Raw genomic sequence first — 56,607 nt, forward strand, 5'->3', positions numbered from 1 at the left:
AGCTGAAAAATTTCTGGATCTCTCCAAAAAGATACTGCCTTTCAGAAAAAAGAAAAGACCGGTCATCCTTCTCCGCCCCCAGGCTCAGGACCAGGCGGCCCCGGTTTTGTTCCAGGAGCCGCCCGGCACCTTCAGCCAGCTAAAAAAAGCCTTCTTCAAATTCCTCAACAAAATAAGCCGCTTAAAGTCCAGGACCGTCCGCGGCAGCAAGAAACGCCGGTCGGTCATCAGCGACCGGTCCGGCCGCAACATCAAGATCGTCCGCTTCCGGGCCGGGGAGAACACCCTGGCCCCGCTGCAGACCGTGGTCAGCTCCCTGATAAGCGGCAAATATTCCCTGTCCCGGAAGGAATTCAGCATCGGGCCCGGCGACTTCGTGGGCTGGGAGAAGCTGGAGCGCCAGAGCATGACCCTGGTGCTGCTGGTGGACGTCAGCCGCTCCACCTTCCCCTTCATCAAGATCTTCGCCGAGATACTGGATTCCCTGACCGGATACTTCAAGCTGCACCAGGACCGCATCGGCCTGATCTCCCTGCAGGGCATGCAGGCCAAGATACTCAACCATCCCACCCACAACTACCGGGTGATCACCAAGGGGCTGATGGGCCTCAAGGTCCGGGGGGAGAGCCCGCTGGCCGACGGCCTGTTGAAGGCCCTGGCCATGGTCCGGCTGGAAAAGTTCCGCAAGCCCGGCTCCACCAACCTGGTCATCCTGCTCAGCGACGGCTATCCCGAGCCCCTGACCGCCCATTGCCCCGACATCTTCGATGAGCCGGCCTACCGGGAGACCATCCGGGCGGCCTCCCTGTACCGCCAGCAGGCCCTCTCCCTGCTGATGATAAATCCCTCCTTCCGCAACCAGGATCAGGCCAAATTCATGCCGGGCGAGAAGCTGTCAACCATCATCGCCCGGGAGAGCCGGGGGAAACTGATCAAGCTGTTCCGGGACCCCAATCTCAACCCGGCCGACCGCTACTACCCGCCCACCCGAAGCGAGATCAGGCAGATATTGAACGGCATCGAGGGGATGATGGGAAACAAAACAGGTTCCGAGCGGGAACGCAGCCTGGCGATATGAATATTCTTTCCTTCGCCGGGGCCGGAGCATATTAAAACCCCGGTCTTTTATGATATAATGTCGGCCTATGCCGAACAGACACCTTAAAGCCGATATGTGGCTGCTGCTGGCCACCTTCTTCTGGGGCGTCACCTTTGTGGCGGTCAAGGACGCCATGCTGTACACCTCCCCCCTGGTCTTTTTGGGGGTGCGATTCCTGCTGGCCGGGCTGGTGTTGCTGCCGTTCTGTTATACGGGATTGAAAAAACTTTCCCGGGAGGGCTGGCGCGACGGAATGCTGATCGGGATTTTTCTGTTTGCCGGGTTTGCCTTCCAGACCGTGGGACTGGTTCATACCACCGCCACCCGGTCGGCTTTTATCACCGGAATGTGCGTGGTGCTGGTGCCATCGCTCTCGGTCTTAATTTTGAAGACCAAAAGCGACGGCTGGCAGATACTGGGGGTGATCATGGCCGCCGCGGGGCTGTACTTTCTCTCCCGTCCCGAGGCCGGAGGCTTCAACCAGGGGGACCTGCTGACCGGCCTCTGCGCCGTCAGCTTCGCAGTGGAAGTGGTGCTGGTTCAGAAGTTCACCCAAAAACATCCCCCCCTGGACATGATCATGGTGCAAATAATAACCACCATTGTTCTTTCGGTCCTCTTCGTCGGCATTTTGGAAAAACCGCATTGGCACTGGTCACCAAGCCTGCTGCTGGACCTGGCCGTCACCAGCCTGCTGGCCACCGCCGGGGCGCTGGTCATCCAGTTCTACTGGCAGAGAAGGACCACCGCCACCAGGGCCGCCATCATCTATACCATGGAGCCCCTGTTTGCGGCGAGTTTTGCCTTTGTGCTTTTCGGCGAGAGGCTGCCGATGGCGGGATGGCTGGGGGCGGGCATGATCCTGGCGGGGACCCTCACCGCCGAACTGGGAAAATAATCCGGGAAATATATGAAAAAAATATTGCTGCTTTTCTTGATGCTGGTGGTGGTCCTCTCTTGGGGGATTGCTTTTGTGGCCATCAAATATCTGCTGGAGGTTCAGAAATTTTCGGCCATGGGGCTAACCGCTCTGCGGTATGTTCCGGCGGCGGCGATCGTCCTGGCTGTGATGCTGGTCTTTTATGGCCCCAAAAGGATGCTGGCGGTCTGGGGCAAAGAGTGGCGGGGCATCTTGCTGTACGGAATTACCGGCGTCCTGGGATATAATCTGGCCCTCAACTTCGGCGAGACCAGAATTGCAGCCGGAACCGCCAGCCTGATGGTCGGCCTCTCCCCCATCTTCACCCTGATCGCCTCCAAGCTGGCCCTGAGGGAAAAGATCACCGCCAGAAAACTGCTGGGGATAATCGTCTCCTTCGCCGGCCTGTTTGCGGTGGTGCGCTGGGGGACCAGTGACCCCATCAACTTCAACTACCTGTGGGGGGTGCTGATCACACTGGGTGCGCCGATATCCTGGGCAATTTACACCATCGTGGGAAAGCCCATGATGAGCCGGGAGGATCCCAGCCTGATAACCATGTCGGCCATATTGTGGGGCAGCCTGCCGCTGGTTTTTTTCATTCCGGGCAATCTGGCCCAGTTGCCGGCTCCGGCCTGGTGGGCGCTGGCTTTTCTGACCTTGGTGTGCACCATCTTCGGGTTCCTGGTCTGGTCCTGGGCCTTAAAACATACCGAGGCCGCCCGGCTGGGAGCGGTGGTATACTTGATACCCCTGGTGACCGTGCTGTCTGGCATCTTCCTGTTGGGGGAAAATTTGACCGCCGGACTGGTCATCGGGGGGATGATCCTGATCGGCGGGGTGGTGCTGGCCGAAACCTGATAAATATTCTCTTGACCGGGAATATCACCGGCAGTATACTGGTATATACGATGCTTTGTGACCGGAAAGTTAATATTTTAAGGAGAGATGAATGGCACGAAATATTTTGTGCTGGTTTGCTTTGCTGGTGTGGGGAATGGCTGGTGCCGAAAGTGTCGCCGCCAGGATCGGATCGGCCGGCGGGGCCGGAAATGGCAACCTGGTCATAGAGGTCGGGAGCATGAAGGGCATTGCCCAAAAGATCGACCGGATCAATGCCGAATTCAACCCCATGGTCAAGAACTTCAACGAATACACCAATAATCAGACCAAGAAACGCTCCATTAACATCAACCTTCAGGTCGCCAAGGAGAAGGCCCTGGCCCTTATGGGATCTTTCGCCGAACTGGGCGATGTCCAGTCCAAAAGCTACAGCGAATATCAGAATTATTACGATCCGGAGAACCTGCGGCAGAAGCTGGACATATTCAAAAAATATCTGGAGAGGGCGATCTCTTCCGAAAAACCGGAACCGGAGATCGTCAAGCTGCTGACCCAGCAGATAGAATCGCTGGAGAGCCAGCTGAGGAGCTCTGCTCAGCTGGACAGCACCCAGGCCTTGATATATGTGACCGTCAAGGAAAAGGGCTATGATAACAACCCCGGACAAACCAGCCCCCGGGATAAATATCTGCTGGGGTTGCTCTCTGCAATTCTGGCCCTGCTGCTTTTCTTCCTGGGGCTGCTGGCCGGTTGGATAAGGTGCCGGAAGAAGATAATTGCCGACCCCAATGTTTGATGCATCATTGCTGAAAAGGGCCTTCCTGCAGGAAGGCCCTTTTATCATTTTTGAGACCAACGGTTATTTAAAAACCAAAACATAGACCCAAAGCTCCGGCCAGAAACATATTGTTGACATCCAGCGGGCCGGAGTTGGGATCGCTATTGACCAGGAAACCGCCCTTGCCTTCTACCTGTAATCCGATGCCGGGGTTAAGATTGAACCTCACCCCCGGCCCGATGGCGACGAACGGGCTGTTCGATTCATAAATTGTGGCATCGTTATATTGGTTCTTCCAGATGATGGCTCCGGCCTCGGCTGTCAAATAAGGAGTGATCGCGGCTCCCGGAGCAAAGGTATATTTCCCCCAGGCTCCGGCAGCCATAATGGTCGTAAGGTACTCCTGGGAAGTGGCTCCGGCATTTTTGGCTCCGGCCTGCCCATACCCGCCCAGGACGCCTATCCCGATCTTTTCGGACAGATTGTATCCCACCTTCAGGCCGGCCAGGAATCCGATCTCACTGTCGTCGAGGTCCCCCCCCAGCAGCTTGATGCCGGCACCAAAGGGCTGCAGCTCATAACGATTGAGAGGCGAAGAGACCACACTGAAAGACATCGAGGTGATATTGCCGGCCCGATCGGTAGAAGTAACTATTATGTTATTTATTCCCGGGGTCAGTTTTAGGGGTTGAGAAAACCCGCCGTCATTTTGGGTTGATAATGCCTGCCCGTTGATGGTAACTACTGCTTTATACTCGCTCAGGCCGGCGACAAGAGTGGTAGCAGATGGAATTTTCTGATCGGGTCGCGGGTTTTTTATCTCCAGTTGCGGATTATCTAGCTTCCGGGATAGATACAACACCCGGCTGGGCCAGGGCTGGCCCTCAAATCCTATAGAATCTATCGCCGTCAATGACCAGTAGATCTTGTCGGTCTTTGGAGGAGCCATTTTAAAGCTGTCGCCGGACACAACGGCGTCAGCCAGTACCTCGTTCTGATCAACATCCTGCCAGACCAGGAGGTGGGCCTTAATATCAGCCGGCTTGCTCCAATGATAAGTGATGGAACGGGTCCGGTCCGGATTATAAAAGAAAGTATCATTGGCCGCCGGGGATCTGGGGAACGGCGGAGCCGGCAGGTCCACCGGGGGTTCCGGCTGCTGTCCGTAACGACAAAGGCACCCCTTGCCCGAAGGGACCTCCTTCTCCATGGAGCCGGCTGTCTGCCCCTGCCAGGATATATTGCTTTCCCAGACAGAGAGCAGGGCGGTCCGGTCGGGCTTTTGCTCCACGATGAATTCCGTGCCCCGGATGCCGGCCACTGCGGTGGGGGTGGTCACCGAAAAGCGTTCCCGGGTGTTCCGGAGCTTTGCCACCTTGGAGAGGGTGCGTCCGGTCAAAAGCTTGAGCTCGGTGTCTCCGGCCCCCTCCTTTTCGCTCCAGGACTGCTTGGTGATCACAACATCCGATCTGGGAAGCACCTTGATCCTGGTGCCGTTGTCGAAGGTGATCTCGGCCCGGCCCAGCGAGTCGGTCACCACCTCATCCTGTATGGTAAGCACCTGGTCCAGCACCGCCGGTTGCCAGCTGCTGATGCCTTGTTTGCGGGTGAAGACATTGCCCTGGATGTATGAAAGCCGGGCGGTCCTGATCTTGGAAAGTATGGTGATCTCCACCCGGCGGTTCCGGGCCCGGTATTCGGCGGTCAGGTTGGGAACCAGGGGAAAAAGGTCCCCGTAGCCCTTGGCAACCAGCTGCGATGCCGGAATACGATGCCGGGAGATCAGGTAACGCCTGGCTGCTTCGGCCCGTTGCTGGGACAACCGCTGATTGGCTCGGGATCCCCCAACATTGTCGGTGTGTCCGGCAACCTCTATCTTGGCTCCGGAGTTCTTTAAAAATTCCGCCAGGGAATCCAGGGCCGGATAGGTTCTGGGGTCTATGCTGGCCCGTCCGGTGCGGAACTGGATGTTGGAGAATTCGAATTTAATGGCCTGCCCCCAGGACAGGCAGAAAGAAATCAGGACCAGTGCCGACATAATTATTTTTTTCATGACCATGTCCTCCAAATTATAACTGAAAACGAACACAATTATATTACAAGAAAATGCCCCAGATATCAAGTTGAAATTAATGGGCAGCAGGTTTTGCTTTCTTCAGGTGAATCAGCAGCATACTAATATCTGCCGGGGACACCCCCGATATTCTCGAGGCCTGGCCCAGGCTGAGGGGTTTAAGTCTCTGCAGTTTCTGGCGGGCTTCGGTGGAAAGGCCATAAACCAGAGCATAATCAAAGTCGTTCGACAGCACCATATTTTCCAGCCCCCTCATCCTCAGGGCCTCATCCTGCTGGCGTTTGGCATATCCGCCGTATTTAAGTTCCAACTCCACCTTTTCAAAAACCGTCCGGTCGTAATCCGGGCGATACTGGTCCAATGGCAGCAGATCATCGTAAGTCACCTCGGGACGTTTCAATAATTCGGCCAGGCTGGCTGGCTGGCTGATGGGCGAGGTTCCCAGTCGCTCAAGAATAGCATTGGCATCGACCGGCAGGGCTTTTTCCAGGCGAAGGCGCTGGATCTCGGCCTCCACCCTGCTCTGGGTTCTTTGGAAAGCGGTCCAGCTGTCCTCGGTGACAAGGCCCAGCCCATAGCCGTAAGCCAGCAGCCTCTGATCAGCGTTGTCCTGGCGCAATAACAGCCGGTATTCGGCCCGGGAGGTGAACATCCGGTATGGCTCCTCGGTTCCCTTGGTGACCAGGTCATCTATCAAAACGCCGATATAGGCCTGGTCTCTTCGCAGAATGAAGGGATCGCTCCCCAAAACCTTTTGAGCGGCATTGATCCCGGCCATCAGCCCCTGGGCCGCGGCCTCCTCGTACCCCGAAGTGCCGTTGATCTGGCCGGCCAGGTACAGTCCGGATATCAGTTTGGTCTCAAGGGTGGGAAACAACTGGGTGGGAAAAACAAAATCATATTCTATGGCGTAGCCCGGCCGGGTTATTTTAGCATTCTCCAGGCCTTTTATTGAACGGATCATCTTCTCCTGAACTTCCTCGGGCAGGGAGGAAGAGATGCCGTTAAGGTACAGCTCATTGGTATTGAGGCCCTCGGGCTCGATAAAAACCTGATGTCCCTGGCGCTCGGAGAAGCGAACCACCTTGTCCTCGATAGAGGGACAATATCTGGGGCCGATGCCCGTTATCCGGCCGGAGTAAAGGGCCGAGCGGGAAAGATTGTCCCGGATTATCTGGTGGGTTACGGGGTTGGTGTAGGTGAGGTAGCAGGGAAGCTGAAGCAGCGCCGGCCAGACCCTTCTTTTCTGATCGGTGCGCTGGTTGATGACCTCGTAAATCCTGGTCTGCTGGGAGAAGGGGAGCGGGTCGGGGTCGCCGGGCTGTTCGGACATTGCGGAAAAGTCTACGCTTTGAGAATTAACCCGGGCCGGGGTTCCGGTCTTAAGCCGGCCCATCTCCAGTCCGGATAATTTTAGAGAATCTGATAATTTTCGGGCCGGGAATTCCCCCGCCCGGCCGGCCGGGAAGGACCGGTCTCCTATATGGATCAGACCGTTAAGAAAAGTGCCGGTGGCCACGATCACTGCCTGGGCAAAAAACTCCTGGCCGCTTTCGGTCCGCACGCCGGTCGCATACTTTTTACCGGACCGCTCCTCTAATATAATATCATCAACCAAGGCCTGCCGCAGCTCCAAATTCGGCAGGTTCTCCAGAAGATGCTTGGCTTCGGCCGAATAAAGCGGCCGGTCACATTGAGCCCGGAGAGACCAGACAGCAGGCCCCTTGCCTTTGTTCAGCATCCGGAACTGTATCCCCGACAAGTCGGCCAGCCGGCCCATAACGCCGCCCAGAGCATCGATCTCTTTTACCAAATGGCTCTTAGCCAATCCGCCGATTGACGGATTGCATGACATCCACCCGATGCGGTCCAGGGTGATGCTGAATAGAGCAGTGTTCAGCCCCATGCCGGTGCAAGCCACCGATGCCTCTATGCCGGCATGGCCCCCGCCAATGATTATAATATCAAAGGTTTTGTCCATAAATTAATAATATTTATAATACAAAGCGACACAATAAGTTAGATGCAATCATAAAATATCTGAACTATACCTGAACCATGATAACATATTGATTGTCTAATATCAATATCAATGTTATAATTATGTTTGGGAACCTTATTAATAATGGGCAACTCTAATGTAATATTACAAGCAATAACTGGCAACCAACCCGTAATTTATAAGGAGGTTCATAAAATGAAGAAATTCATCATGCTTTTGCTGCCGATCTTAACTTTTTCTCTGGCCTTGACCACATTAGCTTTGGCCGAAGAGGGCGACAGCCTGAAGGTGAAAAATGAGATCAAAACCAAAAACCAGGGCGAGGAGATCCAATTGAGGGTTCGCACTGAAGAGGGCCAAAAGGGACAGGGCGAAATGATCCAGACCAGAACCAGGGAAGAGAAGAAACTGGCCGAGGGAGATTCTGTCGAGGCAAAGGAACAGAACAAGGTCCGCACCCAGAATAAAGGCCAGGACCAGAAGATCCGCACTCGCACCGAGGAAGGCGACAAGGGCCAGGGCGAAATGACCCAGACCAGATATCGTGACGAGGATGGGGATGGTATATCCGATTCCACCCAGACCAAGGAGCAAACCAGAACCCGTACCCGAAAAAAGGACGGAAAGGATGATGATATGACCCCCAAGGGCGGGGCCAATGGCAAGAAGGGCAGCAGCACAACCACCGGGCGGGGACGGTAGATCGGCACTTAATAATGAAGCGCAGGACTTAATTTGCCTGCGCTTTTCTTGCTTTGTGGCATCATATTTAAGGAAGACGAATCATGAGGAATTTACAATTCTATATTACCGGGATAATCACAATAGTTTTATCAGGAACCTTGTTTGCTCAGTTCAAAGGAAGCATCGGGGTGAGCGGCGAATACGATAGCAATGCCTATAATGATTCCTATGGAGGAGGCAGCATGGTCGGAACCGCCTTTCTAGACCTCACCTCAGATATTGACATGAAATTAGCCGGGATGGTGCTGGGAGCTGATTATTCCGGCAGCTACAGCGCCTACCTCAGCTATCTGGGCATCAATCAAAACGACCATTTGCTGAAAATGATCCTGTGGCGGAATTTGGGAAAAGATGGTTTCGTTGGTTTGGGTGGCGCTTATAGCCTTCAATTCAATGCTGCGGACCGCTCGGCTTATGATACCAATAATTTTAAAGTTATCGGCGAGACAAAAATATATATTGCTCAACCGGTGCTGTTAAAAGCGGACGGGGCCCTGGGGAGATATCAATATAAGAATTTGCCAAAATATGACTTTGATCAATCAATAGCAAACCTATCTATAAATTTATTTCTTCCTACCCGGAGCGGTTTGACAATTTTAGCAGGATATAAAAAGTACGATTTCTCTCCATTGCCTGCCGACAGCCAGGTTCCAGTGAATATTACCAACCTGTCGCCGGGTTGCCGTGTTAGCCAGGGGTTTGGATCAAATGTCGGCCTTTCCCTGGAATACTCTTATTTAACAAACCAGGTGACCACCGCTGATCCTTATTACATGCCCGATACTTTGCTGAACGAGGTGAATGATTATTTTGATTATTCCGGCGGCCGGGTGGGGGCAAAAATAACTTTAAAACTAGAACCCGCCGGGAAAGTGGCCCTTTGGACCAACCATACCAGCAGAAGTTATGACAAGCTTGACGCCTATAGCCTTCCGGCAGCGGATAATGCCAGCATACTGACCAGACAAAGCTTGGGGACCGTCCGGCTGGATCGAGAGACTGTTTTGGGAATAGACTACACCGCTCCGTTATCAGAAGGCGCAAACAGCCTAGATTTGGAGGCGGGGGTTAGCTATGCCAACAATTCATCCAACGATCAACTCTATAATTATAAAAAACTCCTGGCATATGCTGGGATTAACTATAATTTTTAAAAGGGCACAGCCATGAAAAGGAACAAAAAGCTGTTGGGGGAAATAATGATGACCCACGGGTTCATCTCGGTGGAACACATAATCCAGGCCAGATATAAACAGATCAACGATTCTTCAAAAAAGATCGGGGAGTGCTTGGTAGAGATGGGATGCATTAACCGACAACAGTTGGCGTATGCCATAAGGGAGCAAAACCCGGAGCAAAGATAAACACGGTTCCCGAATACGGAATGTTTCACGTGAAACATTCCCCAGATAACACAAACCATTAACGTTCAACTCTCCTGCAAACCAGGCCGCAGGAGAGTTGTTGTTCCACGTGAAACAACCCCAAAATCAAATTCCGGCAAATACTATTTTTACATAGCTTTTAAGCGGTTGTGATTTTGCCCGGCTTCCGATGATGTTCCCGAGGTATTTTTATCGTTGATTTTTTTCAACGGGAGATATACAATTCATGTGGGGCTGCCGTGTGTCAAAAAATAATCTATTAAATAAAGGAGGAGGTTATGAGAATGGGGTTTATATTTACCGGCGTCTTTTGGGGGGTGGTGCTTATCCTGATAGGTTTGGGCGTGATAATCAATGTGGTATTCGGGATAAAGATACCCGTCTTCAGGACCTTATTTGCCTTGTTCCTGATCTACCTGGGCCTTCAGATGTTGACCGGGATCTCTCTTTGGAACAAAAGCAAAAAAACAGCAGTATTCGAGGAAAAGACCGTCGAAGTTACCACGGCCTCAGACAAGTACGATGTGATCTTTGGCAAGGGGGAGATCGACCTTTCCGGCATAGAGCTTAAGGATCAGAATGTTAGGGTGGACATCAACACCATCTTCGGCGGGTCGGTAATTAAGATCGATCCCGCCGTTCCCACCAAGATCGTCGCCAGTTCGGCCTTCGGCGGGGTCCATCTGCCGGACGGCAATGTGGTGGCCTTCGGTCAATACACATATAAAACAGACAATTTTAAAAGTTCGGAGAGGCACCTGCTGATCCATGCAACGGTGGTTTTTGGCGGCATAGAGTTCGTTGCAAAACAATAGTGCTGTTTTAAAGATATCACCAAATTATTTACTTGAAATTTTATTCATCATCTGGTAATCTATGATACGTATCTAAGGCATTAATTAAACGGGAGCGGGCGATGGATATCAAAAAGACGCTTTTATCGGAAGATAAGCTGAAGCCATTGTTTCAAGATCCTCTAAAACTGGTTTTCGGAAGAAATTTCACCGATCACATGTTCACCATGGAATATACCATTGATAAGGGCTGGCATAATGCCGAGATAAAGCCCTATCAGCCATTGATGCTTGATCCCGCCGCCAATGTTCTTCACTATAGCCAGGAGGTTTTCGAAGGTCAAAAGGCCTATAAGTCCCCCAAGGATGAGATTCTATTGTTTCGGCCACAGGAAAACGCCAAGCGCATTAACCACTCCCTTAAAAGAATGTGCATGCCGGAGATCCCGGAGGAGATATATTTACAAGCGGAGTGCGAGTTGTTGAAACTGGAGGAACGGTGGATCCCCACGGCCGTGGGGGCCTCTTTATATATCCGCCCGGCGGTCATCAGCACCGAGGCCGCGTTGGGGGTAAAACCCGCCGATAGGTATCTTTTCTTCATCATCCTTTCTCCGGTGGGTCCGTATTTTCAGGAGGGTTTCAACCCGGTGGGGCTTTGGGTCAGCGACAGCTACACCCGGGCAGCCCAGGGCGGCACCGGCGAAGCCAAGACCGGCGGGAATTATGCCGGCACCCTGCTGGCTTCCAAAATTGCCAAGGACAAGGGCTGCAGCCAGGTATTGTGGCTGGACGCAGTGGAGCACAAATATATCGAAGAAGTGGGGGCCATGAATATATTTTTCATAATCGACAACAAGCTGGTAACCCCAAAACTCTCCGGAAGCATCCTGCAGGGCATCACCCGCAAATCGGTGCTCCAGATAGCCGAGGACCTGGGGATCGTTCCCCAGGAACGGCAGATCCCGATCGACGAACTGATAGAGGGCATCAATAACAAAAAAGTTACCGAGGCTTTTGGCGCCGGCACCGCGGCGGTGATAAGTCCGGTGAGCAGGATAAATTATAAAGACAATGAATATGTCATCTCACAAGAAACGGGGCCGTGGGCAAAAATATTCTTCGATACCCTGACCGGGATACAATACGGGGAAAAAGAGGACAAGTACGGCTGGGTTTACAGGGTGAAGTAATTTAATAAACGATAAAAAGAGCGAAGACAGCAGGGTCTTCGCTCTTGATTTATAACAATGATCGATATATGAAAAATTTAAAATACGCAATAAAATTAGGCGCGTTGCTTATGGTGCCTTCTATCTGCCAAGCAAGGGGCCTAAAAGATGTACCAACTCCCTCCGGATATGCGCGGGTGCAATATGCCGACAGCTCGTATTCTGGCTGGATTCAGAGGCTTCCGATAAAAGATGACGATGTTATCTTGGGATACGATGGGGAGCCGGTCATTTCGTCCTTTTACAGCGTTCTGGCGGTGGTTGATATGCCAATGCTGTTCAGCCGGGACCTGGAGCAGTGTGCGGACTGGTGCTTCAGGTTCCGGGCGGAGTATTTTAAACAGACCAAAAGGCTGAAACAACTCTACCTTTTTGATTATAACGGAAAACGTAGGTACTACCGGGATAGCGGCCAGACATACAAGGGGTTTCTAAGATGGACCATGGGCAACGCAAATTCCTATTCCTTGAAAAAGGGTTGCCGAACGGTTGCGGAGACAGATTTGCGGCCGGGGGACATGCTGGTGCAAAATCAAACCGGAGGGGTGGGACATGTTTCGGTGGTGATGGATGTTTGCCGGGATGACAAGGGGAACGAGCGCTATCTTATAGGCTACAGTTTTATGCCGGCCCAGCAGTTTCACATAGAAAGAGCCGGGGGCGACAAGGGAAAGAAAGGCTGGTTCTCGATACCGGAATACAGACAATACCTAAGGCTTTATTTGGATTTTGGGGACCCGATATATAAAAGATTCTAATTTCCCTCTTGACAAAAGGGGGTAAATTTTGTATATTTATGTAAGTTCTTACTTAATTTATTACCCAATATGGAGATCCGCCGTGACCGAATTGATAAAAAGACTGGGCGAACTGGCTGCGGCCAGCCGCATTAAGCGATTGGGTGAAAGCCTGATGCACGATGTGGGGCAGGTGTATAAAGAGCAGGGGCTTGATTTTGAACCCAAGTGGTTCCTGATCTTCTATCAACTGACCCGGCAACCGGCGATGTCGGTTACCGAGCTGGCCAGGGAGGTGGGCATCACCTATCCGGCGGTCAACCAGCTGGCGGCCGAGATGGCCAGAGCGGGGTTGGTGGATTCGATGGGCGACCCAAAGGACAAAAGGAAAAGGCTTATATCCTTGACCGAAAAGGGCCGGTCCCTGATGACCTCCATAAAACCGTTGTGGAAGGTCATTGAAACAAGCACCTCTGAATTGCTGGGAGAACTGGATTGTAATTTTCTGCAAATGATCGGTCAGATAGAGGATGCCCTGGAACATAAAAGCATGTATCAACGGGTAGCGGAGAAAATAAAAAGCCGCCAGTATAAGGAGGTCGATATCGTTGAATTCAAAACAAAATATAAAGAACCCTTTTATCAGTTGAACCAGCAGTGGTTGGAGGAATACTTCACCGTTGAGCCGGCTGATGAAAGCCTGTTGTTGCACCCAGAGGCCAATATCATCAAGCCCGGAGGAAAAATATTGTTTGCCGTCATTGGCGGAAAAGCAATCGGCACCGTGGCCCTTATAAATAAAGGAAAAGGCAAATACGAGCTGGCCAAATTGGCGGTAGCCCCGGAATTCCGGGGAAGAATGGTGGGCAAAAAACTGGTCTTGGCCGCAATCAAAGAATCTACGGCCCTAAAGGCAAAAATATTGCTGGTCCGTACAAATCCCAGATTGGACTCGGCTAATCGGCTGTACCGCAGCATGGGCTTCAAATATTCCGGAAACGACCATAGTGGCGACTATCAGCGGTCAACGATCGTATTGACCCTCACCCTAAAATAATCACAATCGAAGGAGCAACAAACATGATGCGAAAAACATTTTTTCTCATTTTGATCGCAGTAATGTTGCCGGGGCTGGCCCCGGCCCTGCCGGCAACACAGACAGCTATTGACAAGGCCATCAGAAAATCGGTGGTCGACTCGGTTTCCAAACTGCTGGCGGATAACTATGTTTTCCCCGACAAGGCCAAGGCCATGTCGGCATTACTGCGGAAGAATCTCAAAGTCGGCACTTATGATCGATTATCCAATCCGGAGGAATTCGCCGAGCGTCTTACCAACGACCTGCGGTCAGTAACTAAGGACCGCCATCTGGCGGTGATATATGGTCCGCAACGAATTGCCCAAATGCGCTGCGATACCATAAATGGAGAAACCCTCCCGGAGGTCATCCGGGCCCACCAGCGCGATAATTTCGGATTTCGAAAGGTTGAACTGATGCCAGGGAACGTCGGATACATAGATTTTAGGATGTTCGACAATACACAGCTGCCAGGGGCCGGTGCGGCTGCGGTGTCAGCCATGAATTTTATAGCCAATGCCCAGGCAGTCATCTTCGATCTGCGCCGAAACGGCGGGGGATGTCCCGAGATGATCCAGCTCATAAGCACCTACCTGTTCGAGGGCGAGGCCCACCTCAACGATCTTTACCTCCGTCCCTCCAATCTTACCCAACAGTATTGGATACTTCCCTGGGTGCCGGGGCCGCGCTTGGCCAAAGTGCCGGTCTATATTCTGACCAGTAACTATACTTTCTCGGGGGCCGAGGAGTTCTCTAATAACCTGCGGGAACTGAGGCGGGCCACCATCGTCGGCCAGACCACCGGAGGTGGCGCTCATCCGGTCGACTTTAAGATACTCAATGACCTTTTCATACTAAAGGTATCGATCGGCCGGGCCATAAACCCTATATCGAAAAACAACTGGGAGGGCACCGGGGTCCAGCCCCATGTCAAAGTACCGGCCGACAGCGCCCTTGATATCGCCTACCTGATGGCCCTGGATACATTGCTCAAGTCTGCCATCGATCCCGGCGAAAAACAGGAACTATCCTCCATCAGGACCATCAAACAGGCTGCACTTGCAGCGGTAAATGTTCCGGCAGAGCTGCTGCAGCGGTACGCCGGAAGCTACGGCCTTAGGACCATCAGCCTTGCGGAGGGCCAGCTTTACTACCGGCGCGAACAGGGCCCCAAATGGAAACTGCTTCCCCTGTCGGAGAAAAATTTCGTGGTTGACGAGGTGGGCGGGCAGGTACTGTTCAGGGTCGATGATGCCGGAACGGTGGCCGGATTTGACCTGATTCGCGCTCCAGGCGATACTGTTCGCTGTCTGCGACAGTAGCTGACGGCAAGTTAAACGAATCCCCAGATAAAGAGGGCATTCTTTTGAGCGGGGGTTTAGCCCGTTTCTTACCCAGGCCTCAAGCCTTGGTAATGAAGCGATTCATAATATGTTCTAATGGGTATAAAAAACGAAACAAAACCGACGCTATCCATGTAATTTGCTATGATACTTAACCTTTGAATCACAATACGGAGTCACTATGAAAAAGCTATTTTCACTGGTTTGCCTTTTCATGCTTGGAGCTGCAATCCCACTTATGGCACAGGAGGAAGGCTCGAGGGTGCAAAAAAGCGTCGATATCCGGCAAACCGAGGTCGCGCCGAAGATAGACGGGATCATAGAAGACCTGTGGCTGTCGGCCGATTCGGCCACCGGTTTCGTCCAGCATATTCCGTATGAAAAGACCGCTCCGACCGAGCGGACGGTGGTCTACCTGCTTCAGGATGCCGAAAATCTATATGTGGCATTTCGCTGCCTTGCAGACAAAAATCCACCGGTGGCCTGCTTCACCAAGGACGAGGACTATGTGACCATCAAGATTGATCCTTTCGGCAGCCGGACCGGCGGGTATTTCTTTTTGGTTTTCGGCAGCGGCCTTTTCTGGGACGGTCTGATCATGGACGACGGACGCAGCCAGGACCTTTCCTGGGAGGGGGTCTGGGATAATGCGGTAAGGATGTACCCCGACAAAATGGAGGTGGAGATGAAGATCCCCTTCAAGACATTGCGCTATAAAAAGGGCTTGGGAAACTGGGGCGTTCAGTTCGCCCGGCACATCGCCACCAATCGCGAGGATGACTACTGGACCGAGGTCACCCAAAAGGACGATGATCTGGTGTCTCGTTGGGGGGTGGCCCAGAACATCAACCCCCAGGCTTCGGGATATTATTTCGAGCTGTATCCCGAAGGGTTTTTACGCTATGAGGATTTTAAGGGAAGAACAACCGCCAGGAAAGTCAACGGCAGCCTGACCGCCAAGTGGGATCTGACCCCGCAGACCAGCATCAATGCCACGGCCTACCCCGATTTTGCCCAGATAGAATCAGATCCGTCCTCGGTCAATCTTTCCCGCTATCCCACCTACCTGCAGGAACAACGACCGTTCTTTGTGGAGGGGCGGGAGATATTCCGCTTTTCGGAATTCCAGGGCAGCGGTTTCTTCCAGCCGCTCAATATTTTTTATTCCCGCCGGGTGGGGAAGTCCATCGACGGCGGTGCGGTGCCGATCATCGGAGGATTGAAGTTGACCCACAAAACCGAAGATTGGAATATTGGCGCTCTGGCGGCGTATACCGAGAAATATGATTATTCCTATTGGGGCCTGCCGCTGACAGAGCCGGAAAGGAAATTTGGCGTTTTGCGGGCGACCAGAAGGGTATTAAACAACTCTGATATTGGATTGCTGTTTAGCGGCATGTCTGCCAATGCGGATGAATACAATTACGCAGCAGGCCTGGATGCATCTTTGCGCAAAGGGCCAAACCAATTGATCATGCAGGGGGCTTTCAGCGACGAGTCGGGCAAAAAGGGGATGGCGATAAGCACCGGATTCCGCGGGTTCATCGACAAGTTCTTGATCATGTCGGCATACGAGGCGGTGGATGACTCTTTCTCCGTAGAGGGTATCGGTTATGTGCCCTGGGCCGGAAGGCAGCGGGCATTATTCATCGGGGGGCCATTTTGGACATTCAAACAGGGAGCGTTACGTAATCTTTACATTGCTCCGGGCATTGCCCGGATGCGGGAGCCGGGCTGTCCCGAATGGTCAACCGCCGGTTATTTTTCCATCAATCCAAACTGGAGGAATAACTGGGGGGCAAATCTCGAGCTGAACTATGGTAGAAATTACGAATTGATCTACAATCCCTTTGTTGGCAGGGAAGAATGCATAAACTATATCAGCCGCGACATGAGTTTCAATTTTTGGGGCTTTTTGATGGGGAACAACATCAACGGGGGCTGCGATTACAATTACAGTTACAATTACGCCAGGAATTACCTGGCATACCAGGGGTCGAACTGGCTGACATTCAGTTATTCCATCATCTCGCCCTTAAGCACCACCCTGACCTCCATGTTATGGGTGGAATGGGATCCCGGCAAAGAGATCGTAGCCATGACCCCGATATTCCGCCCCAGGATGGATTACCGGATAACCGCTAAAATGACGCTTTCGGTATTCAACGAGATGGTAGGCGCCACCCCGGAAAGCAATTTCGAAAAGACCCGTCTTTATTCGGATCGTTTTGGGCTTTTATATTCCTGGAACTTCTCCCCCAAGAGCTGGCTGTACGTGGCTTTGAACGATTACAATTCGCTTGATTATACAACCAATCCTGAAGGAGTAATGACACAAAAGTACGCCATTGGCGCAATTAAGGCTAAATATCTGCTTTATTTTTAAGCAAATCAGGATAGCTTTAAATGATTTGATCATTATATTTATCAGCAAAATAAAAGGTGTTTATGAGAAAGCCCACCCAAGCCTCTTTGTGGCGCCGCGAACTGGCCAAAGAACTCATCAAACCTTATTCAGCCAGGCCGGGACTGGAAATGGCCCTGTTGGGGGGATCTCCGGCTCGGGGCCTGGCGGACCAGTATTCGGACATGGATGTGGTCCTGTATTGGAAAAAACTGGATGCTAATTGGATCAAAAGCCACCCGCTGAAGAAGCTGGGATGCAAAATGATAACATTATTGGACATGCCGGAAGAACAGGCAATACTGGAGATATATACCCTGGATGGCTTGATCGTTGAGATAGGCCATGCTACCGCGGACTCCTTGCAAATGGAAATCAAGGAAGTGACGAAGGATTTCCAGGTAAAGCCACCGATAATAAATTCCATCGGCGGATTCATGGATGCCATGCCCCTGGCGGGGAAAGACAGGTATCTAGCTGTCAAAGCCGCCATCCCAAAATATCCCAAAGAGCTTGCCAAGAAAGCAATAGAACAGAACCTGGGATTCTTCTGGAAGGGGTGTCTGAAGGGTCAAGGATTGAAACGGGGGGAATTGCTTTTTGTGTATGATGCCATGTCTTTCACGCTGAAGAAACTGATCAACATCCTGGCTGCGCTGAACGGACTGTATTTTTGGGCTGGCGAGCCAAGATGGATAGAGTTCCGGGCACAGAAGATGAAACTATGCCCGCCAAATCTTTGGCCCAGGATCAAACGCATGTATTCTGACCCACCGGACAAAGCCCTATCCGAACTAGAACGTCTGCAGGAGGAAATTATAGTTCTGGTATCGCGTCACAAGCCCGAAGTCGACATGACCAGAGCAACAAAGTTCGATGAGCTTCGGGTGCAGGCCACAGCAAAGCGGCCAAGGTTGAAATATCAAATGAAAGAATAGTTAATATTTTTGTAGGAGATCCGATGTTCGAGATTCTAGAAAAAATTCTGGCCGGGGCAGGAGGCGATTTTGCAGACATCCGCTACGAAGTGATGCAAGAGACCGCTATCAGTTTCAGCGGCAAGGAATTGACCACCCTGTCAACCAACTCCACCGACGGCTATGTGGTCCGGACCCTCGACAAAGGGGGCATGGCCACGGTGGCTTTTACCAAGCAGGCCGAAGCCGGACAGGCAATCAAATCAGCGATAGAAAATGCCAGGCTTTTTGCTAAAAATACGGCGAAACCGATACAACTGGCCAAGACCAAAGTCGTCCAAGATACAGTTTCACCGAAACTGGGCGAGGATCCACGGCAGCTATCCATGGCCGAAAAACTGGAGCTGGTGAGAAAGTATAATGATATTCCGCTGGCGCAGCCGAAAGTGGTCAATACCACTATCGGATACAGCGAGGTCCACCGGAGGAAGTATTACCTGAACAGCGAGGGCAGCCGGATCCAGGAGGACCTAGTGACCACCAGCGTCCGGGGCTTGATCACCGCCAAGGAAGGAAATCTTACCCAGAATATCCGGGTAGCCGTGGGCGGCAGCGACGGTTTCGGCAGCATCCGGGGTCAAGAGCAGCATTTTGAAAAACAGACAAAACTGGTATTGGACCTGCTGCAGGCCCAACCGGTAAAAAGCGGGGTCTATCGATGCATCATCAACCCAAGCTTGGCCGGCGTTTTTGCCCACGAGGCTTTTGGCCACTTTTCGGAAGCCGACATAATTGAGACCTTGCCGGCCATGAGACAGAGAATGAAGCTGGGGACCCGGCTGGGAAGCGGGATCCTCAATATCATCGACGATGCCACCCGGCCAGGACAGCTGGGGTTCTACAAATACGATGACGAAGGGGTCCTGGTGCGGCCGACCCAGCTGATCAAGAATGGGGTGCTGGTCGGCAGGCTGCACTCCAGGAGAACCGCAGCCGAATTCGGAGAACCGCTCAGCGGGCATTGCGTGGCCGAAGATTACCGGTATGCTCCCATCGTTCGCATGGGCACCATTTACATAGAGCCGGGAGAAAATAGCTTTAACGACTTGCTTCGGATAACAGGCGACGGGCTGTACCTGCTGGACGCCAAGGGCGGCCAGACAGCCGGGGAGAATTTTACCTTCGGGGCCAATTACGGCTACGAGGTCAAGAACGGCAGGGTCGGCCGGATGGTCCGGGATATAAATATCTCCGGCAACCTTTACCAAACATTGATGGACATCCAGGCGGTGGGCAACGATCTGGAACTTTCCAAGACCGGCGGCTGCGGCAAGGGGCAGACCAATATCCGTTCCTGCAACGGCGGCCCGCACATCATCATCGATAACCTGGTAGTGGGAGGCATTTAATGGAAAAGCTTTTGGAAATGGCCAAAAAGGCTGCTGACCAGGCCGAGATTTACTCAGCAGAAAATATTTCTAATGTGGTATCCTTTCAGGACGCCAAGCTGTATAAGATAGAAACCAATTTTCTGTCCGGCATCTCATTGCGGATAATCAAGGACGGCCGGCTGGGTTTTGCCTATACCCGGAACTTGATCGACCGCCAGGAGTTTTTGGACAATGCTTTGCATTCTCTGGAGGGCGGAGTGGAGGCTCCGTACGATCTACCGGACACCAAAGCCACCAAAAACCTTGATACCTATGACCCGAAAATAAAGACCACAACCAGTAGCGAATTGATAGATGAAGCCCAACGAATCTGCGATACTCTCAAATCCAAGGCAAAAGCCGAGATAAGGGCTGTTGCCTTTACCGAGCAGGATTCACTGCGAATATTAAACAGCCAAGGCACGGACATCAGCCGGCAGAGCTCCATTGCCGGAACCTACGGCAGTACCATCTTCCCAGGTTCGGGCAGCGGGATAGACAGGCAACATCAGAATAAGCGGCTGGAAAAAATGCCGGAGGCCCTGATCACAGAAATAATCGAACTATTTGGTAAGGGACAGAAGACGATCGAACCAAAAGGCGGCAGGATGAAGGTTCTGTTCATGCCCGACAGCATGATCACCCTGCTATGGCGGATCACCAGCGGTCTCAGCGGCCGCAGCATTTACGAGAATATTTCTCCTATCGCCGGCAAGACGGGACAAAAGATATTCAGCCAGAAACTGACCATCACCGATGATCCCCTGAACGACAACTATCCCCTGGCCCGGGCCTTTGACGATGAGGGGGTGGCCTGCAACCAGCTGACGCTGATCGACCAGGGGGTATTAAAAAGTTTCTACTACGACCTTAAGTATGCCAAAAAGCTGGAAGTTCCCTCTACGGGTCACGGCTACCGGAGCGGCCCCTGGGGCGGAGATCCCGTCACCACCAAGCCGGGACCGTTCCCGGCACACCTTTTCATCAAGCCCGGAAACGCTGCATTGGCCAAACTGATCTCGATGATGGATCGAGGCATCATTGTCGAAGGGGCGCTGGGAGCCCATAGCGGGAACATTCCCAACGGGGATTACTCGATTGGGGTCGGTCCGGGGCTGTATGTGGAGAACGGCCAGATAGTGGGCCAAATCAAAGATGCCATGGTGACAGGGAATATCTACGAAACACTGACCAATGTGGTAGAGCTGGGAGACACCCTGTATCCGTCGTTCGGCGGAGCCTGGGTTCCTCCACTGCTGTGCGAGGGGGTTTCCGTCACAACCAAAAAACAATAATTGTACAGTTATTTTAATTAGGAGACGGCGATGAAAAGAATCATTTTTTCTGCGGCTTGTCTGCTGGCACTATTTTCGTTTATTCCCGCAATGGCGGTTGAGACCGACATACAGACTGCAATACAGGCCGGCGACCTGACGGCGGTAAAGAAGATTGTTGAAAAAGATAAAACCACCATAAAGGTTCCCAATGCCCGAGGCCGTCTGCCCCTTCATACAGCCTGCTTTGAGGGGAAGTTGGATATCGTTAAATATTTGCTGAAAAAGGGTTCTTCCGTAGCTGAACGCGATACCAGCTACCAATTGACGCCGCTCCATTTTGCCGCCTGGAACGGACACGTTGATGTGGCCAAGTACCTATTATCAAAAAAAGCCGACCTTAATGCCCGGGAAAGCGACAACGAAACTCCTTTGTATTACGCCGCAGCCCTGGGGCGATTACCCATGATAGAATTTCTGGTTTCCCGGGGAGCCGATGTCAACGATACATTAAGCCGGGTAGGCAATACGGTAGTCTCCCTGGCAATGGAACGGCGGCAGGCGGAGGCAGTAAAATTGTTGATCAGCCTGGGTGCTTCAACCAAGTTAAGCCCTAAGAGTCAATATCCCCCCAACTGGACATTAATGCATACTGCTGCCTGGGAGGGCGGCAAAGATCTGATATATCTTTTGGCAGATCATAAAACTCCGGTTGATCAGAAATCCATTGACGGCAGAACGCCATTGCACAATGCCTGTTCGCAGGGGAACATTAATGGCGCAAAAGCTCTACTAGCCAGAGGGGCCGATGTCAATGCATCTGCTTCTAACGGAGGGGAACCGCTATCCCTGGCGGTATCAAGGGGTTTTGCCGAGCTTACGGACATCCTTATTAAATCCGGCGCTGATGTCCAATGGGTGGATTCATCCAGCAGGCGTACTCTTTTGCACTGTGCTGTTATCAAAGGCTACGGCGATATTGCCGGTCTGCTGATAGAAAAAGGGGTCGTGGTCAACGCCAAGGACAGGGATGGCAAGACAGCACTAGATTATGCCGCCCAATACGGCCAGATCGCCTGCACAACGCTGCTGAAAACAAAAGGAGCCAAAGGAAACAAACAGGCGGAGAAAGAGGGTAAGATCGCTCCGATATCCAAAACGCTAAAAAACGGCGAAGCAGTTGTTTGGTATCTGGGACATAGCGGATGGGCGGTGAGGACCAGCGGTCATTTAATGGTGTTCGATTATTTCAAAGGGGACCGCCAATCGGATAATCCGGGCCTGGCCAACGGCTCCATCGCCCCCGCCGAGCTGAATGGTCTTAAGGTCATCGTCTTCGCTTCGCACGTCCACGCCGATCATTACATGCCGGCCATCTTCGACTGGAGAAAGGACCTGAATGATATCACCTATGTGATGGGATTTTCTCCCCGGGACAGGGAGGGCTTTGTTCAGCTGGCGGCTCATGAGAGTCGGAGCATTGGAGGAGCCGAAGTCACGGCCATCGAGTCCAACGACAGTGGCCAGGGATTCCTGGTCACTGTCGACGGGGTCACCGTCTGCCATCCCGGGGATCACGCCAACCGCAAAAGGGATTTTTCCGAACCATACAAGGAAGAAATAGATTTTATGGCCGGACTGAACCGGCCGGTAGATGTTTTGTTCACTCCGGTGACCGGGTGCAATTTCGGGGATGTGGTGGCGGTGCGGATGGGGGCACTCTACGCCATAGAGAAACTGCGGCCCCGGGCGGTGTTTCCCATGCACGCCGGAGATGGAGGCCAGGCCTACCGCGAATTCGCCCGGGAGGCCAGAAAAGAGGGCATAAAGGTTCCCGTCAACTGCCCGGATTTCAGCGGCGACCGGTTCGAGATATTGCCTCTTACCGCGACAAAGACAGCACATTAGATTTTTGATATATTCCGCCCGAAAAAGTAAAAGCCCCGCCTTACAGCGGGGCTTTTATCTTGGAGATCTTCCTGAGCCGTTCCAGTTCGTTGGGCTTGCAGGGCCGGGTTTGGCCGACCGGAGTATTGTCCAGCCTCAGCGGTCCGAAGGCGACCCTCTTCAGATGGTCCACATGGAGGTTGAGGGCCCGAAGCATCATCCGCACTTCGCGCTTCTTCCCCTCCTTGATGGTGATCTCCAGCAGGGTGTTGTTCTTGGGCCGGTCGATCGACAGGATCTTCACCTGGGCCGGGTCATAGGATTCCCCCAGGTAATCAACCCCCTTTCTTAACGGCTCGATGTCGCTGTCGCGCAGGATCCATCGGACCAGGGCCTGATAGGTCCGGGGGAGCTGGTTGCGGGGATGGGTGAGATATTCTATCATGTCCCCGTCGTCGGTCAGCAGCAGCAGCCCCTCGGTGTCCTTGTCCAGCCGTCCCACGTATTTCAGCTTTCTCAGGTTCGGGGGGAGCAGGTCATAAATGGTCTTTCTCCCCTCGGGATCGCTCTTGGAGCAGAGGCAGCCGGCCGGCTTGTTGAATATGAAGTAACCGGCCCGCTGCGGCAGGCGCAAGGTTTTTCCGCCGACGTTGACGATATCGTTGTAGATGTCTATCACCGTGCCCAGCTGGTCGACCACTTTGTCGTTGACCCGCACCTGTCCACGGGATATCATCTCGTCGGCCTTGCGGCGGGAGGCCGCGCCGCACATGGAGAGATATTTGTTCAACCGGGCCTTGGTCTGGCTCATTCGATCACCACCTTATGATATCCTTTCTTTCCTTTTCGGACCATCATCATCCCGTCCTTAAACAGGTCGCCGGTGACCTTCAGGTCGATGCTCTCCACCTGGGTGGAGTTCACATACAGCCCGCCCTGGGCGATGAGCCGCCGGCCCTCGCTTTTGGTGGGTATGATCTGACAGGCGAAAAGAACCTCGATGATGCTTTTGCCCAGAAGGTCTTTGGCTATCGGCGAGGTGGGGACATCCTGCAGATCGGCCCCGCCCTCGAACAGGGTCTCGGCGGCCTTTTGGGCCTTTTGGGCCTGGTCCTCGCCGTGCACCGTCTTGGTCAGCTCGTAGGCCAGCACTTTTTTGGCCTGGTTGATCTCCTGGTCCTTCAGGCCGCCCAAACGATCGACCTCGTCCATCGGCAGAAAGGTCAGCAGGGCCAGGCACCTTTTGACCTCGCTGTCGGCCACGTTGCGCCAGTACTGGTAAAAATCGTAGGGCGGGGTCTTTTGGGGGTCCAGCCAGACGGCGCCCTTTTCGGTCTTGCCCATCTTTTTGCCGTCGCTGGTGGTCAGCAGGGTAAAGGTCATCCCGAAGACCGGCTTGGCCTCGATCTTGCGCACCAGCTCCACCCCGGCGATGATGTTGGACCACTGGTCGTCCCCGCCCAGCTGCAGGGTGCAGTGATGCCTGCGGTACAGCTCCAGAAAATCGTAGCCCTGCATCACCATGTAGTTGAACTCCATGAAGGTCAGGCCGCTCTCCATTCTGGTCTTGAAGCATTCGGCCTGCAGCATCCGGTTGACCGAAAAGTGCGAGCCGATGTCCCTCAGAAAATCAACGTAATTGAGCTTCAGCAGCCAGTCGGCATTATTGGCCATGATCGCTTTGCCATCCGAGAAATCAATGAATTTCTCCATCTGTTTCTTGAAGCATTCGGCGTTGCGGGCGATATCCTCCCGGCCCAGCATCTTACGCATGTCGCTCTTGCCGGAGGGGTCGCCCACCATGGTGGTGCCGCCGCCCAGCAGGGCAATGGGCCGGTGGCCGTGCCGCTGCATGTGGCCCATCACCATCAGCTGCAAAAAATGGCCGATGGTCAGGCTGTCGGCGGTGGGGTCGAAGCCGATGTAAAAGGTGACCTTCTCCTTCTCCAGAAGCTGGCGGATCTCATCCTCATGGGTCATCTGCTGGATGAAACCGCGTTCTTTTAAGACATCGAAAACAGACATAACTTGAAAATCCTTTGATCTTTAAACGAGAGTAAGGATACCACTTTTACCGGCCAAATGCAAATGAAAAGCCCCGCCGGGAAGGCGGGGCTGACCTCACCCCGCCCTCTCCTAAAGCATTAGGAGAGGGTTTAAGTTTATTTTATCAGCACCATCTTCCTGGTGATGTTCTTCTCCCCGGCCTGCAGGCGGTAGATGTATATCCCGGCCGAGACCTTTTGTCCCTTGTCCGATCGTCCGTCCCAGGTTGCATTATAATAGCCCGGAGTCTTGTTAACATTCACTAGTGTTTTCACCAGCTGTCCGGTGATGTTGTAGATCTTCAGGCTGACCGGAACGGGGCCATTTCCGCCGATCTGATAGCTGATATTGGTGCCGGAGTGCCCGAAGGGGTTGGGGGCGTTCTGGGCCAGGAAGAAGCTTAAGGCACTGCCGGAATGCGTTCCGCCCGCGCCTTCGGCATAAGTGAATACCGTGGCTATATCTCCTTCAATAGGCGGGCGGGGGCCGGAGCAATATATACGCCAGATATCGCCGGTCTCCGGGCGGTTGGGCCAATCCATTCTCCGTAAAGTAATGTAAGGTTTATTGAAATAGACAGTGATGCCGCAGATCTGCATTCCATAAGCATCGGCGCTGGTGGAGGTGGCTATCCAGGCCGAGGAGGTGCTGGAGGTGGGGTTAAAGCACCATGAGCTTTGGGTCATGTTGGCTTTGGTGACGCCGGTCTCCAGCGGGACCAAAATATTATTGGTCAGATCCCAGACCTCGGCGGTCAGGCCGGTTAAGGTGTCCTTCCACCGGATCTCGAAATCGGAACCGCGCCATTGCCACAGGCAGACATATTCGGAGAAAATGCCTGTATTAAATATTACACTTACGCTATCCAACGGATAAGTCCTGCTCCCGCTGGGATTTTCACTGATATTGAAACTGTCGATATCCGCATCATATTTGTCAAATGTATAATACGGCTGCAGGGCGATTCCCCCAAAAGGAAGCTGAGAATAAGCCGGGCCGCTGAATATTCCGTAGGGAATAAAAGTATAACCATAGTATCCCGAGGACCATGACGGGATTATTCCCACCGAATCCAGCAGAACATTGCCGGAGCTGTATAATTTTCCGGTATAGTGCGGATTGCGATTAAGCCCGGAAACCACTTTCTGCACGGGGTTCCAGTGGATCTTAAAGCTGTCGTTTTGAACCGCCGAGGGATTTCCCACCGTGGCGTTGTAAAAATAATCGGTGGTCCCGCCATAACGAATATCGGATCCGCCGTCCACCCGGATGCTGATATTGGGCGGGATATATCCCGGATCGTTAGCCAGCGGAACCACCGAGCGGGCAATGGCCAGAGGATCGCTGGACATGGTGGTGGGGCATTTATGGGTGAAATACACGTTGGGCTGGTAGTCATACGCAACCACGGAATAGTAATAGGTCTGTCCATTGATCAGGCCGCTGTCTATCAGACAATAGGCCAGGCCCCGGTCGGTGCCGAGGGTGTCGTATTTGGGCAGGTAATAAACGGTATCCGGGGTGGCATAGATGTTTTTACCTATATCCAAAACTATCTGATAACCGTCGACCTTGTCATAAAAATAACCGAAGGCCCCGCTGGTGCCGTAATTGACGCTTCCCACCGGGCTTCTTTTTGAAGGATCGGCCAGGTCGGCCAGGCTGGCTGCCCGGTAAACCAGGTATCCCTGAAAGTCATACGGCTCATACAGGGATCTGTGGTTATAGAAGGCGTTGACAGTGTCGCCGCCATTGGCCGGCTGGGCAGCATCCCGGGCGATCCTGATATAGCTGGTTGATAACTTATCCTTAACCTCAAAGCTGTCGACCAGCAGCTGGCTGGCCGAGGACAGCTTGCTCCAGGAGCCGGGGAAATAGGTGTTCCAGCTTTTAACATCCGCCAGCATGGCCCAATAGGGGTCGGGGGTGGTCTCGACGGCCTTGTTCCAGCTCAGGCAGGCTTTGCCGTCCCCGGCGGTGGCGGTAAAGACAAAGGAGGGGGATGCGGGTGGATCGGCCAGGGCGAAACCATTGTCATATATGGTTTGGGCCACATCCGAGGCGGTCTTAAGGGCGGTGGTATCCAGCGCCCCGATGATGCCGATGCAGGTGGTGACTGTCGAATCTGGCTTTAAAACAAACGGCCCGCTGGACATGATAAAACGCTTGTCGGCCGGAGTAATGGCTCCCCATTCATCGTATGCATCCATCACCATGCCCCACTGATCTAAACCAGACATCATCAAATATCGCTCTGCATCGGTGCTGGGAGCAGTCTGCAGGGTTACAATTTTAAAGGCGGTCAGGCCCAAGGCTGAACCGGGCAGGATGTCATGGGCAAACTGGTTATCTACCACATGCACCGTTGCCCCGGTATTATTGATCGGGCTCTCAAAATACCTGAAACCCACCATACCGGTCTCCGGCCAGCCGCTCTCGGGTTCGCTCTGGAACTGGATGGCCAGGTTGCGCTGATAGTCGAATATGGTCCGGTCGTTGCCGGAGGTTCCAGACTCATCTCCGATGTCGCAGTCGGCATAGGGGCCGGTATAAGCTTTGTCCAATATCTGATCGGAAAGGTTCTTTATCTTGAAATAAAAGAAGACGATGTCGTTGTTATCGGCATAATTCCAGGCATAGCTGAACTGCTCCACCAGAATACCAAGAGTGGAATCGCCCGAAAAGGTAAAGTCGGGATTCTGGTCACTGTATTTGCAATAGCTGTCCTGCCGGGACCGGACAACCTTGTTCCCGGCGCTGTCCAGCACCGGCCAATAATATAGATCTGTGGGGTCGGTGGAAAGGTACACCCTGGCCAGGGGATCGGTAAGATAATCCTCGTAACTATTATCCAGGCTGACCGGCCCGAATTCATGGCCGCCGCTGCCGTTAAAGCCAGCAGCCACGATTTTATTTCCGGCGGTATCCTGGGCTCCCACCCACAGCCCGGCGCCATAGATATATCCCCGGCCCGACCCGGCCGGCCAGAAGGCACCGCTGCCAGTCTGTGGTTTTACAAAAGGCCCGTAATTGGTGGTGTATATTTCCCAAGCGTTGGCATTGAGGACCTTTTGGGACATAACCTTTGTCACGGTGATCTTTTTTCCTGGTACGGTGGCGGCCAGGGCCAGGGCGGCGGTCAAAACCAGGGAATATATTGCGATTAACCAACGAAATATTTTCATGGTAATCTCTATTAATAATGGTGACAGGATCGTCAAAATGCTATTCGATCGATATTAAACCTCCGGGCAATATTTGTCAAGAACTATTTTATTATCGTTCATCCGGCCAGGCCGGTTTGACAAATATACCAATATTCCGTATAATCACGGCATGCCAAACCTGCTTTATGCCGATAACAAGGGGCGGATATTCGATTCCCCCCAACACCAGGCCCTGGGCCTGTCCGGCGGGGACTTTGTTCCCATCCCGGCCGGGGAGATGATCCCCCTGCCGGAGGGCAGCGAGCTGTTCGTGATAAAAAAGGGGATCATCGTTTCCGAGTTCGACGGCAATCAGGTCTATCTGGAGAAGCTGGGCAACAAAAAGGTCTACCCGGTGGCGGCCTTCATGCCGGCCGGCTATACCCGGAGCCTGATGCCGGCCTATCTGGAGCGGTCATCCGATCCCCTGCTGCCGCTGTGGTCCTACACCGCGGTGGCCTGGCATAAAGGGAAGATCTGCGGGGCGGCCAGATTGGTGGCCAGGAACCCCAAGGCCGACCCCGAACTGCACAGCCCGGAGCAGGACAAGAAGCTGATAAAATTAGTCGGGCAGCGTTTGAAACTGGAGCCGGATAACCGGCTGTTAAAACAGCTGGCCCGCTGTGCTTTGGAGTATCACTGCTTTGCCGGGAAGAACACCTTTTACCGCCGCTGGGAGCTGCCCCTGCCCACCTCGCCGTCCTGCAACGCCCGGTGCCTGGGCTGCCTGTCCTGGCAGCCGGCCGGCAAGGACGGCTGCTGCGCCTCGCAGGACCGGCTGGCCTTCGTGCCCAGCCCGCAGGAGATCGCCGCCATCGCCATACCCCATCTACAGAATGCCCCTTCGCCCATCGCCAGCTTCGGCCAGGGCTGCGAGGGGGAGCCGCTGCTGCAGTCGGAGACCATCGGAAAGTCCGTCAAACTGATACGAAAACAGACCGACAAGGGGACCATCAACCTGAACACCAACGGCTACAGTCCTAGTAAGATAAAGACCCTGGCGGCGGCCGGGCTGGATTCGGTGCGGATCAGCCTGAACTCCTCGCTCAAAAAATGCTACGATGCCTACTACCGGCCGGTCAATTATGAATATTCCGATGTCATTAAGAGCATCCGGACGGCCAAGGCCGAAGGACTTTTCGTCAGCATCAACCTGCTGGTATTTCCGGGATACACCGATAGGGAGCGGGAGGCCGAGGGGCTTTTAAGATTGTTTGCCCAGCATAAGGTGGACATGGTCCAGATGAGGAATCTGTCCATCGATCCCTGGTGGTACATCCGGACCATCCCCCGGCCCCAGGGCCGGGCCATGGGCATCGCGGAGCTGATCAGATCATTCAAGAAGGAACTGCCCAAGACAAAGATAGATTATTTCAATCCTTTCCTGGGATAAATAAAAAGAGGCCTGGGTAACCAGGCTTCTTTTTAGACCACCCCTTTAATCCCTCCTTGATCAAGGAGGGGACGGATGGGTGGTGTTTATTGTAGGGACATGCTCCGCCATGTCCCTACGTTATTATTTACAGCAGGACGATTTCCGGCGGCGGAACAGCGACAGCCCGCCGAAACCGCTGATGACCGCAATATAGAACCCGAAGTCGTACAGCCAGCCGTTGTTGAAAACCTCATAAAGCCGGATGTTCTTCTTGAAAATACTCATGATCAGCGAGATGGGGGCCACCCAGCCATGCCAGATGCCCCAGAAGAAACCGGCCGGCCTCTGAACGGTGTTATGCCCGTCGCCGGGGATGCAGCCGGCCAGGGTGGCCAGGCCGACGAACAGGATGGCGGCCAGGAGGTATTTTTGATGTTTTAACATGGTCTCTCCCTAAAAAGTTAATTGATTATGGGATCTAAGACGGCCCGGGGCCGTCCAGTTCGTCAATCCGCTTCCGGTTTTCGGCGGTGGGGGCCAGCAAAGAGGCCTGTTTGAGGGCCTCCAGGGCGTCAAGCCTGTCCCGGGGTCCTTGGCGCAGTTTCCACACCCAGTAAAGGACCTCGGCCCGGCGGGGCGGCGGCAGGGGCTGGTCCAGCAACTTCAGCAGATCCTCTGCCGCCGGGCCGGGGGCATCGACCGCCATGATCCGCGCTTCCAGTATCCGGCAGTCCAGGACGTATTCCTGGTCGTGGTATTTCTGGGCCAGCTCCAGGAATATTTTGCAGTGCTCCCGGGCGGAATCGAGATTCCCCCGGCCCAGCTCCAGGGCGGCCAGGCCCCGGTAGGCTCCCATGTAGAACGGCTCCTGGCTTTTCTCCCGGCCGATGGCGATGGAATTATGGAAGGCTATTTCGGCCGATCCCGGCCGCCCCAGCGCCAGCCGGCAATCGCCTATCTTCTGCCAGAGAGAGGGCAGGGAGAGGCGCGATCCCATCTTGTCCACCAGCTCCACCGCGCCCATAAAGATGGATTCCGCCTCGGCGTGGTTCCCCATCAGCGCCAGGATCTCGCCCGACTTCTCGTCGGCGGTGGCGGTCATGTTAAGATTGTTCATGGCCTGGCTGTGTTCCCGGGCCTGGGCATAGCTGGCCAACGCTCCCGGGTAATCGCCCCGGGCCGCCAGCAGGTCTCCCAGGCTGCCGAAGGACTGGCAGAGCCCCAGCCGGTCGCCCATCTTGCGGGACAGTTCCTGCTTCTGCCTGAGGTGGACCTCGGCCTGCTCCGGATCGCCGGAGTACAGGTATGCCAGGCCCAGGTTGCCGTGGGCCAAAGCCACCCCGGCCAGGTCGTCCAGCCGGGCGGATGATTCCAGCAGGCGGTGGAAATAATCCAGCGCGGTCTTATAGTCGCCGCGCATGGCGTAGATGATGCCGATATTGCCGTTGGCCCGGTTCTCCGACCGAAGGTCCCCGGCCCGGCGGGCCAGTTCCTGGCCGGCCCGGTAGTTCTCCAGGGCGCCGTCCAGGTCTCCGAAGTGTTCGCAGGCATAACCCATGTTGTAAAGGACCGAGATCATGATGATATCGCCCGGCCATCGGGAGAGCACCAGCTGGGCCTCCTTCATGGTGTCCAGGGCCTCCTGCCTTACCCCGCGGTAGGAGAGGATGTTGCCCAGCTGGTTGAGAAAGAGCCCCCGGTGATATTCGTCGCCCAGCTCCCGGCAGGCGGTGAACCCCTGGCGGCAGACCTCCTCGGCCCCGGCCCACTGACCCTGGCGGAAGCGGACCTCCATGGTGGCCAGATGCACCTGGGCGGGATAATAACGCCCCCGGCCGCCGCCTATCCACAGCAGACGGGCTTTGCAGGGGTGTTTTTTATTTCGGCGGTCGGCTGACATGCAATGATCCAATATCCGCCTTTTGATCAGTCGAACCAGCTGGGCCGGGGATGGATCCTCAGGAATTCCCCCTCCCGCACCAGCACCACCGCTGAGGGAATGCCGTTGACCAGCACTCCGACGTGGATATGGTCGCCATGGTCCTTCTGGCTTTTATATTCGGTATCCTTCCAGGCCCGGGCCCACAGGTCGTCGCGCTCCAGGCTTTCCTCCAGATCCTGCTGCTCCTTCTCCAGGGTGTAATCGGCGATCTGCTCCCTGAGGGCCGGGTCGATCCCCAGCTTCTCCAGCAGGCCGATGCCGGCCCGCATCTTGATGATGGCCTTGGCGTCGCCGTTGCGGTAGGCTTGGGAGTAGGACTTGATGAACTCCTGGGCGGTGGGGCAGTCGGTCCTGACCCCGCAGCCGGCCAGGGCGGCCAGGCCGATGAACAGGAGGGCGGTCCAAAGGACATTCTGATGTTTCATTCTTTCTCCAGGCAATGGATATTAATTTTTATGGGATAGATTGCAGGGGCAAGCCAGAAATTATTCCTACCATCGAATAATTTAACAGCGCAGGATCAGCACCACGATGATGACGGCGATCACCGCGAACAGGCCCAGCCCCAGCCGGGTATCCCGGGCCTTGGACCGGGCGCTTTTGTCCAGCCGCTCCCGGAACAGCTGCAGGGCCTTTGATATCTCCTGGTCCCGGGGCCGCAGCTGCAGCTTGGTGATCACCGCCTCCAGCCGCCCGCAGGCGGCATCGCTGCGGCCGGAGCGGACCTCGGCGTCGTTGATCAGAGAGATGCACTTGAGTCCGGCGTCCATCAGCAGGTTGGCGTCGTCCGGCAGGTAGCCGTTCTTGATCAGCAGCAGCTGTTTTTCCCAGGGGCTGTTGACGATCAGTCGGTGCAGCTCATCCAGGGCCTGGCGCTGCCGCTCCACGGTGTCGGTCATGCCCACCAGGGCCCCGCAGAAATCGCAGATCAGGCCGGTGAAGGCGGCCCCGCAGTGGGGGCAGTTGGATTTGGTCATAGGATCATCTCTCGATTGGGGGCGGGTTTAAAACCCGCCCTTACTGTTGGGGCAATTCATGAATTGCCTTTACGGATGTTTCACTCCACCACGAAGGTCAGTCTTATCAGTCCGGGTTCCACCAGGTTCCAGGTCCTGATATGAAGCCGGCCGATCTCCGAGGTGTTCTTTACATGCGGGCCGCTGCAGGGGGTGATCACGTCTTGGCCGATGCGCACCAGCCGGACATCCTGGGCGCCCTCCGGCAGGCGGTGCAGGGAACAGTAGGCGGCGGCCTCGGCGGCGGTCATCTGTTCAAAGGTGACATCAAGGTTCTGAGAGATGATCCCGTTGGCCTTGGCCTCGGCCTGAGCGATGATCTGCTCCAGGGGCAGGCCGCTCTGGACGCTGAAATCACAGCGGACCTTGGTGCCCTTGAACCGGGTGTCCAGCAGTTTGCCGTTAAAGAGCTGTCCGAAGACCGCAGTCAGTATGTGTTCCGCCGAATGCTGGCGGGGATCGGTGGCTGGCATAATTTATTTTACCTTATTGAACCGCCAAGACGCCAAGATCGCCAAGGTATTTTAAATTTAAGGCTTTGCGTACTTCGCGTCTTCGCGGTAAAAGGTTCCCGTTAACTATGTCAATTCCTTGGCCATGATGATGCTGCGGAAATCCACCACCTCCCATTTGACCCGGTCCACCTGCTTAAAGCCCCAGCGCTGGTACATCTCTATCAGGTCCGTAGCGTTCTCGCAGGTGTCCAGGGCCAGGAATTTTACCCGGTTCTTTCTGCAATGGTCCTCCACCGTTTGGTACAGCCTTTTGCCCAGGCCGGTGCCCTGCAGGGCCGGCTCCACCCCGAACTGCCCGAAAAAGCTGACGTCTTCCCGGCGGTAGAACTCCGCCGGGGAATTTTTGTCCGGGCCGTAGACCGAGATGGTGCCCACCAGGGCATTGTCCTTGACGGCCAGGAAGGAGGTGCCCTTTTTTAGCCGCTTCTCGGTGACGGAGTCGTCCTGGCGGGAGGCCCAAAAGCGGACGCCCTGCCCGGCCGGCTTGGCGTAGGCCCGGTGCAGGAGGGCGGTGATCTCCGGGATGGAGTCGGTTGGCTGGTATGGGCGGATGAGGATATCCATAATCTTTTTTGGGACACGGATGAACACGGATCTTTTATGACCGTGACTTAATAAATCCGTGAAAATCAGTGTGCTATTAATCAGCTACAATTCCGTCTTTCATTTTTCCAAGGCTTCTGAATTCATTGACCGATATTATGCCAAAAATTAAAACACCCAGCAGAATGAACCATAGTTTGTCATTCTTGTAGGGGTCGTTCACCGGCAGGTTGAAGGCGGGGTTCGCTTTTGAATAAATGATGTTGACGTTAGCTCCTTCGGCCAGGGCCTCAAAATCGGCCAGGCGGACCTGGGTCATCTTGGGGATCAGCCCGAACAATACTTTTCTTTGGTACCGTTGTTTCCCCGCCTCAAATTCGTAAGCCAGGTAATACGACCTGCCGGTGCGGCTGGTGGCGGCCTCTTTGCCCACCACCCTGGCCGGGGCTTCGGCCCTGCTGATGGCTATCATTCCCTCGGTGAGGATCTTGTCGGCGGCCAGCAAGGCCAGGAATAAGGAAAGGATGAGAAACACATAAGCAAAAACCCGCCGCATGGCCGGCGGCACTGGCTTGGCGACAGCGTTTATTTGGTTGGTTTGGTTTTCCATTTAGCCTTTCAATTGGTGGTGGTAGGGGCGGGGGCATATTTTGAGGCATATTATTACTCAGGGTTTAGTATTATCAAATGCTTCAATTGGTAGCTTCTCTGCGTCAATGACATTAAAAGTTGAATCGAGTGTAAATATGTATTTTATCAACACCCTTTCTTTTTTTGGTCCCCGGGCACGGAAGGTATGGCCTATTTTATAACCCTTAAAATAGGGTTTGAATGTATCTTCCTCCGCATAATAATTTTTTGCAACCAAACGCCACAGGGCACCAATTTTTTCACCACTTATACCTTCATCTTCAGTAAAAACCCTATAAACCTTAAGATACTTTTCTTTCATCGGTAATTTAAAAAGCTGTTGTAGCTTGGCTTTAGAAGAATTTTTCTTTAAGGGTATCAATAAAGCACAAGAATCAAATACTTTGCTGGCCCTTGGTGTATCAAAATATTTCTCATAAAATACAGAATCAAGAGTATTCCAAGAAACACTTTCGTAGTAACTGGGATCATTAAGATATTGTCCGATATTTTTACTAACCGCTTTCTTTGCGTGGTCAAGGGGTGTTTTAGAGCAACCCGTCGCAACCAATAATAGCAATAAAGTGATCAGGCATTTCATGGGTGTTTCCTCGTTTAGTGTGCACTATTTTTATTAATAACCTATCGAGTGCTGTTTGAACATATAACATTAGTTGGCTATATCAGATTCTTTAAAGTTACCATCCTTCCCTATGACATCGTGAAATTCTAACAAAGCAACAAGTTCGAATATTTTGTGAAACAATATGAGAAAAACACCTTTTATGAATAAATTAAGACTATCGGTACTCACCCGCTTTATTTTTATATATTCGTGACCCAATGATTGACCAATGTTTTCAATATCGTTAACAGTAATTGTTTTATCTTTGTCGTGTGCGCATTTATTGCGCACGGTGTTTAAATTTTTAATTGCTTGTATACATGTGTTGTCTAATATATCAAAGGCGTCAACTAATTGTAATTTTTGATTAAAGGATAAATGCCCGCTTTCAATTATTTTATCACCACGCTTTAATTTGGTTTTAATTATTCTTTCCATCAAATTTTCAACAATAAGATGAAAACGTAATACAACTAAAACCACATCGTCTTTTGAATCTAATGTAAGTGAAAATTTATTATATTCCTTATCAATATATTCTTCAAATATTTTTTTATTCTTTTTCATTTTAACCTCTATAAAACAGTAAAAATATTTCTTTATCACAGCCATCCCCATATACGTCCGTAAAACCTTCAGGGTTTGGGCGATGGGTTGAAACCCATCGCTGGTTGTCACCAAGGCCGCCGTTGCGGCCTGGGCCGTACGAGGTTTCGTAGAAACCTTGATGAATAACCAGCGATATCATTAATGGTATCGCTTAAAATAAATGGATCACCGGATTACATCCATCCCCATGAACGGCCGTAAAACCTCCGGTACGGTAATGCCAAAATTATTTAAATGGTACGCCCATAGTATCGGTTAACATAATGCTTTTTAGGATTTCTTCACCTTCTTTGATGATCAAAGAGTCAAGCTCTCCTTCCAACCCCCGTTCTGATATTTCAGCCTCCAATATCACACGGTTGCTTTTATAAATAGGGTGGATGCACCTAAAACCTTGTGAGCGTAAGCTAAGTGGTGTGTTTGGTGCCTGGGCCGGATTACGGTCGATGACCCGCTCGGTCCAGTTAACACACCATTGTCCTTGCCGGTTAGTGGGAGTCTGGGTAAAGTTTACCATTTTATATCGTAAAGTATCATGAACCGTATGTTTTTCTTTGTCAATTGCTACCAAATCCTCAAGACTTGTGGCCGCACGCGCCATTCTTCTTAAATTGATCTCTACAAAGGCGGTGTGAGTAGTTGATGGAAGTTTCTTCCTAAAACGTGCCACATCGTCTTTTTGCTCGCTTAACAATACAAACCACCCCGTATCCGGCGGTCTGGCCACGGTAAATCCATAAAAACTCAACCGAGGCTGCATTTTGGAAACAGGTATAATGTAATGGCTACTGCATGAGACAACAGCAACAATGATCAAAATAAAAAGCGAAAGATATAACCCTGTTCTCTTTTTCATTTTCCCCTCGTTTTAATATTGCAAGCTTACTTGATTAAATCCATCCCCATAAACGGCCGTAAAACCTCCGGCACGGTAATGCTGCCGTCGGCGTTCTGGTAATTCTCCATCACCGCTATCATGGTCCGGGGCAGGGCCAGGCCCGAGCCGTTCAACGTATGCACGAACTCCGGCTTGGCCTTGGGTTCCCGGCGGAACTTGATATTGGCCCGGCGGGCCTGGAAATCCCCGAAGTTGGAGCAAGAAGAGACCTCCAGCCACTCCTGGCAGCCCGGGGCCCAAACCTCCACATCGTAGGTCTTCACCGAGGAGAAGGTCAGGTCGGCGGTGCACAGCTGGACCACGCGGTAGCGCAGGCCCAGCATCTCCGGGATGGCGCAGGCGTCGGCCAGCAGCTTCTGCAGTTCCTCATTTGAATTCTCCGGCAGGGAGAACTTGACCAGCTCCACCTTGTCGAACTGGTGGCCCCGCTTGATGCCCCTAACATCCTTGCCGGCCGACATCTTCTCCCGCCGGAAGCATGGGGTGTAGGCCACGTGATATAAAGGAAGCTGGCTTCCGTCCAAAATTTCGCCCCGGTACATGTTGGTCACCGGCACCTCGGCGGTGGGGATCAGCCAGAAATCCTCCTCGGCGTCGTGATACAGGTTGTCGGCGAACTTGGGCAGCTGGCCGGTGCCGATCAGGCAGTGGTGGTTCACTATGTAGGGCGGAAGGATCTCGCGGTAGCCGTGCTTTTGGGTGTGAACATCCAGCATCAGGGCGATCAGGGCCCTTTGCAGGCGGGCCCCGGCCCCTTTGAGCAGATAGAAGCGGGTGCCGGACATCTTGACCCCTCGCTCGAAATCTATGATATCCAGCTTCTCGCCCAGCTCCCAGTGGGGCTGGGGGGCAAAGCCGAATTTCTTCTCTTCGCCCACGGTCTTCTCCACCACGTTGTCCTTTTCGCTCTGGCCCGGCGGGACGGTGGGGTCGGGCAGGTTGGGCAGGGCCAGGGTGATCTCGGTCAGCTTCTCTTCGACAGAGCGCAGCTCGTCGTCCAAAAGCTTTATCTGGTCGCCCACCCGGCGCATCTCCAGAACCTTCTTGTCGGCTTCGGGAGACTTTTCCTTCTTCAGCCTGGCGATCTCCTCGGAGACCTTGTTGCGTTCCGATTTCAGGGTCTCCACTTCCTGCAGGACGGCCCGGCGCTTGGCGTCCAGCTCCAGGAACGGCCCCAGGTCGGCCTTCTCGCCCTTCTTGGCCAGGCCCTCCTTTACCAGTTCGATGTTCTCCCGGATGAATTTGAGATCCAGCATAATGCCTCTGTATTGGTAAATGGTTAATAGTTATTCGTTATTAGTTGACATCACCCTCGGTTCCTCTCCTAAGACATTAAGAGAGGGAAGCTGTTAGGCAGGGAGAGTCATTTCAGCAGATGCGACAACGCTGAAAAGTCGAGATCCAGGAAGGGCACCTCCCGCTCGATCCGCTCTTTGCGGCCCTTCATGAACCCGGCCACCCAGGGGTTGGTGATGTTGCTGACGTCGAAACTGCGGTGGATCACGGCGTAGAGGTCTATCTCCCGGATCTTCAGGAAATGCGGGACCTCCTTGAGCCACTTGGGGTCCAGCTGGTTCTCTTGGGCGTAGCCGGCCAGAAAGTGGGTCAGGAATTCTTCGACCGAAGCGATATCCGGCTCCTTGCCAGCGGTCATGTAGAACAGCACGATGGCGATGTCGCAGACGAACCAGGAATACAGGCTGTCGTCAAAATCGAACAGGCAAAGGTTTCCGTTTTGGTCCACCAACATATTGCTGCTGTGGGCATCATAATGGATCAGCCCGAAGGACTCCCGGTCCCGGGGCAGGGCCGACACCCGGTCCATGACCTCCCGGTATCTTTTCCGGGCCAGGGCCTCCGGCTCCGGCAGATGCTTTACGCATTCGGTGTTGGCGGAGTCCTCCCATTGGGGCCGCTTGGCCAAGGGGTCTTTCGGCTGATAGTCCTTGGTCAACGCGTGCATCCTTCCCAGCAGACGGCCGTAGGTCCGGTAAAGCTGGGGGCTCCAGCCGGCCTCATGGACCGGGCGGCCGTCTATTTTCACAAAGGCGGTGGCCAAAAAATGCCCGCCCTGGCGGTCGTCGATCGGCTCCACCAGTCGGCCGTTCTCCGACATTATCGCCCCGGCCACCGGCACCCCGTTCCCGGCCAGGTAGTTGATCCAGTCGGCTTCGCCCCGGATCAGCTCCTGGCTGCGGCGCAGGCTGTGGCCCAGGCGCAGGATGTACTGCTTGGAATCCCGTTCAAACGAATAGATGAAACTCTCGAACCCGCCCAGTTCCCGGATTTTTTCTTCCGGCACGGCATAGCGCTCCATGGCCTCGGCCAGGATATGCTGGTTGAACCGGTCCTTGATACGGCTTTCCATCGGCAACTCCGTCAAGTTAGAACATCAATTATAGCACAAGGCTGGGGGAGGGCAGGAGTCATTTTTCCAGCCGGTCGATGGCGCCCACTATCTGCTGGGCCACGAAGATCAGCAGGTCCTTCTCGGCCTCGCTGAACGAGATCTCCTCGGTGTAGCTCTTGATGACCATGATGCCGACGGTCCGGTCCCCCTTCTTCAGGGGGATGCCCAGCCAGTTGACGAAGGGAGCGTTCATCTCGTCCATCTCCCCGGCCCGCATCTTCTCGGCGATGGTCTCGGAGGTGGCGAACAGCACCTGGCCGCTCTTGATGACGTACTCGAACAGCCCCTTGCCCAGCCTGGCGGGGGGCGGGGTGGCGCTGAACTCGTCGATATGATAGGGGAACTCCAGGATCTGGCTGTCCTGGTCGTACAGGGCCACCAGGAAGTTGCGGGCGTAGATCAGGCCGCCCAGGATGCTGTGCAGGTCGGAGAACAGCTGTTCCAGGCTGGGGGCGGCGGCGGCCTTCTGGGATATCTTGTACAGGGCCGACTGCAGGGCCTGGGCCTGCTTCCGGCCGGTGGTCTCCTCGCTGGTGGTTATGATGGCCACCGGCTCGCCGGCGGCATTCTTGACCACGTCCGATACCAGATGCACCGGGAAGATCGAACCGTCCTGGCGGATGTTCAGGCCCTCGCGGCTCAGGCGCTTGATCTTGCGGGCCTGCTCCCGGGTCATGGGGTTCCAGATGCCGTTGGGGGCGAAGATCCGCACCTCCCGGCCGATCAGCTCACTGACCTGGTAGCCGTGCATCTGGGCCTCGGCCGGGTTGGAGTACAGTATCCGGCCCTCGATGTCCGAGATGGTCACCCCCAGGGACATGGTGTCCACCAGCTGTTCCAGGGCCCGCAATTTCTGCCGGGTCCGGTCGTGCTCCAGGTCCTGGACCTCGGCCTCGGACAGGCGAATGCGCAGGGCGTGCAGCTCGTTGATAAGCTGTTCCTTAGATTTTTCCTGGTCTTCCATGAAACTATCCTCTAATAAAATGATTCGAAAACCGTTTCATATCCGTCCGGCCGACCTCAGCACAAAGATGGCATCGGCGGTGACATAGGGATTGCTTTTGATCCTGCTGGTCCCGCCCCAGTCAATCCCGGTCGTTCCCCGGGACGTTTCTCGGGAAAACCGGTAAAACTTGACCTCGGCCGGCCAGCCGCCGTCCGGCAGCCGTTTCGACTCCAGCAGGTCCAGGGCCGTCCGGCAGCGGGGGTCATTAATGAGGCCGGCCTCGGCCATGGCCTTTAGCCCGGACAGGATGTTGTAGTGCCAATAGGCCGGGTAGGCCAGCCTGGTGAACCCGGGATCCATCACCAGGTCGTCTTTTTTGCGCAGGAAAAGTTTCCGGGACAGGAAAAGCTCGGCGGCCTTTTCCGCGGCCCGGCGGGAGGTCTTGCAGGCGGTGATCCTGGCATGCAGGGCCAGGGCCCTGAAGGGCGGCAGGGTCTCATGGAAGGACGAGGTGTGGGCCGAGGGTTTTTTGTCGCAGTTCCATCCGCCATCGGGCCACTGCCATTTTACAAGGTTGGATATCAGCTGCTCCACCCTTTGATCCGATATTCCCAGGGTCAGGGTGGAGAAGATGGCGTTGCCCTCCTGGGAGCCGCAGCGCCGGGCCTTGTCATTGATGATCTTGACGCTTTTCAGGTGACGTTCCGACAACAGCCATTCATACACCTGTTTTCGCAAGGGGATCAGTTCCCGGCTCCCCGCAGGATAGCCCAGGTCGGCCAGCTGCAGCAGCACCCAGTGGGCCCCCCGCCATTTGTGATAGGGATGGTGGGGGATGGTGCCGTCCGCTTGCTGTTCCGCCAGCAGGGCTTTGTAAATGTTTTTCATATCTCCATTTCCAGGCCGATGGGGCAGTGGTCCGAGCCCATCACCTCGGGCAGGATATAGGCCTTCTTGATATTCTTCTTTAAATTCTGGCTGGCGTAAAAGTAATCGATCCTCCAGCCCACGTTGCGGTCGCGGGCCCGGGAGATCACATCCCACCAGGTGTAGCGGCCGGGCGAGGGATCGAACAGCCGCAAGGTGTCGATGAACCCCAGCTCCAAAAAGCGGTCCATCCATTCCCGCTCCTGGGGCAGAAAGCCGGAGACCCTGGAGTTCTCCCTGGGCCTGGCCAGGTCTATCTCCTTGTGCGCGGTGTTGACGTCCCCGCAGATGATTATCTTCTTGTCCTTCTTCAGCAGCTTTTTCATTTCCAGCAGAAACGCTTCGTAAAAATCCATCTTATACTTCAGCCGTTCCGGCGAGGCCTTGCCGTTGGGGAAGTAGATGTTGAACAGGATGAATTTGCCGTAATCGGCCTGCAGGACGCGGCCCTCGTCGTCGAACCTGGCAGCCCCGAAGGTCTGTTTGACTGACAGCGGCTTCTCTTTGGAGAACAGGGCCACCCCGCTGTAGCCGGGTTTTTGGGCCGAGGCAAAGTGAATGTCATATCCCGGAATATTCTCCAGCTCTTTGGCCACCTGCTCCGGCCTGGCCTTGGTCTCCTGCAGGCAGAGAATATCGGGCCGGGCCTTGGCCACCCATGGGGCAAAGCCCTTTTTGAAGACGGCTCGCAGACCGTTGACGTTCCAGGAAAGCAGGGTTGTTCGCATAATCATTTTAGGTTTAATGGGACGCAGATTTTCGCAGATTACACAGAGCTAATCTACAGGTTCTGTTTTATTTCACCATCACCGAGGCGTCCGGGTCCAGCGGATTGGAGCGGATCACCAGCGAATATATGTAAGGATAGGCGCTCTTCAGGTGTTTTACATATTCCAGCCACTCGGCCAGCAGCAGAACGTAGGCCCGCTTGATGTCGCCGGAGAGGTGGGCCAGGTCGCTTTCCGGCAATTTATCAAAATTGCTTCGCAGCTTGAGTTCCTCGGTCAGGTGCGACACCGCCCACAGCAGTTCGGTGAAGCTCTGGTGCTCCAGCAGATTCTGGTTCTCCAGCAGGCTTAAAAGAAACGACCGCTTAGCCGACAGAAATTCGTTCAATATCGCCAGATCGCCCGAACGGGGGTCTATGGCATGATTTTGCGACATAAGTTTCTGTCGGCCCTGCTTGAAATTATTTTCGTTCCAGCCGGACCCGATCTTCAGCAGAGACCTCAACTCGGGGGCATTCCGGTCGAACTTCGTCAAATGGACCATCAGTTCGGTGCCTGCCTCGCTGAAGAAGGCCCCGATCACCATGTTCATCTTGTTGAGCAGGGCCTTTTTCTCCCGGCGGGCCATCAGGTCGTTCAAGATAAGCGTCACCAGCAGCACCTGGACGGGCACGAAGGCCAGGTCCTGCAGCATGTAGAAGAAGGTGTCCTGCGGCTTGCGGAAGATGAGCACCTGGGCCAGGTAGAAGGAGAACGAGACGGCGGCCAGCAGCAAGGTCAGCCACAGGTACCACTTGGAAAACTTCATTTTTACCGCCTATAATATTTGAATTCAGGGTTCATCTGCCGGAGGATAGTTCCGGCCTTCATTGGGCCCGGCCCTGGTTCTTGACCGATTCCATGGCCTTTTTCACCGCCTGGGGGTCGCCCAGATAGAAGCTCTTGACCGGCTTCAGGCTTTCGTCCAGGTGGTATACCAGCGGAATGCCGGTGGGAATGTTCAGTTCGACTATGTCGTTTTCGGAAACATTGTCCAGATGTTTGACCAGGGCCCGCAGGCTGTTGCCGTGGGCCGCGATGATCACCCTCCTTCCCGCCCGGACCGCCGGCACGATGGTGCCGTGCCAGCAGGGCAGAAAGCGCTCGACGGTATCCTTGAGGCATTCGCCCAGCGGCAGTTCGTCCCGGGACAGTCCGGCATAGCGGGGGTCCTTCCCGGGATAACGTTGGTCGGCCATCTCCAGCGGCGGCGGCGGGACGTCATAGCTGCGGCGCCAGATCTTGACCTGTTCCTGGCCGTACTTGGCCGCGGTCTCGGCCTTGTTGAGGCCCTGCAGGGCGCCGTAGTGGCGCTCGTTGAGGCGCCAGGAATTGACCACCGGGATCCACATCAGGTCCAGCTCGTCCAGGGCGATCCACAGGGTGCGGACGGCCCGCTTGAGCACCGAGGTGTAGGCCAGGTCGAAGGAATAGCCCTCTTTTCTGAGGATCTGCCCGGCGGCCTGGGCCTCGGCGATGCCCTGGGGGGAAAGGTCGACGTCGGTCCAGCCGGTGAAACGGTTCTCCTTGTTCCAGGCGCTCTCGCCGTGGCGCAGCAGGACGATCTGGGGCATATATTTTATCCTCTTTCTTGCGGTTGGCACGGATACGGAAGTTATGTTTAAATATATCACTTAATCTGCCCGGCTTCAATACAAATTTATACAAATGTATTGACAAAACGGGTTCTTTGTTATATATTCATATCAAGATATATTGATATGATAACCCCTCCCCTTACCCTCCCCGTTGCGGAGAGGGGAAATTAAGGAAGATATGAGACAGACCGTAAAAACCTTCAAGGCCCTGGGGGACCCCACCCGCCTGCGGATCGTCAAGCTGCTGGAGGGGGGCGAGCTGTGCGTCTGCCAGCTGATGGCGGCCCTGAAGATGGGGCAGTCGCGGATCTCCCGGCACCTGTCGATCCTCAAGGAGGCCGGGCTGATCGAGGACCGCCGCCAGGGCAAATGGGTGCACTACCGGCTCAGTTCCGAAGCGGGGGCCAAAAAGCTGCTGCCGGCGCTCAAAACACTGGATGCCGATGCCACGGTTAAAAAGGACCGGACGTATATTGTGGTCCTTTCGGTCTGTTCAACCGAACATTGATAAAATTAAAAAAGGACAGCATATGAACGCCTCGGTCTTGCGAAGGCTTGGTTTCCTGGACCGCTACCTGACCGTCTGGATCTTCGCCGCCATGGCTGTGGGAGTATTTTTGGGCTGGCTGTCGCCGGATATCGTCCACTCATTCAATAAAAAATTCAGCCTGGGCACCACCAACATCCCCATCGCCGCCGGACTGATACTGATGATGTATCCGCCTCTGGCCAAGGTAAAATACGAGGAGCTGGGCGATGTCTTCAAGAACTGGAAGGTGCTGGGGCTGTCTCTGCTGCAGAATTGGGTGGTGGGCCCGATACTGATGTTCTTTCTGGCCATAATCTTCCTGCCGGCCTACCCCGAATACATGGTGGGGCTGATCATGATCGGGCTGGCCCGCTGCATCGCCATGGTGATAGTATGGAACGACCTGGCCGGGGGCGACACCGAATACGCCGCCGGGCTGGTGGCCTTCAACAGCGTATTCCAGGTGCTGTTCTTCTCGGTCTACGCCTGGATCTTCATCACCAAGCTGCCGCCGCTGTTCGGCCTGCAGGGCAGCGCGGTCAATATCACCATCGGGCAGATCGCCAAAAGCGTCTTCATCTACCTGGGCATACCATTTCTGGCCGGCATCATCACCCGCTTCACGCTGATCAGGCTGAAAAGCAGGGATTGGTATCACGCCAAGTTCATCCCCAAGATCGGCCCCCTCACCCTGATCGCCCTGCTGTTCACCATCGTGGTGATGTTCAGCCTCAAGGGCGAGTACATAGTGAAGATCCCGCTGGACGTGGTGCGGATCGCCATTCCCCTGCTGATCTATTTCGTGGTGATGTTCCTGCTCAGCTTCTGGATGGGCAAAAGGGCCGGAGCCGGCTACGCCAAGACCGCCACCCTGTCATTCACTGCCGCCAGCAATAATTTTGAACTGGCCATTGCGGTGGCGGTGGCGGTGTTCGGGATCGACTCCGGGGCGGCCTTCGCCGCGGTGATCGGGCCCCTGGTGGAGGTGCCGGTGTTGATCGGGCTGGTGAACGTGGCCCTGTGGTTCAGAAAGAGATACTTTGCCCACCAAACACAATGAAGATCATGGCAAATCATTTTAGCAATAAAGGCCTGCTGATAAAGGGGATGGTGCACCTTTCCGGAGCGGAGGCCCTGTCCGAAGCCAGGAACGGGGCGCTGTTCGTGGATCTGCGGACGCCGATCGAGACAGACTACAAGAAGTTCGATGTCCCGGAAGTGCTGTACCTGCCGGCTCCGGAGCTCAAAGAACGTTTGTCCGAACTACCCAAGGATTGCCCGCTGATCCTGGCCGATTCGGTGGGCCTGCGCAGCAAGGAGGCGGTCAAATTGCTGATGTCTAAAGGCTGGAAAAACGCGGCCAACCTCAACGGCGGGATCCTGGACTGGGAGCACGACGGCCTGCCGCTGAAGGTGGACGACAGCAAGAAACTGTCGGGCTCCTGCACCTGCCGGCTGCGGCGCAAATAAGCCTGTTAAGTTGGTTGAGACATAAGTCAATCAGATACATTTAAGAAAGGCTGGTCATGGATGAATTAAATGATAAAGAGAGGATTCGCACCGCTGTCCGGGAGACGTACGCCAAAGCAGCTGTTGCGAAAACTCCGGGATGCGGATGCACTGCTACCGGTTGTTGCGGGGCACCGGACGATTTTACTGCCGGGGACCTGTCGCAGGCTGTGGGCTATTCGATCCAGGAGATAAACACGGTTCCCGAAGGGGCAAACCTGGGCTTGGGTTGCGGCAATCCGCAAGCCATCGCCGCTTTAAAGCCGGGGGAAATTGTTCTCGATCTGGGCAGCGGTGGAGGGTTTGATGCCTTTCTGGCCGCCAGGCAGGTTGGCGACACGGGCCGGGTAATAGGCGTGGACATGACCCCGGAGATGATTTCAAAATCAAGGGCCAACGCCGATAAGGGCGGCTATAAAAATGTTGAATTCCGTCTGGGCGAAATTGAGAACCTGCCGGTGGCGGACGAAACCGCAGACGTAATAATTTCCAACTGCGTGATCAACCTGTCCCCCGACAAGCCGAGGGTTTTTGTGGAGGCCCACCGCGCATTGAAGAAAGGCGGCCGGCTGGCCGTTTCAGACATCGTGGCCTTTGCCGAAATTCCCGAAGAATACAAGCAGGATCTGGCTCTTTATGCCGGTTGCATCGCCGGAGCCTCGTCAATCTCTGAGGTAGAACAGATGCTGCGGACGGCGGGATTCTGTCAGGTTCGGATAGTTCCCAAAGAGGAAAGCCGGACGGTTATCCGCAGTTGGGCGCCCGGCAGCAAAATAACGGATTTTGTCATTTCCGCTTCAATCGAAGCCATCAAACCCGGCGGCAATCCCAATGTCACATAGCCACGATCACCGGGCTGACAGTCTGAAGGGGCTGACGTGGACCCTGGTCCTTACCGCTGTTCTGATGCTGGTGGAGTTCCTGGGCGGCTGGCTGTCGGGCTCGCTGGCCCTGGTCTCCGACGCCGGCCACATGCTGACCGACGTGCTGGCGCTGGGCCTGTCATTGCTGGCCATCCGCTTTGCCGCCACTCCGGCCAACGCCAAAAAGACCTATGGCTTCTACCGTTTGGAGATCCTGGCGGCCCTGCTGAACGGGGTGACCCTGATAGTCCTGTCGGGATACATCTTCTACGAGGCCTGGCAGCGCTTCGGCTCGCCCACCGAGATCAAGAGCGGACTGATGATCATAGTCGCCCTGGCCGGGCTGGCCGTCAATGTGGCCGGGTTCTTCATCCTGCGGGCCTCCAGCAAAGAGAACCTCAATGTGCGGGGGGCCTTCCTGCACGTGGTGGGCGACCTGCTGTCTTCGGTGGCGGTGATCATCGGCGGGCTGATCATCCGCTTCACCGGCTGGCTGTTGATAGACCCGATACTGAGCATCCTGATAGGGCTGATGATCCTGAAAGGGGCTTACGGCCTGGTTAAAGAATCGGTGGATGTCCTTTTGGAGGCGGCCCCGGCGGGGATCGAGAGCCGGAAAATTGAAAAGGTTCTGGCCGGGATCAAAGGGGTCAAAGCCCTGCACCATCTGCACATCTGGAGCCTGTCCTCGGGGATCCACGCCTTGAGCGCCCATGTGCAGATAGAGGACCAGATGACCAGCCAGAGTGATGCCCTTTTAAAAGAGATCCGGGAACTGCTGGAGCATAATTTCGGAATTCTGCACACCACCATTCAGTTCGAATGCACCGGGTGCGCGGAGATGATCTGCTCCCCGGTTAACTGCGGAACGCATAAAGAGTAGCTTAAGAAAATAACCGGCGCCCCCTTGACAAATATCATTAATTTGGCTATAATGCCAAATAGCCAAACATAAAGGATGATCATGACCCAAAAAGAGAAAGCCAAATACCAGGCCAGGGCCGCCATTATCAAGGCTCTGGCCCACCCCACTAGGTTATTTATGGTGGATAAGCTGTCGGTAAAATCGCATTGTGTTTGTGAACTTACCGCCATGGTGGGCGACGACATAACCACAGTGTCCAAACATCTGACTGTTCTAAAAAACGCCAACCTGGTGGCGGTGGAGAAAAAGGGCACCCAGGTATTCTACCATCTAAAGCTTCCCTGCATTATGGGCTTCTTAAGCTGCGCTGAAGAAACCATGAAAAACAGCCTTAAGGAACAGAATAAATTATTCAATTAAATTTTGGGGAATAAAACATGTCAAAGAACTGGTACCCGATACTCAATTATGAATTGTGCACTGCCTGCGGCGCCTGCCTTAAAAAGTGCAGCCACGGCGTTTTTGCCGACAAAGGCGGAATGATGGTGGTGGTTCATCCCCAAGGATGTGTGGATGGCTGCCGCGGCTGCCAGAAGCGTTGTCCTTCCGGGGCCATCAGTTATTTTGGCGAAAATGATCCCAAGGTTAAGCCGTCGGGGTGCGGCTGTGATTGTAAATAAAACCATAATACTAGGGGAAAATAAATGAAGATCCAAATACTGGGTACCGGATGCCCCAAGTGCAAGACCCTGACCGCCAACGCCGAGAAGGCGGTCAAAGAGCTGGGCATAGAAGCGGAGATTGTCAAGGTCTCGGAACTGAAGGATATCATGGCCTTTGGGGTGATGATGACCCCGGCCCTGGCCATCGACGGCGTGGTCAGGTCCACCGGTCATCTGCTGTCACCGGAGCAGATCAAAAAACTGATAACTTAATGGGACGCGGATCCACAGGGATTCCCGCTGATCTAAAAAATGGAGGATACAATGAAAAAACCCCATAGAATAGTTCTTGTCCTTACGGCACTTTTCTTTCTGACCAGCTTTGTATGGGCCATGGGGGCAAAACCGGCATCTTCGGCCAAAGATACCGTAACCGTAAAAAAACAGGCCAAGGCCGATCCGGTGGCTGTCAATATTCCGTCCGTCAAAATGGACAGCGCCAGGGTTAAAAATCCAAAACTTCCCAAACTGGTTGATCTTGGCGCAGATAAATGCATCCCCTGCAAAATGATGGCGCCCATCCTGGACAAATTGAAAAAAGATTTCGCCGGCAAGCTGGAGGTGGTGTTCATAGACGTCTGGCAGAACGCGGACGAAGGCAGCAAGTACAAGATCCGGGTGATACCCACCCAGATATTCTACAGCTCCGAGGGCAGGGAGCTTTTCCGGCATGAGGGGTTCTATTCCCGGGAAGACATTTTGGCCAAGTGGAAGGAACTGGGTTTCGAGTTCAAACAATGATGGAAACTGTTTTCATAAAACTTACCCAGGCGGTGGAGGGAGCCCCGGCCATCGCCCTTTTGGCCTCCTTCCTGTGGGGCATCCTCAGCATCATTCTCAGCCCCTGTCACCTGGCTTCGATCCCCCTGATAGTGGGTTTCGTGGACGAGCAGGGCCGGATATCCACCAAACGGGCCTTCCTAATCTCCTTGTTGTTCGGGGTTGGAATCCTGGTCACCATCGGTGCCATCGGTGCCATCACCGCGGCCCTGGGCCGGATGATGGGCGACATCGGCCGCTGGGGAAACTATTTTGTGGCCGTCATCTTCTTCCTGGTGGGACTGCACCTGATCGGCCTGATCCCCATGCCCTGGGCCGGGGCCAACGCCTCCGGCTATAAGCGCAAGGGCCTGCTGGCGGCCTTGGTCCTGGGCCTGATCTTCGGAATAGCTTTGGGGCCCTGCACTTTCGCCTACATGGCGCCGATGCTGGCGGTCACCTTCCGCACCGCCTCCACCAATCCCTTGTACGGGGCCGGGCTCTTGCTGGCTTATGGGGTCGGGCACTGTTCGGTGCTGGTGCTGGCCGGGACCTTCACCGAGCTAATCCAGCGGTACCTGAACTGGAGCGAGAAATCCAAAGGCACGGCCATTGTCAAGATCGTCTGCGGAATTTTGGTGATCCTGGGCGGGGTATACATGATATTTACGGCCAGATAACAACAAGGAATATAGATCATGGATTGGAAAAAAGAATATAAATATCTGTTATGGATGGTGGGAGGCTTTCTGGCCTTCTTCTATCTGCCGGTGGGCTGGCCCCGGTTCGATAATGCCATAGTCGAGGGGCTGCAGCTGACCAAATGGTATGCCCGGGAGCACGTGCTGCTGTGCCTGATCCCGGCCTTCTATATTGCCGGGGCCATCTCGGTTTTCGTCAGCCAGGAATCGGTGCTGCGCTACCTGGGGCACAAGGCCAACCAGGTGCTGGCCTACGCCGTAGCGTCGGTTTCCGGCACCATCCTGGCGGTCTGTTCCTGCACCGTACTCCCGCTGTTCGCCGGCATCTACAACACCGGGGCGGGCCTGGGTCCGGCCACGGCCTTTTTATATTCCGGTCCGGCCATCAACGTGTTGGCCATCATTTTAACGGCCAAGGTGCTGGGCCCGGAGATGGGCCTGGCCCGGGCGGTGGGGGCGGTGGTCTTCAGCGTGGTGATAGGACTGTTGATGCACTTCATCTTCCGCAAAGACGAGGCCAAGCGGGCCCAGGGCCTGGCCGAAATGCCGGTCCCGGAAGCCAAACGAGGGCTGTGGCAGAATGTAATCTATTTCGGACTGATGGTGGTCATCCTTATCTTCAGCAACTGGGGCCAGCCCCAGGGGGCCGGGCAATTCTGGCAGTTCATGTACTCGAACAAGTGGATATTGACGGGCATTTCGGCCATGGCCTTCGGCTGGGTGCTGGGGAAGTGGTTTGAGATCGCCTGGTGGAAGATAACCATCACCGGGGCGATGGTGGCGGCGCTGTCATTCATCTTCTCCCATGAGCCGCTGATCACCTTCGGCGCCGCGGTCATCGGGCTTTCGGTCATCACTGCTACCGACAAGGGCGAGGCCGGAACCTGGTTCCAGTCGGCCTGGGGCTATGCCAAGCAGATATTTCCCCTGCTGTTGTTCGGAGTGCTGGCTTCGGGGTTCTTCCTGGGCCGGCCGGGTTACGAAGGCATCATTCCTTCGGCCTGGGTGGCCAAAATGGTGGGCGGGAATTCGCTGGGAGCCAACTTTTTTGCCTCCATTGTCGGCGCTTTTATGTATTTCGCCACCCTGACCGAGGTGCCGATCCTTCAGGGGCTTATTGGCTCGGGGATGGGGAAGGGTCCGGCGTTGGCCCTGCTGTTGGCCGGTCCGGCCTTGTCGCTGCCCAGCATGCTGGTGATCCGCACGGTGATAGGGACAAAGAAAGCGGCGGTGTATATCGTTTTGGTTGTGGTCATGGCCACGCTTACCGGGATGCTTTACGGCTGGCTGTTCTGAGCCAACTATAACCTTAAGTGAAGGGTATTATAATGCCGCTTACCATTGAATGGCTGGGCGATCTGCGGAACGTGGCCAGCGATGACTCCGGCCACTCGGCCATTGTAGAGTCCCGCAGGGACAATACTCCGGCCGGTTTCTCGGCCACCCAGCTGATTCTGATAGCCGCCGCCAGCTGCATGAGCAATCACCTGGTGGAGATCCTCCAAAAGAAACGGCTGTCGATCAAGAAATTACGGGTTCTGGCCGATGGGATCAGGTCGGAGGAGCACCCCAGAAAGTTCACCTCCATTGCCCTTGCTTTTGAAGTTCAGGGAAATGTCGAACAGAGAGTATTCGATGATATGGTGGCGATGGTCAAGGATAAATATTGCTCTGTTCTGAACAGCCTGGACCCGGCAATAACTGTAAAATTGGAGAGCCGGATTTTAGCGGTATGACGGGATAATTACGTGTCAGGCCGATCAATGCCGATACTGCGGTGACGGCCGGATATATCACAGGAAATCTGAAACTGGATAAATGGGTGGAGGGTTTTGTTTGCCAGGCCAAGGTGGCGGAGACGCTGGAAGAGGACTAGACATTAAGGTGCCGGGTTATCTATGCCAGGGATTATATGTTGGAGATCCTTAAAAATTATGGCTCTGTGTCCTTATATGCATTGCAGCAGAGGGTCTCGTTCCCGGGGATGGCCATTTTGAGGAAGGTTCTCAAAGTGCCGCGGTTGGCAGCCTTCTTTTCCATCCTGACAATTGGCATTATAATCGGGGGTTATGCTTTCAACTGGCTGATCAAAATTTCTAGAGGAGATATGAAACACAAAAGAAATTATCGGGAAATTGCCGCGACCGCCGGATTGGCGGCAAAGGACTTGGCGTCGGCGGAGCAGAAAATGGAAGCGGTCACTGATGTTCTTTGGCGGGGGATGAAGGATGAGGGTCTGGCCTGGGTGGGCTTCTATAAGATCACCGATGACAAAAAGGAAATGCTGCTGGTGTGCCGCCAGCCCAAGCCGGCCTGCTCGCCCATCGGGCTGCACGGGGTCTGCGGCCGGGCCTGGAAGGAAAGAAAGGCCCAGGTGGTGGCCGATGTCCACGCCCTGGGAGGCGACCATATCGTCTGCGACCCCAACAACCTTTCCGAGGTGGTGATGCCCGTGCTGGAGAATAACGGGGAGTGTCTTTATGTGCTGGACCTGGACAGCGGGGAGCTGGATTCCTTCGGCCAGGAGGATGTGAAGGGGCTGGAGCTGGTGCTCAAAAGCGCGGGATTGTAAACGGAAGGATATGGTTTTACCCCTTCTCGGTCAGTATCACCCCGGCGGCCACCACCGCCGCCCCGATAATGAAGTTATAGGTGATCTTCTCCCCCAAAAATAGCCAGGCTAAAACAGCGGCGAACACCGGCTGGAGGTTGGACACCACCGCCACCTTGCTGGCCTCGATCTGGGACAGGGCCCAGTTCCAGGTCAGGTACCCTACAACCGAGGTCAGCAGGGCCAGATAAAGGATCGATGACAGGCCGGACCAGGTGACCGCCGCGTAGTCCTGCCGGAGTATCGGCAGGAGACCGATGGGAAGAAAAAATATCGCCCCGAACATCAGCGAATACCCCGTGACCTGGAGTGGCCGGTATATTCGCAGCATTTTCTTGCTCAATATGGTATAGACCGACCAGGTCAGGACGGCAAAAAATATCAGGATGTCGCCCTTGAGGGTCTGGCCGGAGAGGTCGATCCCCTTTTCGAACAATACCAACAGAACCCCGGCGAACCCCAGGGCGATGCCGGTTATCTTCAATGCCGACGGCCGCTCCTTAAGCCAGAGGCAGGACAGGCACAGCACCATTATCGGGGTGGCGGCGTAAAGCAGGGCGCCGTGGGCGGCCAGGGTGTATTTCATGCCGTAAAGGAAAAGGCCCTGGTTGAAGGGCACCGAGAAAAGGGCCAGCCAGAGGAAGGTCCAGCGGTCCCGGCGATCGGGCGTGAAATACATTCTTTTCATGCCCAGCAAGGCGGCAAAGACCAGGGCGGTCAGGCCGAAACGCAGCACCCCCAGGGCCAGCGGGGAGAATTCCCGCAGGCCCAGCTTGGTCATCAGAAAGGTCCCGGCCATGATCACCTGGACCGAGACCAGAAGCGTCAGCGGATTGTTGGAAATGGACCGTTTCATTCTTCAATGCCTTGACAAGTTGGTTGTTATTGCGGATAATACTTGGGCTATGAGCAAAAAGAAAAATCCCAAAATAAAATTCATCATCATATTGACTGCGGCGACGATCTTTTATTTCGCCGGGTCCATTGTTCTGGACCTGATGCACCTGCCGGCCATCGACAGCCTGGTAAAGAAGAACCCCGCCAAGACCGCTTTGATGGAGCAAAGGATCAAAGAGGCCCGGGCCAAGAAAAAACCCTACCGGATCAGCCAGTCGCACATCCCCTACAATTCCATATCGCCCTACCTTAAGAATGCGGTGCTGGTGGCCGAGGATGCGGCCTTCTTCTCCCACCAGGGAATAGACTACGGCGAGCTGAAGGAGGCCATCAAGACCGACTGGAAGAAGAAACGCTGGGCCAGGGGCGGCTCCACCATCACCATGCAGCTGGCCAAGAACCTGTACCTGTCGACCTCCAAGAGCCTGACCCGGAAGGTATCCGAGGCGGTGCTGGCCCGGCGGATGGACGACCAGCTGAGCAAGGCCCGGATCTTCGAGCTGTACCTGAACTATATCGAGTGGGGCGACGGCATCTTCGGCTGCCAGGCGGCATCGCTTCAATACTTCGGCTGTTCCGCTTCGGAGCTTGATCCCGAGCTGGCTATCAGGCTGGCTTCGATCATCGTCAATCCCAGGAAATACGGACCCTTTACCGACAGCAAACGGATGAATACCCGCCGGAAATGGATCGCCCAAAAAATGCTGCAATACGGGCATCTGACTGAGGAGGAATACCAGGCCCTACCTTTTTGACCCTGCAGAATGTACCGGATCAGGTTTTCTCCACCTCCAGGATCTTCTCCAGGAAATATATGTCCGGATTTTTCCGGTAGACATCTTTCAGCGCCTCCAGGGCCATCTCCCGGTTCTTCCCGGTTCCGTCCAGCTGGCAGAGGGTGAAGAGTATCAGGGATTTTTCCTTGACGCCGGCACCGCCCAGTTTTTTCTCCAATGTTGCCAGGATCACGCCTTTCCCCTCCGGGGAAGAGGCTGTTTTATACTCCAGCCTCATTTTGGTCATCTCCGTCTCGAACAGAACATCCTTTCTTCGGGAAAAAATAGCCAGGTCCATGGCTTCGGCATTAACGGCCGAGGCCTTTTCTATTTGGCAATCCTGTTCCAGCCGTTCTGCCCTGCGGGATAGAAAACTGCACAAATGGTACTTGGCGTCCAGGTCCCGGGCCATTGCAATGGCCTCGTCCAGCAGGGCCTCACCCCGGGAGTTGTCATTCAACCGGAAACAAAGGTTTGCCAGGCAATTCTTGACCCAGGCCAGGCCCGCCTTGTCGTCCATCTCCAGGACCATTGCCAGGTATTCAAGGAACATCTTTTCGGCCGGTTCATTCTCGCCCAGCCGGAAATGGACCATCCCCAGGTTGGCCACCGCCATAGATTCGGCGATCCTTTCACCCAGCCGGCGGCTGAGATCCAGCTGTCTCTGATGGTATTCCCGGGCCTCCTGGTACCTGCCGCGGCTCTCCCAGATCACACCGATGGCCCCGTAAATGTAGGCCTTGGCCCCCAGGTCATCCAGTTCATCGCTGATGGCCAGTTGCTGCCGGTAGCATTCCATGGCCTCGTCCTCCCGCCCCATATCGGCATAGGCCAGACCCAGGTTCCCCAGTATCAGCGATATCCCGGGCTTGTCCCCCAGCTGGCGCCGGAGATCAAGCGCCTCCTGGTGGCATTCGACGGCCCGCCCCAGGTCTCCCAGATTCTTATACGCCGAGCCGGTATTGTTCTTGGCCCGCGAAACCCCCCTCAAATCTCCCTGCGCCCGGCAGATCTCCATCTGCCGGGCATAATATTCCAGGGCCTTCCGGCTCTCCCCGGTGTCACTGTATGCTATACCCAGGCTGCCCAGCACCCCGGCCATGCCCTGGGGGTCATTCATCTCCTGGAACAGTTTCAGGGTGTCCCGGTACATTTCCTTGGCTTTATTGAAATCCCCGGTATCCAGGGCTATGCGGGCCAAGCCTCCCATAGCCCTGGCCCGGCCCTTAAGATAACCGCTTTGTTCCGACAGCTGTCTGGCCCGGGCGTAACGGTCCATCGCCGAGGAAAAATCGCTTTGGGCGATATTTAAATTGCCCAGCATCGTTTCGGCATCGGCCATGCCGGCCGGGTTATTCCGGAGCTCCTCGATTTTCAGGCAGTGAACGCAGATCTTCCTGCAGCCGTCCCACTTGCCCACCAATTCCAACACCTCGGCCTTTTTCAGCAGCACTGGCAGGGGATGATATTCCCCCGCACCATTATTCCCTGCCGAAACCCAGTGGATCCCGGCCTGATATCGTTTGATCCGGCTCATGAATTTCCAAAGATTTCATTAAGTTCATCAATCCTTTTATTGAACTCAATGTTGGGGGTCCGGGAAACCAGATCGGTATACCTTTCCAGGGCTTGCTTTCCCTGCTCACTTCGTCCGGTGATTTTATATAGGGCATAGCTGATGGAGGCCCTCGGTTCGGCATCGGAACAGGCCCCCGCCAGTTCCTGCAAAATTCCAACGCCCTGCTCCGGATCTCTGCGTCCGACGATCATCGCCTTTTGGACCCGGCTGTTGAAAAGGGTCTGGGCCTGGTTTATCTTCCCGGCCACTATCAAAGCCTCGCTGTTATCCGCCTCCGCCTCAGCATGCATTTCCAGCAGGAGGAACAGCCCGGCCCGGCCGTAAAGCATCTCGCACAGGTAGCGCTTGATCCCTAGTTCCCGGGCGGTGTTGATGGCTTTATCATAGCATTCCCTGGCGGCCTGATAGTCTTGATCCTCAATATGGATGCTGGCCATATTGGCCAGAGCCCGGGCTTCTCCGCTACTGCTGCCCATTTCCCGGGAAAGGGCCAGGTCCCGGCGGTGGTAATCCATGGCCTCCTTAAGCTGGCCCTGGTAGTAATGAAGCACTCCGATGTTGCAAAGCAGCATGCTCAGTCCGGCCCGGTCGCCCATCTCCAAAGATATCCTGAGCTTTTCCTGGTAGCACTGCATGGCCCGGGCATAGTTCCCCTGGAGGTGATAGACCATCCCCAGGTTTCCGATGGACACTGCCCATCCCTTTTTATTGCCAAATTTTTTTGATATTTCAATATCCCGGCGGTAATGCTCAAGGGCCTCTTGATACCGGCCTTCATCAAAACAGATTATGCCGATATTAGCGTAGGTTTTCCCCAGGTTCATCTCGTCATTCAGCTCTCGGCAGATACTTATCCGGCGGTGGTAATATTCCATGGCCTTTTGTCGTTCACCCTTGCGCCAATGCCAAATTCCTATATCGTTAAGGGCACTGCTGATCTCGGTTTTATCGCCGAGTTCCTCGGCCAGTTTTAGCTGCGTTTCCAAAACTTCCAGGGCCCGGGGATAATCGGATTTGGTCTCGTAATAGCTGGCCATCTGATTTAGCACCGTACAGGTGCCTTTCCCGTCGCCTTGTCCGCAGTATATGTCCCGGGCCTTCTGGAGATAAGGCCAGGCCGCGTCGGAATCGCCTCTTTTCAACAACAGGGCACCCAGGTCGCGGCTGGCTTCGGCCGCCAGCGCTATCGCCCCGCCCTTTTTTGTCTGTTCCAATATCTCGACCCTGATCCTCTGGGCCTGATCCCACTGCCCGATTAGGTCCAGCACCGACGCCTTGTTCCTTAGAACATGGTATGGGAAATAGTCTCCGCCGCCTTCTGCCCCCAAGGCCGCCCAATAAAGTCCGGACGGGTTCAGATATTTATGGTGTCTGGAATGTTCCATCTTTCAACAGGTCAGGTGCAGGCAGGCAATGACCTTCTGCGTGATTGCCGCAGAATGATTATACTCTTCAACCGCCTTTTCGGTGGGGGCTGTCATAAGATGGATTTCGTTCTTCCGGCAATACTCCTCTACTTTGCCGTCCACCTTCATCAAGCCCGGCTGGCCCAGGCCCACTATCAATATCTCCGGTTTCTGGCCAAAGACCTCGTCCAGGTCCTCCATTTGCAGCCGGTGTCCCTCTTTGCGCCACCATTTGTCGTCCACCCGGTCGGGATAGATGATGACATCGGAGCGATAATCCAGGCCGTCAATTTTAACGTACCCAAAGGAATAGCAGTCTATCTTCATTGCCAGTTCAGTCCTTCTTTTTCCTTACGGTAAAAGCCTCCCAGCAAGTTCATGCCGCAGGACCAAA

The 56,607-nt window shown here is 54.5% G+C and carries 60 protein-coding genes (2 of these 60 running past the window's edge); 33 read left to right on the plus strand and 27 right to left on the minus strand.

Annotation, left to right across the window (positions count from 1 at the left end):
* The 5 genes from RDU76_01380 to RDU76_01400 all read left to right on the plus strand — a co-directional run.
* Nucleotides 1–2, plus strand: a 2-nt sliver of a protein-coding gene (locus RDU76_01380; protein MDQ7797580.1) for an ATP-binding protein. It extends 1,120 nt beyond the left edge of the window; just 2 of its 1,122 coding nucleotides fall inside the window; the start codon falls outside the window, past its left edge; only part of the stop codon is in view: it crosses the left edge, with 2 bases visible at nt 1–2.
* Between the two features lie 104 nt (nt 3–106).
* The gene (locus RDU76_01385; GenBank protein ID MDQ7797581.1) at nt 107–1,078 is read left to right on the plus strand and encodes a VWA domain-containing protein; all 972 of its coding nucleotides are present in this window, start codon (nt 107–109) and stop codon (nt 1,076–1,078) included.
* 67 nt (nt 1,079–1,145) lie between these two features.
* Nucleotides 1,146–1,997, plus strand: coding sequence for a DMT family transporter (locus RDU76_01390; protein MDQ7797582.1), 852 nt, complete (start codon nt 1,146–1,148; stop codon nt 1,995–1,997).
* 12 nt (nt 1,998–2,009) lie between these two features.
* Nucleotides 2,010–2,879 (plus strand): DMT family transporter, encoded by an 870-nt coding sequence (locus RDU76_01395; GenBank protein ID MDQ7797583.1) that lies wholly within the window; start codon nt 2,010–2,012, stop codon nt 2,877–2,879.
* 91 nt (nt 2,880–2,970) lie between these two features.
* Complete coding sequence (locus RDU76_01400; GenBank protein ID MDQ7797584.1) at nt 2,971–3,657, plus strand: DUF4349 domain-containing protein; 687 nt, start codon at nt 2,971–2,973, stop codon at nt 3,655–3,657.
* Between the two features lie 67 nt (nt 3,658–3,724).
* On the opposite strand, the gene RDU76_01405 is transcribed toward RDU76_01400, so the two are convergent.
* Both RDU76_01405 and mnmG read right to left on the minus strand, forming a co-directional pair.
* Nucleotides 3,725–5,692: an OmpA family protein gene (locus tag RDU76_01405; GenBank protein ID MDQ7797585.1), complete on the minus strand. Its 1,968-nt coding sequence runs from the start codon at nt 5,690–5,692 to the stop codon at nt 3,725–3,727.
* Between the two features lie 76 nt (nt 5,693–5,768).
* The gene (gene mnmG / locus RDU76_01410) at nt 5,769–7,694 is read right to left on the minus strand and encodes a tRNA uridine-5-carboxymethylaminomethyl(34) synthesis enzyme MnmG (GenBank protein MDQ7797586.1); all 1,926 of its coding nucleotides are present in this window, start codon (nt 7,692–7,694) and stop codon (nt 5,769–5,771) included.
* 216 nt (nt 7,695–7,910) lie between these two features.
* Between mnmG and RDU76_01415 the strand changes: the two genes are divergently transcribed.
* From RDU76_01415 to RDU76_01475, 13 genes are all read left to right on the plus strand, one after another.
* Nucleotides 7,911–8,417, plus strand: coding sequence for a hypothetical protein (locus RDU76_01415; protein ID MDQ7797587.1), 507 nt, complete (start codon nt 7,911–7,913; stop codon nt 8,415–8,417).
* An 83-nt stretch (nt 8,418–8,500) separates the two neighbouring features.
* Nucleotides 8,501–9,616 carry a hypothetical protein gene (locus RDU76_01420; GenBank protein MDQ7797588.1) on the plus strand — a complete coding sequence of 372 codons (1,116 nt, stop codon included), beginning with the start codon at nt 8,501–8,503 and terminating at the stop codon, nt 9,614–9,616.
* A gap of 12 nt (nt 9,617–9,628) precedes the next feature.
* Nucleotides 9,629–9,826, plus strand: a complete 198-nt coding sequence (locus tag RDU76_01425; protein MDQ7797589.1) for a hypothetical protein — start codon at nt 9,629–9,631, stop codon at nt 9,824–9,826.
* Between the two features lie 299 nt (nt 9,827–10,125).
* The gene (locus tag RDU76_01430) at nt 10,126–10,662 is read left to right on the plus strand and encodes a LiaF-related protein (GenBank protein MDQ7797590.1); all 537 of its coding nucleotides are present in this window, start codon (nt 10,126–10,128) and stop codon (nt 10,660–10,662) included.
* Between the two features lie 101 nt (nt 10,663–10,763).
* Entirely contained in the window at nt 10,764–11,834 is a 1,071-nt protein-coding gene (locus RDU76_01435; GenBank protein MDQ7797591.1) for a branched-chain amino acid aminotransferase, read from the plus strand.
* Between the two features lie 110 nt (nt 11,835–11,944).
* Nucleotides 11,945–12,631 carry a DUF4846 domain-containing protein gene (locus tag RDU76_01440; protein MDQ7797592.1) on the plus strand — a complete coding sequence of 229 codons (687 nt, stop codon included), beginning with the start codon at nt 11,945–11,947 and terminating at the stop codon, nt 12,629–12,631.
* 82 nt (nt 12,632–12,713) lie between these two features.
* Entirely contained in the window at nt 12,714–13,667 is a 954-nt protein-coding gene (locus tag RDU76_01445) for a bifunctional helix-turn-helix transcriptional regulator/GNAT family N-acetyltransferase (protein MDQ7797593.1), read from the plus strand.
* Between the two features lie 23 nt (nt 13,668–13,690).
* Entirely contained in the window at nt 13,691–15,010 is a 1,320-nt protein-coding gene (locus RDU76_01450) for a S41 family peptidase (GenBank protein MDQ7797594.1), read from the plus strand.
* A gap of 259 nt (nt 15,011–15,269) precedes the next feature.
* Complete coding sequence (locus RDU76_01455) at nt 15,270–17,417, plus strand: DUF5916 domain-containing protein (GenBank protein ID MDQ7797595.1); 2,148 nt, start codon at nt 15,270–15,272, stop codon at nt 17,415–17,417.
* A gap of 203 nt (nt 17,418–17,620) precedes the next feature.
* Nucleotides 17,621–18,373: a hypothetical protein gene (locus tag RDU76_01460; protein ID MDQ7797596.1), complete on the plus strand. Its 753-nt coding sequence runs from the start codon at nt 17,621–17,623 to the stop codon at nt 18,371–18,373.
* A gap of 23 nt (nt 18,374–18,396) precedes the next feature.
* Nucleotides 18,397–19,761, plus strand: coding sequence for a TldD/PmbA family protein (locus tag RDU76_01465; GenBank protein ID MDQ7797597.1), 1,365 nt, complete (start codon nt 18,397–18,399; stop codon nt 19,759–19,761).
* Nucleotides 19,761–21,077, plus strand: coding sequence for a TldD/PmbA family protein (locus RDU76_01470; protein ID MDQ7797598.1), 1,317 nt, complete (start codon nt 19,761–19,763; stop codon nt 21,075–21,077). Before RDU76_01465 ends, RDU76_01470 begins: the two co-directional genes overlap by 1 nt.
* 30 nt (nt 21,078–21,107) lie before the next feature.
* Entirely contained in the window at nt 21,108–22,964 is a 1,857-nt protein-coding gene (locus RDU76_01475; GenBank protein MDQ7797599.1) for an ankyrin repeat domain-containing protein, read from the plus strand.
* A 40-nt stretch (nt 22,965–23,004) separates the two neighbouring features.
* Here the strand turns inward: RDU76_01475 and RDU76_01480 are convergent, their stop codons facing one another.
* The 3 genes from RDU76_01480 to RDU76_01490 form a co-directional block, all read right to left on the minus strand.
* Nucleotides 23,005–23,754 (minus strand): pseudouridine synthase, encoded by a 750-nt coding sequence (locus RDU76_01480; protein MDQ7797600.1) that lies wholly within the window; start codon nt 23,752–23,754, stop codon nt 23,005–23,007.
* A complete protein-coding gene (gene tyrS / locus RDU76_01485; GenBank protein ID MDQ7797601.1) occupies nt 23,751–24,968 on the minus strand; it encodes a tyrosine--tRNA ligase in 1,218 nt (405 codons plus the stop codon). The genes RDU76_01480 and tyrS overlap by 4 nt, the downstream gene beginning before the upstream one ends.
* 137 nt (nt 24,969–25,105) lie before the next feature.
* Complete coding sequence (locus tag RDU76_01490; protein ID MDQ7797602.1) at nt 25,106–28,174, minus strand: T9SS type A sorting domain-containing protein; 3,069 nt, start codon at nt 28,172–28,174, stop codon at nt 25,106–25,108.
* Nucleotides 28,175–28,325: 151 nt separating this feature from the next.
* Between RDU76_01490 and RDU76_01495 the strand changes: the two genes are divergently transcribed.
* The gene (locus RDU76_01495) at nt 28,326–29,588 is read left to right on the plus strand and encodes a radical SAM protein (protein MDQ7797603.1); all 1,263 of its coding nucleotides are present in this window, start codon (nt 28,326–28,328) and stop codon (nt 29,586–29,588) included.
* Between the two features lie 123 nt (nt 29,589–29,711).
* Here RDU76_01495 and RDU76_01500 read toward each other — a convergent pair whose 3' ends face one another.
* The 17 genes from RDU76_01500 to gpmA form a co-directional block, all read right to left on the minus strand.
* Nucleotides 29,712–30,014 (minus strand): hypothetical protein, encoded by a 303-nt coding sequence (locus tag RDU76_01500; protein ID MDQ7797604.1) that lies wholly within the window; start codon nt 30,012–30,014, stop codon nt 29,712–29,714.
* 34 nt (nt 30,015–30,048) lie between these two features.
* A complete protein-coding gene (locus RDU76_01505; GenBank protein MDQ7797605.1) occupies nt 30,049–31,470 on the minus strand; it encodes a tetratricopeptide repeat protein in 1,422 nt (473 codons plus the stop codon).
* Nucleotides 31,471–31,496: 26 nt separating this feature from the next.
* Nucleotides 31,497–31,937: a hypothetical protein gene (locus RDU76_01510; GenBank protein MDQ7797606.1), complete on the minus strand. Its 441-nt coding sequence runs from the start codon at nt 31,935–31,937 to the stop codon at nt 31,497–31,499.
* A gap of 81 nt (nt 31,938–32,018) precedes the next feature.
* Complete coding sequence (locus RDU76_01515; protein ID MDQ7797607.1) at nt 32,019–32,489, minus strand: hypothetical protein; 471 nt, start codon at nt 32,487–32,489, stop codon at nt 32,019–32,021.
* An 80-nt stretch (nt 32,490–32,569) separates the two neighbouring features.
* Nucleotides 32,570–33,001 carry a hypothetical protein gene (locus tag RDU76_01520; GenBank protein MDQ7797608.1) on the minus strand — a complete coding sequence of 144 codons (432 nt, stop codon included), beginning with the start codon at nt 32,999–33,001 and terminating at the stop codon, nt 32,570–32,572.
* Between the two features lie 105 nt (nt 33,002–33,106).
* Nucleotides 33,107–33,607, minus strand: coding sequence for a GNAT family N-acetyltransferase (locus RDU76_01525; protein MDQ7797609.1), 501 nt, complete (start codon nt 33,605–33,607; stop codon nt 33,107–33,109).
* A gap of 76 nt (nt 33,608–33,683) precedes the next feature.
* Nucleotides 33,684–34,196, minus strand: a complete 513-nt coding sequence (locus tag RDU76_01530; protein ID MDQ7797610.1) for a hypothetical protein — start codon at nt 34,194–34,196, stop codon at nt 33,684–33,686.
* 57 nt (nt 34,197–34,253) lie between these two features.
* On the minus strand, nt 34,254–34,817 hold the full coding sequence (locus RDU76_01535) for a hypothetical protein (GenBank protein ID MDQ7797611.1): 564 nt from the start codon (nt 34,815–34,817) through the stop codon (nt 34,254–34,256).
* Nucleotides 34,818–34,886: 69 nt separating this feature from the next.
* Nucleotides 34,887–35,408 (minus strand): hypothetical protein, encoded by a 522-nt coding sequence (locus RDU76_01540; GenBank protein MDQ7797612.1) that lies wholly within the window; start codon nt 35,406–35,408, stop codon nt 34,887–34,889.
* Between the two features lie 268 nt (nt 35,409–35,676).
* Entirely contained in the window at nt 35,677–36,306 is a 630-nt protein-coding gene (locus RDU76_01545) for a hypothetical protein (GenBank protein MDQ7797613.1), read from the minus strand.
* A 26-nt stretch (nt 36,307–36,332) separates the two neighbouring features.
* Nucleotides 36,333–37,604: a serine--tRNA ligase gene (gene serS, locus RDU76_01550; protein MDQ7797614.1), complete on the minus strand. Its 1,272-nt coding sequence runs from the start codon at nt 37,602–37,604 to the stop codon at nt 36,333–36,335.
* Nucleotides 37,605–37,711: 107 nt separating this feature from the next.
* Entirely contained in the window at nt 37,712–38,716 is a 1,005-nt protein-coding gene (locus tag RDU76_01555; protein MDQ7797615.1) for a phosphotransferase, read from the minus strand.
* Nucleotides 38,717–38,774: 58 nt separating this feature from the next.
* On the minus strand, nt 38,775–39,722 hold the full coding sequence (locus tag RDU76_01560) for a PAS domain S-box protein (protein MDQ7797616.1): 948 nt from the start codon (nt 39,720–39,722) through the stop codon (nt 38,775–38,777).
* Nucleotides 39,723–39,758: 36 nt separating this feature from the next.
* Entirely contained in the window at nt 39,759–40,592 is an 834-nt protein-coding gene (locus tag RDU76_01565) for a hypothetical protein (protein ID MDQ7797617.1), read from the minus strand.
* On the minus strand, nt 40,589–41,359 hold the full coding sequence (locus tag RDU76_01570) for an exodeoxyribonuclease III (protein MDQ7797618.1): 771 nt from the start codon (nt 41,357–41,359) through the stop codon (nt 40,589–40,591). Before RDU76_01570 ends, RDU76_01565 begins: the two co-directional genes overlap by 4 nt.
* Nucleotides 41,360–41,426: 67 nt before the next feature.
* A complete protein-coding gene (locus RDU76_01575; GenBank protein MDQ7797619.1) occupies nt 41,427–42,167 on the minus strand; it encodes a hypothetical protein in 741 nt (246 codons plus the stop codon).
* Nucleotides 42,168–42,225: 58 nt separating this feature from the next.
* A complete protein-coding gene (gene gpmA, locus RDU76_01580) occupies nt 42,226–42,972 on the minus strand; it encodes a 2,3-diphosphoglycerate-dependent phosphoglycerate mutase (GenBank protein MDQ7797620.1) in 747 nt (248 codons plus the stop codon).
* A 202-nt stretch (nt 42,973–43,174) separates the two neighbouring features.
* Here gpmA and RDU76_01585 point away from each other — a divergent pair, with 202 nt between their 5' ends.
* The 13 genes from RDU76_01585 (at nt 43,175) to RDU76_01645 (ending at nt 51,516) form a co-directional block, all read left to right on the plus strand.
* On the plus strand, nt 43,175–43,504 hold the full coding sequence (locus RDU76_01585) for a metalloregulator ArsR/SmtB family transcription factor (GenBank protein MDQ7797621.1): 330 nt from the start codon (nt 43,175–43,177) through the stop codon (nt 43,502–43,504).
* 22 nt (nt 43,505–43,526) lie between these two features.
* Nucleotides 43,527–44,585, plus strand: a complete 1,059-nt coding sequence (arsB, locus tag RDU76_01590) for an ACR3 family arsenite efflux transporter (GenBank protein ID MDQ7797622.1) — start codon at nt 43,527–43,529, stop codon at nt 44,583–44,585.
* Nucleotides 44,586–44,590: 5 nt separating this feature from the next.
* Nucleotides 44,591–44,995, plus strand: coding sequence for a rhodanese-like domain-containing protein (locus tag RDU76_01595; GenBank protein MDQ7797623.1), 405 nt, complete (start codon nt 44,591–44,593; stop codon nt 44,993–44,995).
* A 56-nt stretch (nt 44,996–45,051) separates the two neighbouring features.
* A complete protein-coding gene (locus tag RDU76_01600; protein ID MDQ7797624.1) occupies nt 45,052–45,876 on the plus strand; it encodes an arsenite methyltransferase in 825 nt (274 codons plus the stop codon).
* Nucleotides 45,866–46,780 carry a cation diffusion facilitator family transporter gene (locus tag RDU76_01605; protein MDQ7797625.1) on the plus strand — a complete coding sequence of 305 codons (915 nt, stop codon included), beginning with the start codon at nt 45,866–45,868 and terminating at the stop codon, nt 46,778–46,780. Before RDU76_01600 ends, RDU76_01605 begins: the two co-directional genes overlap by 11 nt.
* A gap of 81 nt (nt 46,781–46,861) precedes the next feature.
* Entirely contained in the window at nt 46,862–47,182 is a 321-nt protein-coding gene (locus tag RDU76_01610) for a metalloregulator ArsR/SmtB family transcription factor (GenBank protein ID MDQ7797626.1), read from the plus strand.
* Between the two features lie 17 nt (nt 47,183–47,199).
* On the plus strand, nt 47,200–47,442 hold the full coding sequence (locus tag RDU76_01615; GenBank protein ID MDQ7797627.1) for a ferredoxin family protein: 243 nt from the start codon (nt 47,200–47,202) through the stop codon (nt 47,440–47,442).
* A gap of 24 nt (nt 47,443–47,466) precedes the next feature.
* Nucleotides 47,467–47,697, plus strand: coding sequence for a thioredoxin family protein (locus RDU76_01620; GenBank protein ID MDQ7797628.1), 231 nt, complete (start codon nt 47,467–47,469; stop codon nt 47,695–47,697).
* A 51-nt stretch (nt 47,698–47,748) separates the two neighbouring features.
* Nucleotides 47,749–48,225 (plus strand): thioredoxin family protein, encoded by a 477-nt coding sequence (locus RDU76_01625; GenBank protein MDQ7797629.1) that lies wholly within the window; start codon nt 47,749–47,751, stop codon nt 48,223–48,225.
* Entirely contained in the window at nt 48,222–48,923 is a 702-nt protein-coding gene (locus tag RDU76_01630; protein MDQ7797630.1) for a cytochrome c biogenesis protein CcdA, read from the plus strand. Before RDU76_01625 ends, RDU76_01630 begins: the two co-directional genes overlap by 4 nt.
* 18 nt (nt 48,924–48,941) lie before the next feature.
* Complete coding sequence (locus tag RDU76_01635) at nt 48,942–50,240, plus strand: permease (GenBank protein MDQ7797631.1); 1,299 nt, start codon at nt 48,942–48,944, stop codon at nt 50,238–50,240.
* A 32-nt stretch (nt 50,241–50,272) separates the two neighbouring features.
* Nucleotides 50,273–50,680, plus strand: coding sequence for an OsmC family protein (locus RDU76_01640; protein MDQ7797632.1), 408 nt, complete (start codon nt 50,273–50,275; stop codon nt 50,678–50,680).
* A 371-nt stretch (nt 50,681–51,051) separates the two neighbouring features.
* Nucleotides 51,052–51,516 (plus strand): hypothetical protein, encoded by a 465-nt coding sequence (locus RDU76_01645; GenBank protein ID MDQ7797633.1) that lies wholly within the window; start codon nt 51,052–51,054, stop codon nt 51,514–51,516.
* A gap of 16 nt (nt 51,517–51,532) precedes the next feature.
* Here the strand turns inward: RDU76_01645 and RDU76_01650 are convergent, their stop codons facing one another.
* Nucleotides 51,533–52,411, minus strand: a complete 879-nt coding sequence (locus RDU76_01650; GenBank protein ID MDQ7797634.1) for a DMT family transporter — start codon at nt 52,409–52,411, stop codon at nt 51,533–51,535.
* A 49-nt stretch (nt 52,412–52,460) separates the two neighbouring features.
* Here RDU76_01650 and mtgA point away from each other — a divergent pair, with 49 nt between their 5' ends.
* The gene (gene mtgA / locus RDU76_01655; GenBank protein MDQ7797635.1) at nt 52,461–53,207 is read left to right on the plus strand and encodes a monofunctional biosynthetic peptidoglycan transglycosylase; all 747 of its coding nucleotides are present in this window, start codon (nt 52,461–52,463) and stop codon (nt 53,205–53,207) included.
* A gap of 19 nt (nt 53,208–53,226) precedes the next feature.
* Here mtgA and RDU76_01660 read toward each other — a convergent pair whose 3' ends face one another.
* The 4 genes in view from RDU76_01660 to RDU76_01675 are tightly spaced (at most 3 nt apart) and all read right to left on the minus strand, a layout consistent with a single transcriptional unit that may run on beyond the window.
* Nucleotides 53,227–54,765 (minus strand): tetratricopeptide repeat protein, encoded by a 1,539-nt coding sequence (locus RDU76_01660; protein ID MDQ7797636.1) that lies wholly within the window; start codon nt 54,763–54,765, stop codon nt 53,227–53,229.
* Entirely contained in the window at nt 54,762–56,192 is a 1,431-nt protein-coding gene (locus RDU76_01665) for a tetratricopeptide repeat protein (GenBank protein ID MDQ7797637.1), read from the minus strand. The genes RDU76_01660 and RDU76_01665 overlap by 4 nt, the downstream gene beginning before the upstream one ends.
* Nucleotides 56,193–56,195: 3 nt before the next feature.
* Entirely contained in the window at nt 56,196–56,540 is a 345-nt protein-coding gene (locus RDU76_01670; GenBank protein MDQ7797638.1) for an Mth938-like domain-containing protein, read from the minus strand.
* Nucleotides 56,537–56,607, minus strand: the final stretch of a protein-coding gene (locus RDU76_01675) for a hypothetical protein (protein MDQ7797639.1). 598 nt of this gene lie beyond the right edge of the window; 71 of the gene's 669 nt are visible here — the last part of the coding sequence; the start codon falls outside the window, past its right edge; the stop codon is at nt 56,537–56,539. Before RDU76_01675 ends, RDU76_01670 begins: the two co-directional genes overlap by 4 nt.

It is taken from the genome of Candidatus Edwardsbacteria bacterium, assembly GCA_031082425.1.
GTDB lineage: Bacteria > Edwardsbacteria > AC1 > AC1 > EtOH8 > UBA2226.

Bases quoted from the DNA above. Each gene is read 5' to 3' on its own strand.
- RDU76_01545 (MDQ7797613.1), bottom strand. From the start codon at position 36,306: ATGAAAAAGAGAACAGGGTTATATCTTTCGCTTTTTATTTTGATCATT.
- RDU76_01430 (MDQ7797590.1), top strand. From the start codon at position 10,126: ATGAGAATGGGGTTTATATTTACCGGCGTCTTTTGGGGGGTGGTGCTT.
- RDU76_01455 (MDQ7797595.1), top strand. From the start codon at position 15,270: ATGGCACAGGAGGAAGGCTCGAGGGTGCAAAAAAGCGTCGATATCCGG.
- RDU76_01500 (MDQ7797604.1), bottom strand. From the start codon at position 30,014: ATGTTAAAACATCAAAAATACCTCCTGGCCGCCATCCTGTTCGTCGGC.
- mnmG (MDQ7797586.1), bottom strand. From the start codon at position 7,694: ATGGACAAAACCTTTGATATTATAATCATTGGCGGGGGCCATGCCGGC.
- RDU76_01415 (MDQ7797587.1), top strand. From the start codon at position 7,911: ATGAAGAAATTCATCATGCTTTTGCTGCCGATCTTAACTTTTTCTCTG.
- RDU76_01395 (MDQ7797583.1), top strand. From the start codon at position 2,010: ATGAAAAAAATATTGCTGCTTTTCTTGATGCTGGTGGTGGTCCTCTCT.
- arsB (MDQ7797622.1), top strand. From the start codon at position 43,527: ATGAACGCCTCGGTCTTGCGAAGGCTTGGTTTCCTGGACCGCTACCTG.
- RDU76_01575 (MDQ7797619.1), bottom strand. From the start codon at position 42,167: ATGAAGTTTTCCAAGTGGTACCTGTGGCTGACCTTGCTGCTGGCCGCC.
- RDU76_01490 (MDQ7797602.1), bottom strand. From the start codon at position 28,174: ATGAAAATATTTCGTTGGTTAATCGCAATATATTCCCTGGTTTTGACC.
- RDU76_01440 (MDQ7797592.1), top strand. From the start codon at position 11,945: ATGGTGCCTTCTATCTGCCAAGCAAGGGGCCTAAAAGATGTACCAACT.
- RDU76_01610 (MDQ7797626.1), top strand. From the start codon at position 46,862: ATGACCCAAAAAGAGAAAGCCAAATACCAGGCCAGGGCCGCCATTATC.
- RDU76_01470 (MDQ7797598.1), top strand. From the start codon at position 19,761: ATGGAAAAGCTTTTGGAAATGGCCAAAAAGGCTGCTGACCAGGCCGAG.
- RDU76_01560 (MDQ7797616.1), bottom strand. From the start codon at position 39,722: ATGGAAGACCAGGAAAAATCTAAGGAACAGCTTATCAACGAGCTGCAC.
- RDU76_01615 (MDQ7797627.1), top strand. From the start codon at position 47,200: ATGTCAAAGAACTGGTACCCGATACTCAATTATGAATTGTGCACTGCC.
- mtgA (MDQ7797635.1), top strand. From the start codon at position 52,461: ATGAGCAAAAAGAAAAATCCCAAAATAAAATTCATCATCATATTGACT.
- RDU76_01520 (MDQ7797608.1), bottom strand. From the start codon at position 33,001: ATGCCAGCCACCGATCCCCGCCAGCATTCGGCGGAACACATACTGACT.
- RDU76_01605 (MDQ7797625.1), top strand. From the start codon at position 45,866: ATGTCACATAGCCACGATCACCGGGCTGACAGTCTGAAGGGGCTGACG.
- RDU76_01640 (MDQ7797632.1), top strand. From the start codon at position 50,273: ATGCCGCTTACCATTGAATGGCTGGGCGATCTGCGGAACGTGGCCAGC.
- RDU76_01565 (MDQ7797617.1), bottom strand. From the start codon at position 40,592: ATGAAAAACATTTACAAAGCCCTGCTGGCGGAACAGCAAGCGGACGGC.
- RDU76_01400 (MDQ7797584.1), top strand. From the start codon at position 2,971: ATGGCACGAAATATTTTGTGCTGGTTTGCTTTGCTGGTGTGGGGAATG.
- RDU76_01505 (MDQ7797605.1), bottom strand. From the start codon at position 31,470: ATGTCAGCCGACCGCCGAAATAAAAAACACCCCTGCAAAGCCCGTCTG.
- RDU76_01670 (MDQ7797638.1), bottom strand. From the start codon at position 56,540: ATGAAGATAGACTGCTATTCCTTTGGGTACGTTAAAATTGACGGCCTG.
- RDU76_01525 (MDQ7797609.1), bottom strand. From the start codon at position 33,607: ATGGATATCCTCATCCGCCCATACCAGCCAACCGACTCCATCCCGGAG.
- RDU76_01425 (MDQ7797589.1), top strand. From the start codon at position 9,629: ATGAAAAGGAACAAAAAGCTGTTGGGGGAAATAATGATGACCCACGGG.
- gpmA (MDQ7797620.1), bottom strand. From the start codon at position 42,972: ATGCCCCAGATCGTCCTGCTGCGCCACGGCGAGAGCGCCTGGAACAAG.
- RDU76_01665 (MDQ7797637.1), bottom strand. From the start codon at position 56,192: ATGGAACATTCCAGACACCATAAATATCTGAACCCGTCCGGACTTTAT.
- RDU76_01420 (MDQ7797588.1), top strand. From the start codon at position 8,501: ATGAGGAATTTACAATTCTATATTACCGGGATAATCACAATAGTTTTA.
- RDU76_01495 (MDQ7797603.1), top strand. From the start codon at position 28,326: ATGCCAAACCTGCTTTATGCCGATAACAAGGGGCGGATATTCGATTCC.
- RDU76_01480 (MDQ7797600.1), bottom strand. From the start codon at position 23,754: ATGAGCCAGACCAAGGCCCGGTTGAACAAATATCTCTCCATGTGCGGC.
- RDU76_01540 (MDQ7797612.1), bottom strand. From the start codon at position 35,408: ATGAAAAAGAATAAAAAAATATTTGAAGAATATATTGATAAGGAATAT.
- RDU76_01660 (MDQ7797636.1), bottom strand. From the start codon at position 54,765: ATGAGCCGGATCAAACGATATCAGGCCGGGATCCACTGGGTTTCGGCA.
- RDU76_01510 (MDQ7797606.1), bottom strand. From the start codon at position 31,937: ATGAAACATCAGAATGTCCTTTGGACCGCCCTCCTGTTCATCGGCCTG.
- tyrS (MDQ7797601.1), bottom strand. From the start codon at position 24,968: ATGTCTGTTTTCGATGTCTTAAAAGAACGCGGTTTCATCCAGCAGATG.
- RDU76_01585 (MDQ7797621.1), top strand. From the start codon at position 43,175: ATGAGACAGACCGTAAAAACCTTCAAGGCCCTGGGGGACCCCACCCGC.
- RDU76_01535 (MDQ7797611.1), bottom strand. From the start codon at position 34,817: ATGAAATGCCTGATCACTTTATTGCTATTATTGGTTGCGACGGGTTGC.
- RDU76_01635 (MDQ7797631.1), top strand. From the start codon at position 48,942: ATGGATTGGAAAAAAGAATATAAATATCTGTTATGGATGGTGGGAGGC.
- RDU76_01630 (MDQ7797630.1), top strand. From the start codon at position 48,222: ATGATGGAAACTGTTTTCATAAAACTTACCCAGGCGGTGGAGGGAGCC.
- RDU76_01465 (MDQ7797597.1), top strand. From the start codon at position 18,397: ATGTTCGAGATTCTAGAAAAAATTCTGGCCGGGGCAGGAGGCGATTTT.
- RDU76_01650 (MDQ7797634.1), bottom strand. From the start codon at position 52,411: ATGAAACGGTCCATTTCCAACAATCCGCTGACGCTTCTGGTCTCGGTC.
- RDU76_01390 (MDQ7797582.1), top strand. From the start codon at position 1,146: ATGCCGAACAGACACCTTAAAGCCGATATGTGGCTGCTGCTGGCCACC.
- RDU76_01450 (MDQ7797594.1), top strand. From the start codon at position 13,691: ATGATGCGAAAAACATTTTTTCTCATTTTGATCGCAGTAATGTTGCCG.
- RDU76_01555 (MDQ7797615.1), bottom strand. From the start codon at position 38,716: ATGGAAAGCCGTATCAAGGACCGGTTCAACCAGCATATCCTGGCCGAG.
- RDU76_01620 (MDQ7797628.1), top strand. From the start codon at position 47,467: ATGAAGATCCAAATACTGGGTACCGGATGCCCCAAGTGCAAGACCCTG.
- RDU76_01530 (MDQ7797610.1), bottom strand. From the start codon at position 34,196: ATGGAAAACCAAACCAACCAAATAAACGCTGTCGCCAAGCCAGTGCCG.
- RDU76_01600 (MDQ7797624.1), top strand. From the start codon at position 45,052: ATGGATGAATTAAATGATAAAGAGAGGATTCGCACCGCTGTCCGGGAG.
- RDU76_01625 (MDQ7797629.1), top strand. From the start codon at position 47,749: ATGAAAAAACCCCATAGAATAGTTCTTGTCCTTACGGCACTTTTCTTT.
- RDU76_01645 (MDQ7797633.1), top strand. From the start codon at position 51,052: ATGAAACACAAAAGAAATTATCGGGAAATTGCCGCGACCGCCGGATTG.
- RDU76_01515 (MDQ7797607.1), bottom strand. From the start codon at position 32,489: ATGACCAAATCCAACTGCCCCCACTGCGGGGCCGCCTTCACCGGCCTG.
- RDU76_01405 (MDQ7797585.1), bottom strand. From the start codon at position 5,692: ATGAAAAAAATAATTATGTCGGCACTGGTCCTGATTTCTTTCTGCCTG.
- RDU76_01595 (MDQ7797623.1), top strand. From the start codon at position 44,591: ATGGCAAATCATTTTAGCAATAAAGGCCTGCTGATAAAGGGGATGGTG.
- serS (MDQ7797614.1), bottom strand. From the start codon at position 37,604: ATGCTGGATCTCAAATTCATCCGGGAGAACATCGAACTGGTAAAGGAG.
- RDU76_01460 (MDQ7797596.1), top strand. From the start codon at position 17,621: ATGGATGTGGTCCTGTATTGGAAAAAACTGGATGCTAATTGGATCAAA.
- RDU76_01475 (MDQ7797599.1), top strand. From the start codon at position 21,108: ATGAAAAGAATCATTTTTTCTGCGGCTTGTCTGCTGGCACTATTTTCG.
- RDU76_01570 (MDQ7797618.1), bottom strand. From the start codon at position 41,359: ATGCGAACAACCCTGCTTTCCTGGAACGTCAACGGTCTGCGAGCCGTC.
- RDU76_01435 (MDQ7797591.1), top strand. From the start codon at position 10,764: ATGGATATCAAAAAGACGCTTTTATCGGAAGATAAGCTGAAGCCATTG.